At 67.8% G+C, this 57,671-nt stretch carries 45 protein-coding genes (1 of these 45 running past the window's edge); 18 read left to right on the forward strand and 27 right to left on the reverse strand.

Going from position 1 to position 57,671, the window contains the following annotated elements; genetic code table 11:
• Window positions 1-223: 223 nt before the first annotated feature.
• Complete coding sequence (locus tag DB30_RS17290; RefSeq protein ID WP_052550268.1) at window positions 224-1,057, reverse strand: hypothetical protein; 834 nt, start codon at window positions 1,055-1,057, stop codon at window positions 224-226.
• Window positions 1,058-1,299: 242 nt separating this feature from the next.
• On the opposite strand from DB30_RS17290, the gene DB30_RS17295 reads away from it, so the two are divergent.
• Window positions 1,300-1,926 (forward strand): zinc metalloprotease, encoded by a 627-nt coding sequence (locus DB30_RS17295; RefSeq protein WP_146659336.1) that lies wholly within the window; start codon window positions 1,300-1,302, stop codon window positions 1,924-1,926.
• 262 nt (window positions 1,927-2,188) lie between these two features.
• Here DB30_RS17295 and DB30_RS17300 read toward each other — a convergent pair whose 3' ends face one another.
• The 3 genes from DB30_RS17300 to DB30_RS17310 all read right to left on the reverse strand — a co-directional run bounded on the left by DB30_RS17300 (window position 2,189) and on the right by DB30_RS17310 (window position 6,467).
• On the reverse strand, window positions 2,189-3,784 hold the full coding sequence (locus DB30_RS17300) for a vWA domain-containing protein (RefSeq protein WP_052550273.1): 1,596 nt from the start codon (window positions 3,782-3,784) through the stop codon (window positions 2,189-2,191).
• Window positions 3,785-4,059: 275 nt separating this feature from the next.
• A complete protein-coding gene (locus DB30_RS17305; protein WP_052550275.1) occupies window positions 4,060-5,424 on the reverse strand; it encodes a hypothetical protein in 1,365 nt (454 codons plus the stop codon).
• A complete protein-coding gene (locus DB30_RS17310; protein ID WP_052550277.1) occupies window positions 5,421-6,467 on the reverse strand; it encodes a threonine ammonia-lyase in 1,047 nt (348 codons plus the stop codon). Before DB30_RS17310 ends, DB30_RS17305 begins: the two co-directional genes overlap by 4 nt.
• 53 nt (window positions 6,468-6,520) lie before the next feature.
• Between DB30_RS17310 and DB30_RS17315 the strand changes: the two genes are divergently transcribed.
• The 3 genes from DB30_RS17315 (at window position 6,521) to DB30_RS17325 (ending at window position 10,668) form a co-directional block, all read left to right on the forward strand.
• Complete coding sequence (locus DB30_RS17315) at window positions 6,521-7,279, forward strand: SDR family NAD(P)-dependent oxidoreductase (protein ID WP_146659338.1); 759 nt, start codon at window positions 6,521-6,523, stop codon at window positions 7,277-7,279.
• Between the two features lie 129 nt (window positions 7,280-7,408).
• Window positions 7,409-9,565: a glycosyltransferase family 39 protein gene (locus tag DB30_RS17320; RefSeq protein ID WP_052550281.1), complete on the forward strand. Its 2,157-nt coding sequence runs from the start codon at window positions 7,409-7,411 to the stop codon at window positions 9,563-9,565.
• On the forward strand, window positions 9,562-10,668 hold the full coding sequence (locus DB30_RS17325) for an NADPH:quinone oxidoreductase family protein (RefSeq protein ID WP_146659339.1): 1,107 nt from the start codon (window positions 9,562-9,564) through the stop codon (window positions 10,666-10,668). The genes DB30_RS17320 and DB30_RS17325 overlap by 4 nt, the downstream gene beginning before the upstream one ends.
• 30 nt (window positions 10,669-10,698) lie before the next feature.
• On the opposite strand, the gene DB30_RS17330 is transcribed toward DB30_RS17325, so the two are convergent.
• From DB30_RS17330 to modB, 5 genes are all read right to left on the reverse strand, one after another.
• Entirely contained in the window at window positions 10,699-11,877 is a 1,179-nt protein-coding gene (locus DB30_RS17330; protein WP_052550285.1) for a hypothetical protein, read from the reverse strand.
• 98 nt (window positions 11,878-11,975) lie between these two features.
• Window positions 11,976-12,647: a hypothetical protein gene (locus tag DB30_RS17335; protein WP_146659341.1), complete on the reverse strand. Its 672-nt coding sequence runs from the start codon at window positions 12,645-12,647 to the stop codon at window positions 11,976-11,978.
• Window positions 12,648-12,950: 303 nt separating this feature from the next.
• Window positions 12,951-14,081 carry a DUF418 domain-containing transporter gene (locus DB30_RS17340; RefSeq protein ID WP_052550289.1) on the reverse strand — a complete coding sequence of 377 codons (1,131 nt, stop codon included), beginning with the start codon at window positions 14,079-14,081 and terminating at the stop codon, window positions 12,951-12,953.
• 55 nt (window positions 14,082-14,136) lie between these two features.
• Entirely contained in the window at window positions 14,137-14,886 is a 750-nt protein-coding gene (locus tag DB30_RS17345) for a sulfate/molybdate ABC transporter ATP-binding protein (RefSeq protein ID WP_052550291.1), read from the reverse strand.
• Window positions 14,883-15,719: a molybdate ABC transporter permease subunit gene (modB, locus tag DB30_RS17350; RefSeq protein WP_052550293.1), complete on the reverse strand. Its 837-nt coding sequence runs from the start codon at window positions 15,717-15,719 to the stop codon at window positions 14,883-14,885. The genes DB30_RS17345 and modB overlap by 4 nt, the downstream gene beginning before the upstream one ends.
• A 59-nt stretch (window positions 15,720-15,778) precedes the next feature.
• Between modB and DB30_RS17355 the strand changes: the two genes are divergently transcribed.
• The 3 genes from DB30_RS17355 to DB30_RS17365 all read left to right on the forward strand — a co-directional run bounded on the left by DB30_RS17355 (window position 15,779) and on the right by DB30_RS17365 (window position 19,435).
• Window positions 15,779-17,011 (forward strand): leucine-rich repeat domain-containing protein, encoded by a 1,233-nt coding sequence (locus DB30_RS17355; RefSeq protein ID WP_052550295.1) that lies wholly within the window; start codon window positions 15,779-15,781, stop codon window positions 17,009-17,011.
• A 157-nt stretch (window positions 17,012-17,168) separates the two neighbouring features.
• Window positions 17,169-18,758, forward strand: a complete 1,590-nt coding sequence (locus DB30_RS17360) for a DUF4215 domain-containing protein (protein WP_052550297.1) — start codon at window positions 17,169-17,171, stop codon at window positions 18,756-18,758.
• Window positions 18,759-18,871: 113 nt separating this feature from the next.
• Entirely contained in the window at window positions 18,872-19,435 is a 564-nt protein-coding gene (locus DB30_RS17365) for a hypothetical protein (protein WP_052550299.1), read from the forward strand.
• Window positions 19,436-19,514: 79 nt separating this feature from the next.
• Here DB30_RS17365 and dinB read toward each other — a convergent pair whose 3' ends face one another.
• On the reverse strand, window positions 19,515-20,759 hold the full coding sequence (gene dinB / locus DB30_RS17370; RefSeq protein WP_052550301.1) for a DNA polymerase IV: 1,245 nt from the start codon (window positions 20,757-20,759) through the stop codon (window positions 19,515-19,517).
• Window positions 20,760-20,793: 34 nt separating this feature from the next.
• Between dinB and DB30_RS17375 the strand changes: the two genes are divergently transcribed.
• Complete coding sequence (locus DB30_RS17375) at window positions 20,794-21,234, forward strand: hypothetical protein (protein WP_052550303.1); 441 nt, start codon at window positions 20,794-20,796, stop codon at window positions 21,232-21,234.
• An 11-nt stretch (window positions 21,235-21,245) separates the two neighbouring features.
• On the opposite strand, the gene DB30_RS17380 is transcribed toward DB30_RS17375, so the two are convergent.
• Entirely contained in the window at window positions 21,246-22,604 is a 1,359-nt protein-coding gene (locus DB30_RS17380; RefSeq protein WP_165703817.1) for a cytochrome P450, read from the reverse strand.
• Between the two features lie 31 nt (window positions 22,605-22,635).
• On the opposite strand from DB30_RS17380, the gene DB30_RS17385 reads away from it, so the two are divergent.
• The 3 genes from DB30_RS17385 to DB30_RS17395 all read left to right on the forward strand — a co-directional run bounded on the left by DB30_RS17385 (window position 22,636) and on the right by DB30_RS17395 (window position 29,376).
• Entirely contained in the window at window positions 22,636-23,436 is an 801-nt protein-coding gene (locus DB30_RS17385) for an enoyl-CoA hydratase-related protein (protein WP_052550306.1), read from the forward strand.
• 78 nt (window positions 23,437-23,514) lie between these two features.
• Entirely contained in the window at window positions 23,515-25,590 is a 2,076-nt protein-coding gene (locus DB30_RS17390; protein ID WP_165703818.1) for a M13 family metallopeptidase, read from the forward strand.
• 603 nt (window positions 25,591-26,193) lie between these two features.
• Complete coding sequence (locus DB30_RS17395; RefSeq protein WP_052550310.1) at window positions 26,194-29,376, forward strand: serine/threonine-protein kinase; 3,183 nt, start codon at window positions 26,194-26,196, stop codon at window positions 29,374-29,376.
• 17 nt (window positions 29,377-29,393) lie between these two features.
• Here the strand turns inward: DB30_RS17395 and DB30_RS17400 are convergent, their stop codons facing one another.
• Window positions 29,394-30,008 carry a hypothetical protein gene (locus tag DB30_RS17400; protein WP_052550312.1) on the reverse strand — a complete coding sequence of 205 codons (615 nt, stop codon included), beginning with the start codon at window positions 30,006-30,008 and terminating at the stop codon, window positions 29,394-29,396.
• 146 nt (window positions 30,009-30,154) lie between these two features.
• On the opposite strand from DB30_RS17400, the gene DB30_RS41510 reads away from it, so the two are divergent.
• From DB30_RS41510 to DB30_RS17415, 3 genes are read left to right on the forward strand one after another with little or no spacing between them, the layout of a single operon-like run.
• Window positions 30,155-30,775, forward strand: a complete 621-nt coding sequence (locus tag DB30_RS41510; protein WP_052550314.1) for a TetR/AcrR family transcriptional regulator — start codon at window positions 30,155-30,157, stop codon at window positions 30,773-30,775.
• 45 nt (window positions 30,776-30,820) lie between these two features.
• Window positions 30,821-31,285, forward strand: coding sequence for an SRPBCC domain-containing protein (locus DB30_RS17410; RefSeq protein WP_052550317.1), 465 nt, complete (start codon window positions 30,821-30,823; stop codon window positions 31,283-31,285).
• A gap of 42 nt (window positions 31,286-31,327) precedes the next feature.
• A complete protein-coding gene (locus DB30_RS17415; RefSeq protein ID WP_052550319.1) occupies window positions 31,328-32,242 on the forward strand; it encodes a hypothetical protein in 915 nt (304 codons plus the stop codon).
• 1 nt (window position 32,243) lies between these two features.
• On the opposite strand, the gene DB30_RS17420 is transcribed toward DB30_RS17415, so the two are convergent.
• The 7 genes from DB30_RS17420 to DB30_RS17450 all read right to left on the reverse strand — a co-directional run bounded on the left by DB30_RS17420 (window position 32,244) and on the right by DB30_RS17450 (window position 43,105).
• Complete coding sequence (locus DB30_RS17420; protein WP_052550321.1) at window positions 32,244-33,893, reverse strand: mucoidy inhibitor MuiA family protein; 1,650 nt, start codon at window positions 33,891-33,893, stop codon at window positions 32,244-32,246.
• A 1-nt stretch (window position 33,894) separates the two neighbouring features.
• A complete protein-coding gene (locus DB30_RS17425; RefSeq protein ID WP_165703819.1) occupies window positions 33,895-36,141 on the reverse strand; it encodes a DUF4139 domain-containing protein in 2,247 nt (748 codons plus the stop codon).
• Complete coding sequence (locus DB30_RS17430) at window positions 36,138-37,244, reverse strand: vWA domain-containing protein (protein ID WP_052550325.1); 1,107 nt, start codon at window positions 37,242-37,244, stop codon at window positions 36,138-36,140. The genes DB30_RS17425 and DB30_RS17430 overlap by 4 nt, the downstream gene beginning before the upstream one ends.
• Before the next feature lie 146 nt (window positions 37,245-37,390).
• On the reverse strand, window positions 37,391-38,512 hold the full coding sequence (locus DB30_RS17435; protein WP_205633010.1) for a phosphotransferase family protein: 1,122 nt from the start codon (window positions 38,510-38,512) through the stop codon (window positions 37,391-37,393).
• Window positions 38,509-39,729, reverse strand: a complete 1,221-nt coding sequence (locus DB30_RS17440; RefSeq protein WP_052550328.1) for an acyl-CoA dehydrogenase family protein — start codon at window positions 39,727-39,729, stop codon at window positions 38,509-38,511. Before DB30_RS17440 ends, DB30_RS17435 begins: the two co-directional genes overlap by 4 nt.
• Before the next feature lie 101 nt (window positions 39,730-39,830).
• Window positions 39,831-41,807 (reverse strand): DUF4215 domain-containing protein, encoded by a 1,977-nt coding sequence (locus tag DB30_RS17445; protein WP_240480258.1) that lies wholly within the window; start codon window positions 41,805-41,807, stop codon window positions 39,831-39,833.
• 62 nt (window positions 41,808-41,869) lie between these two features.
• On the reverse strand, window positions 41,870-43,105 hold the full coding sequence (locus DB30_RS17450) for a hypothetical protein (RefSeq protein ID WP_146659350.1): 1,236 nt from the start codon (window positions 43,103-43,105) through the stop codon (window positions 41,870-41,872).
• A gap of 275 nt (window positions 43,106-43,380) precedes the next feature.
• On the opposite strand from DB30_RS17450, the gene DB30_RS17455 reads away from it, so the two are divergent.
• Entirely contained in the window at window positions 43,381-44,238 is an 858-nt protein-coding gene (locus DB30_RS17455; protein WP_205633011.1) for a DUF1801 domain-containing protein, read from the forward strand.
• 27 nt (window positions 44,239-44,265) lie between these two features.
• On the opposite strand, the gene DB30_RS17460 is transcribed toward DB30_RS17455, so the two are convergent.
• On the reverse strand, window positions 44,266-44,994 hold the full coding sequence (locus DB30_RS17460) for a histidine phosphatase family protein (protein ID WP_052550334.1): 729 nt from the start codon (window positions 44,992-44,994) through the stop codon (window positions 44,266-44,268).
• 54 nt (window positions 44,995-45,048) lie between these two features.
• Between DB30_RS17460 and DB30_RS17465 the strand changes: the two genes are divergently transcribed.
• Entirely contained in the window at window positions 45,049-45,846 is a 798-nt protein-coding gene (locus DB30_RS17465) for an SDR family NAD(P)-dependent oxidoreductase (RefSeq protein ID WP_052550336.1), read from the forward strand.
• A 183-nt stretch (window positions 45,847-46,029) separates the two neighbouring features.
• On the opposite strand, the gene DB30_RS17470 is transcribed toward DB30_RS17465, so the two are convergent.
• The 3 genes from DB30_RS17470 to DB30_RS17480 all read right to left on the reverse strand — a co-directional run bounded on the left by DB30_RS17470 (window position 46,030) and on the right by DB30_RS17480 (window position 49,028).
• Window positions 46,030-46,446 carry a VOC family protein gene (locus DB30_RS17470; RefSeq protein ID WP_052550452.1) on the reverse strand — a complete coding sequence of 139 codons (417 nt, stop codon included), beginning with the start codon at window positions 46,444-46,446 and terminating at the stop codon, window positions 46,030-46,032.
• Between the two features lie 51 nt (window positions 46,447-46,497).
• The gene (locus DB30_RS17475) at window positions 46,498-47,448 is read right to left on the reverse strand and encodes an FKBP-type peptidyl-prolyl cis-trans isomerase (RefSeq protein WP_146659352.1); all 951 of its coding nucleotides are present in this window, start codon (window positions 47,446-47,448) and stop codon (window positions 46,498-46,500) included.
• 92 nt (window positions 47,449-47,540) lie between these two features.
• Complete coding sequence (locus DB30_RS17480; RefSeq protein WP_052550338.1) at window positions 47,541-49,028, reverse strand: SDR family NAD(P)-dependent oxidoreductase; 1,488 nt, start codon at window positions 49,026-49,028, stop codon at window positions 47,541-47,543.
• A 138-nt stretch (window positions 49,029-49,166) separates the two neighbouring features.
• On the opposite strand from DB30_RS17480, the gene DB30_RS17485 reads away from it, so the two are divergent.
• Window positions 49,167-49,823, forward strand: a complete 657-nt coding sequence (locus DB30_RS17485) for a hypothetical protein (RefSeq protein WP_146659354.1) — start codon at window positions 49,167-49,169, stop codon at window positions 49,821-49,823.
• A 196-nt stretch (window positions 49,824-50,019) separates the two neighbouring features.
• Window positions 50,020-51,846: an eCIS core domain-containing protein gene (locus tag DB30_RS17490; protein ID WP_146659356.1), complete on the forward strand. Its 1,827-nt coding sequence runs from the start codon at window positions 50,020-50,022 to the stop codon at window positions 51,844-51,846.
• Window positions 51,847-51,853: 7 nt separating this feature from the next.
• Here the strand turns inward: DB30_RS17490 and DB30_RS17495 are convergent, their stop codons facing one another.
• The 4 genes in view from DB30_RS17495 to DB30_RS17515 are tightly spaced (at most 57 nt apart) and all read right to left on the reverse strand, a layout consistent with a single transcriptional unit that may run on beyond the window.
• Complete coding sequence (locus tag DB30_RS17495; protein WP_052550343.1) at window positions 51,854-53,188, reverse strand: hypothetical protein; 1,335 nt, start codon at window positions 53,186-53,188, stop codon at window positions 51,854-51,856.
• 23 nt (window positions 53,189-53,211) lie between these two features.
• Complete coding sequence (locus DB30_RS17500; protein ID WP_052550345.1) at window positions 53,212-54,918, reverse strand: aminotransferase class V-fold PLP-dependent enzyme; 1,707 nt, start codon at window positions 54,916-54,918, stop codon at window positions 53,212-53,214.
• 57 nt (window positions 54,919-54,975) lie between these two features.
• Window positions 54,976-55,692, reverse strand: a complete 717-nt coding sequence (locus DB30_RS41515) for a hypothetical protein (RefSeq protein WP_052550347.1) — start codon at window positions 55,690-55,692, stop codon at window positions 54,976-54,978.
• 33 nt (window positions 55,693-55,725) lie between these two features.
• Window positions 55,726-57,671, reverse strand: partial view of a hypothetical protein gene (locus DB30_RS17515; protein ID WP_052550349.1) — the 3' portion only. It continues 136 nt past the right edge of the window; the window shows 1,946 of its 2,082 coding nt (coding positions 137-2,082); its start codon lies beyond the right edge, outside the window; it ends in the stop codon at window positions 55,726-55,728.

Raw genomic sequence — 57,671 nt, forward strand, 5'->3', positions numbered from 1 at the left:
GCAAGTCGAACGCGAGCCAGGGATCGTGTCGAAACAGCTCGAGGGTGCCTTGATGGAGAGTGCCTGCTGCCACACACACCCTCTCGGCCCGCGCGGTGCCGTGTTGCAGGTTTTTTTCAGCTCGGGCGAGAGTTTCTCGCCCGCTTGCCTACGCCTTCGCAGACTGGCTCACCAAGGGCAGCGAACTTTGTCAAAAAATAGTTCGCTGCCTGAAAAAACACGCTCAGGCGCCAAGCCGCCCGCGGACCTGGGGCTCGGCGGCGGCGAGCGCTGGCGGGAGCGCGCGACCGAGGTGGCTCCAGCATTGCTTGGTGGCGGCCTTTTGTGTGGGCGAGAGGTGCCGAACCACCGGCCGGCGACGCATGCCCTTGCGCTGGCTGTCGATCGCTAGCGCGTAGCAGGCCTCGGGCATCGAGAGGCCGGCCTTCATCGAGCGAAGATCCACGCCACAGCCGCCCCCGCAGCAGGCGTTCTCGAACAGGTAAGAGCCGTTGGCGACCCAGATCCCCATACCCAGCAAGATCGCAGCGAGCTCCGCGTCGGCCTCCCATTGCAGCAGCGCCGCGCGCTCGGCCGCGGCGTCCATGCCCGTGAGATCGGGACGGAGCCCCGCGCGATCCAAAGCGACACGCCCGAGCTCGCGGGCGATGCCAGCCAGGAGCAGCTCGCGGACCTTGAACACGGCTGGGGTAAACAACAGCAGGTAGTCCTCGGGACCCCTGAGGGTGTGGAGAAGCTTGCCGTCGCTGTCGCCGAGGCTGCTGTAGTGCTCGGGTAGCTTGGGCGCTTGGCCGCGGGCGTCGAGCTCGAGCAGGGTCAGCTCGACCTCGGATTGACCCACGACCTCTTGCACGCCGCAGATCATGTCGAACAGGGTGTCGAGATCGCTGGGCGTGTCGGCGAACCCCAGCTGGGCGGGATCTGTCAGCAGCTGCGGTTGGTGGGCGGGGGCGCCGAGCGCCGCGGCGAGGTCGACGATCCCGGCTGCGATCCAGTCTCGCGCGTCGTCGTCAGGTACGAACTCCGGTGAGGTCGCGGCAGTGCCGAAAGACAGCATGGCGCCAATGTAGCACGGTGAAGGCTGGCGACGATCGACGGGTGCGCCCTTCGACGCAGCGCCTGCGCGGGCGAGGTCGGCGGCTAGATCGGCGACCGGATTACGACGTTGAGCAGCACGATGCGTAACGGAGCTTGCGCATCATCGGGAAGCTCACACACTCAAATTGAGGGCTGGAAACGAGTCGTATGGTCACGCAGCAGCGGTGGAACAACGGACCACACAAAGCTCTCATCGCTCGATTGACGGCTTCGTTGTTGTTCGTCTTCGTGACCCTGGCGGTCCCGTCGCAGGCAAGCGCGCGCGACCGTGCGATCCGGGTGCCGGTGACGGTTCATGTCGCAACCCACCACGGTCGCTCCGTCGTCAGTGAGCGGCGGATCCTCGCCTCGATCCGCCGTGCCAACCGCGAGCTCGCGGCCTTCGACATCTACCTGGACGTCGAGCAGATCCAACCCATGGTCGGGGGCACGCGGATCGAGACCCCCGATCACCGGTTTGAGCTAGCCCGACGGGCCCCGCGCGATGGCACCGTGCACGTGTTCTTCGTCGATCGCGTGCGGCTGACCTCGGCGCGCAAGGGCGATCGGCGGGTGAGCGGCATGCACTGGCGCTATCACGGCCTGATCAAGGACATCCGCGCGCGCGAGTACGTGGCCGTCGCCCACAACGCGCCCACGACCACCTTGGTCCACGAGTTCGGCCACGCGTTCGGGCTTGCGCACGACACCCGTGACGACAACCTCATGTGCTCGTGTCGGCGCGGCATCGACCCGGCGTTCACCGAGCGCCAGGGTCGAAGGCTCCGCGCCGGCGCCCGCCGCTACCAAAAGCGCAGCCAAAAGCGCAGCCGCAAGCGCGGACTTTGACCCCGGCTCGTTATGACCCCCACATAGACCTTAGACTTCGCCGACTGCAGCCGCTGGCGCGTCTGGTCGCTTCGCTCCTCGGGGCCGTTTGTTCGCATCCGCATGTGTGGCCCCCTGGAAGGGGGCTCGTGTGGCTTCGGCGGACGTTTACATATAGGGTCCCGCATAGGCTGTGGCGCTTCGCCGAACCCGCTGGGGCGTCAGGCCGCGCCAGCTGCTGCAGTCGGCGAAGTCTAAGGTCTATGTGGGGGTCATGACGAGCTCACCCTTGGCTGAGGGCGGCGACGACGGAGGACATCTCGATCAAGTCTGGGTCGTCGGGCTGGGCTTCGAGCGCGTCCGAGATGTGGGAGATCGCGTCCAGCACCACGCCGTAGGTCTCGCTTGGTGGACCACCATCGCGGAAGCTGCGAAGCGCCCGCGCATAGGCGACCGTCGCTGCGCCCTTTTGGCCAGCGTGGGAGGCCTCGCCGAGCGCGTTGATGGGCTGCTCCCACACCAACTGCTTGGCCTGCTTGGCGAGCGGATCGATCCACTCGATCTCGACGTGGATCACCGCGTCGTCGGCGACCTCGGCACACGCTTCGAGCTCGTGGTGAAACACCAACGAGTCGTTTGGCCCGAGGATCGCGAGCTCTGGATCCGGCGCGTCGAGCTTTGGATCTGCGCTGCGCTGCCGCATGGTCAGGCCGGGCGGCAGGGTCACCGTGACCTCGAGTTCGGTCGCGGCGGCCACCACGTTGGCGCTGAACTTCTCTTGCAGGTCGACCCACAAGTGCTCTGCGGTCGGGGCGAACAGCATCGCGCCGCGGCCTGCATGGGCGAGCTCGCTGATCCGCATGTCGTCGAACTGCTTGGCGTCACCCACACCAACGGTGATCAGGTAGCGGCCTTCGACAGCCTGGTCGCCAACGTGGGCCGTGAGCGCGTCGTCGCCGGCAAAGTTCCCGTTGCTGATCAACAGCACGCGCGGCTGACCCTGACCATCCCAAGCTGGCGTGACGCTGGTGTACGCGAGCTCGAGGGCGGCGCCGATGTCCGCCTGCACGAGCGAGTCTTGCTGTTCGACCAGCCCGGTCAGCGGCATCAGGCCGGCGCCTTCGACGATGCCGCTGGTGAGCACGGACGCCGTCTCGCCTGCGGCGATCAGCGTCACGCGATCACCCGGGAGCAGCGAGGACTCGAGGGCGGCGAGCGCCTCTTCTGCGAGGACCAGCGGATCGCCTGCCATCGCGGCGCCAAGGTCGACGACGATCGCGAGATCCACCGTGAGCCGCTCCGCGGGATCCATTGCAGGTCCGCGCACGGCGTACTGCAGACGGAAGCGCTTGGGCGCGTCGATGTTGATCATCGGCGACTGCCACAGCTCACCGCTGACCTGGGGATCCCAGCCGTCTGCGGGGGCGTAGTCGAAATCGAAGTGGTTGAGGAACGGCCGGGCTGACAGCGGGATCGGGGGAACGCTGCCGTCGCCAGCGAGGACGCTGTCACTGACGAGCACCGCGGTCGCTTCGACCTTGGCTTGCTCGAGGTTGTGGTGGATCGCGTGCGAGGCCTTGGGGTCGCACAGATCAGCGGCGAACTCCGGGTCTTCGGCGCTCGCGTTGGGGCCGGTCGAGCTGCTCTCCTCGCCGGTGTCGGGTTCGCCGGTCTCGCTGGTCCCGGTGTCGGTAGAGGTTTCGTCGTCGCCGTCGCCGTCGCCGGTCGCGGTGGTGTTGCTGCCGGTGTCGCCGGCGAGCTCGAGCGAGGCGTCACCGGCGAACGAGCAACCAGATGTGGCGACTGTGACGACTGCGCCGAAGGCGAAGGCCAAGGTGGTGGCCAGCGACCATGAGGAGGTCTGGCTGAGGGGGGGCATGTTTCAAGTCCAAGGTCCACGCGAAGTGGACGAGATATTACTTGGCTAACACGGGTCTGCATCGGCGACAAACCCCCGCTAGATGTTCGAAAACAGCTGTTTGTACACGACAAGGATGTCGCGGATTCGGCGGCTGACATGCCGGGTTTGCGACCGTTTGCACGCAAGCCTGACATGGATGTCAGGAAAACCCTTCGCGGTCGTCGGCGACGAAAGCAGCCACATTCGAGCCGGGGCGCGGCGCCGGGCCACGCGCCGACGACCAGCCGCGGCGCTCAGGACCCGAGCAATTGTGCGAGCACGCCCGCCACCCACTTGGGGTGATCGTAGTCCGGCGCGTCGCTGAGGATCCGCGGTGCGACGATCTTGGCGACGACGTGCTCGCTTGGATCGTGGTCTTCGGGCGCGCGCTCGACCAGGTGAACGACCACGCTCCCCGAACACGGCGGGCGGTAGTCGCGGCTCGAGTAGCTCTGATAGATCAACTCGCAGGTGATCTCGAGCTCTTCGGGAACGACGACCGCGAAGCCCGAGGCGTCGACCTCGGCCTCTTTGGCGAGCGCGAGCGCGAGCCCAGCGATGAGATCGCTGGCCTGTTGCAGCAGCTTGGGGTCCGCGGCGAGGCCATCGAGCTCGATGTCGACGGCGCCGAACCGCCGCATGCCGCGGGTGCTCAGGCGCAGATGTTTCGGGTCGCGAGGATCCACAAACGGGACGATTGCGATCTGGTCCGCGACGTTGCCCGCGGCGGCGCGCAGGCGCCGGTCGATGAAGGCTTCGACGCTCAGGGTCTCGCGGGTGTCGGGATCGTGGATCAGCGCGCCATAGTGCTCGGCGGCCACCCGGACCAAGGTTTGGTGCAGGCGGAGTCCGCGGACAGCGTGTTGGTTGCGGTAGTCGGCGCGCAGCAGCAGCGCCCATGAGCGACCGAGCAAGGAGCGGCGCTGGTCTTCGCTGAGCTCCCGGGTCAACACTGGATCGCGCAGGACGCTCGACGGGATGGTCGCGTCTTCGCCGAGCCCGAGCGAGACCAGCTCGATGTGCAGGCCGATCAGGTCGAAGGCCCGCTGGCGCTCGGCCTTGGCGGCGGCCGCTTCGATCGCGGCTGGGTCCGTGGGGGGATTGATGATCGCGTCGCGGATCGACGCGGCTGGGTCACCAGAGGCTGGCTCACCGGGCTGGGGGTCGGGTCGCTCGGGCTGGTCGCCGCCATCATCCATGAACTCGGGCAGCTCGAGGTCGCCGCCAAACGCCAGGTCCGTCGTGTGTGGCGCGGTTGCGATCAGCTTGGCGAGCAGGTCGAGCTCAGCGTCGCCGCGGCTGGCTGGGAACGCCTGCTCGACGAGGGTCTGCAGCCGCTCGCGGGTTGGCGCCTCGGGCTTGTCGGTGCCGGGCGGGAACAGCAGCAGGTAGCCCATGCTCGTGCGATCAGCGAACGGGATCACGTGGGCGGCCTCGCCGGAGAAAGGATCGCCGGGCTCGGACTCGGACGCGGACGCGGACGCGGGCTCGGACTCGGGCGCGGCGATTGGAGTTGGGGCCTTGTGTGGGGCTTGCTCGGACGGCGCGTCGCCGCGGCAGCCGTGTACGCCCAGGAGCCCGGTGAGCGCGAGCGTGGCGGTGAGCTTGGCTGACCTCACGCCTGCGCTCCCCACTTGGTGAGCAGCTCGGCGACCAACGCCGGATCCACGTTGCCACCCGTCATGATCACGCCGAGCTGCAGCGGACGGCCTTCGACGCCCAAATGAGCGCACAGCCGTGGGGCCTCGCGCAGGGCCACGGCGATCGCCGCCGCGCCCGAGGGCTCGACGAGGGTCTTGGCGCGGACGAGCACGCGGACGAGCGTGCGCCCGAGCTCCTCGTCGTTGACGCGGAAGCTGCCCTGGACATCGAGCTTGGCGATCTCGAAATTGAGGGCACCAACCCGCACGGGCTTGAGGCCGTCGGCCAAGGTTGGGCCCGGCTCGACGGCGACCCGCTCCCCGGCTTCGAGGCTGCAGGCGAGCGCGTCACAGCCTTCGGGTTCGGCCGAGTAGATCGGCGTGCTCGAGTCACGCGTCGCGACGCAGGCCCCAGCGATCACCCCGCCGCCGCCGACCGGCACGATGATCGCGTCGAGCGTGGCATCGAGCGCCGCAGCGTCTGCGAGCAGCTCCGCGGTCGCGGTGGCTTGGCCGCACACGATGTCTGGATGATCGAAGGGCTGGATGATCGCGGCGCCCGACTTGGCCGCCAGCTCATAGGCGACCGTGCGCCGATCCTCGGAGGTGTAGCCAGCCATCACGATCGTGGCCCCGAGCTCGCGCACGACCGCGACCTTGACCGCGGGCGCGTCGATCGGCATGGCGATCGTGGCGGGCACCCCAAACTCGCGGGCCGCGAGCGCGACGGCCTGGGCGTGGTTGCCCGAGCTGAACGTGATGACCCCACGCGCGCGCGCTTGGGGCTCGAGTCGGCCGACTGCGTGCATGGCACCGCGGGCCTTGAACGCCCCGATCCGCTGCATGTTCTCGGCCTTCAAGAACAGCTCGACCGGCGCGTCGGCGAGGGCGTCGAGCCGAGGGCAGCGCAAGGTTGGGGTGTGGATGACACGACCCGCGATGCGCTGGGCGGCGGCTTGGACGTCGGCGGGACCGAGCCGGTTGGCCCAGTCGGCGGCGTGTTCAGGGCTGTACTCGCTCATGCGCCGCGGCAGTGTACGGCCAATCTCCGGGCAGCGGCTACCATGCGCAGGCCATGTCTTCCACGCCCCATCGCAGCGCCTTGATCACCGGAGCATCGAGCGGCATTGGAGCCGCGCTCGCCAAGTACTACGCGGCCGCGGGCGCGCAGGTGCTGCTCGCCGCGCGCCGCGAGCAAGCCTTGCGCGAGCTCGCCGACTCGATCGAAGCGAGCGGCGGCAAGGCGCAGATCGAGGTGCTCGATGTCAGCGATCCCGAGCGGACCGAGGCCCGAATCCGCGAGCTCGACCACACGCTGGGCTTTGATCTGGTCGTCGCCAACGCGGGGATCGGCGGCAGCAAGTGGGGCGGCAAGCTCGACTGGGCCGACTGCAAGGGCATCATCAACGTCAACGTGAGCGGGGCGATCGCAACCTTGACCGGCGCGCTGCCAGGCATGATCGAACGCCGCGCTGGCCACCTCGTTGGGATCTCGAGCGTCGCGCAGTACCGCGGCCTCCCAAGCAGCGCGATCTACTGCGCGAGCAAGGCGTTCCTCAGCACCTTCTTGGAGAGCTTGCGGATCGACCTGCACGGGACCGGCGTCAGCGTCACGGACGCGCGGCCGGGCTTCATTGATACGCCGCTGAGCGCGAGCTTGAAGTCCAAGCCGTTTGAGATCAGCGCCGAGGAGGCCGCGAAGATCATCGCCAAGGCGGTCCGCCGCAAGCGCGGGGTGATCACCTTTCCCAAGCAGATGGCGGCGGTCGGGCACATGCTCGAGGTGCTGCCGGGGGCGATCTACGAGCCGGTGGTCCGGCGTGGGCGCAAGTGACGCTGCTCGGTGTGAGCCGCTGGTTTCGACAATCCATCGACCTCCGTCACACACATCTGTGTCCGCCCTGGTGTCTGGGCTGGGCAATTCCGCAGCCGAGCGCTTTGCCGTTACACTCCGCGCCCGAGCATGCGTGATCGCCTGTCCAAGCTCCATACGATCAGCCCAAGGGTGTGGGCGTTGCTGCTTGGCCTGGCGATCCTCGCGATCTACTTCGCCTCGATCGGCGCGTGCGGCCCCTGGGATCCGTGGGAGACCCACTACGGCGAGGTCGCGCGCAACATGGTGGTTCGCCACGACCCCATGGATCTGTGGTGGCGGCCCGGCTACGGCCCGCAAGGCAAGCGGGAGGGGGTGTTCGCCTCGAAGCACGCGCTGCCGTTTTGGTGCATGGCGCTGAGCTTCAAGCTGTTCGGGGTTGGCAACGGGCCGATCGACGAGATGGTGCGCTCGCCGATCCCCGAGATCGCCCTGCGCCTGCCGAGCATGCTGATGGGTCTGGGCACCGTCGCGCTGCTGGGCTGGTGCGTCGCGCGGCTGGTCCACTGGCGCGCGGGGCTGCTGACGGCGGCGGTGCTGGCGACGATGCCCCAGTACGCGATCCTCACCCGTCAGGCGGTGACGGACATGTTCTTCGTGGCCCCCGTGTGCCTGGCCATGGTCGGCTGGGCGATGGCCTGGCTCGAGCCAGAGCGTGAGCTGAAGACGATCGGCCGCCAGGTTGGCAAGCGTGGGTTGCTCGAGGTTCCGTTGGATCGCGCGTGGTTTGGCTTCTTCGTGGTGTTCGTGATCGGGGCGATCGTCCCGCTCGCGGTCTTGCACCTGCACGTGGTCGACCCCGACACGATCGCTACCGTGGCCAAGTCACGCCGCAAGTCCACCGCGACCGTCGACGACCTGCGGACGATCGCCCAGCAGCTGAGCATCTACTGGGTCGTGGTCGCGGCCGTGCTGCTGCGCAGCCTGCGTTGGCGTCGGCGCAGCCAGGCGTGGATGGGCGTGGTGTACGTCGCGGGCGGGCTGTCGCTGATGGGCAAGGGCATGATCGGGCCGGGGATCATCGGGCTGCTGATCCTGGTCGACATGCTGGTCAACGGCCGGCTGCACCTGCTGTGGCAGCGCCGCTGCGAGCTCGCAATTGGGATCTTGCTGTTCGTGGTGACCTGCTTTCCCTGGCACCACGCGATGGCGATCTTTCGGGGTGAGAGCTGGGTCAACGAGCTGATCGTCGTCAACAACTTGGCGCGCTTCGCTTCCGGCGAGCAAAAGCAAGCGGTCGGCGGCTTCGCGTTCTACCTGCGCACGCTGGGGCTCGCGGCGCTGCCGTGGTCGGCCGTGGTGCCGCCAGCGCTGTGGGCGGCCGTGCTGGCCTATCGGCGCCGACACAACCAGCGCGAAGCGGGGGCCGAGCGAGACGGTGGCCCCACCCCCACCCACGGCGCGGACGCCCTGCACCGGCTCGCGCTGCTGTGGTTCGTGGTCAGCTTTGGGCTGATCACCTACAGCGTCACGAAGTACTACCACTACTTGGCGCCCTGCTTGCCGCCGCTGGGGATCGTGATTGGGATCTGGCTGCACGGCCTGATGCCAACCCCGGCTCGGGATCAACAGGCGAGCGAGGCGACCGGCGAGGCGACCGACGCCGAGCGGGCGCCGCCTGGGGATCGACTGCCGGTCGCGGCCGCGCTGGCGTGCGCGCTGAGTGGATGCGCGGTGCTCTACATGGTCGCCCGCGCGACCCTCGACGAGCCGGCCTGGATCGCCCACTTGAGCACCTACCTGTACACGGGGATGTGGCGCGAGGGCGCGGCCCCAGCGGATCGCATGGTCTGGTGTCTGCTCCCGTTCGGCGCGGGCCTGTTGCTGTGGGTCGCCAACAAAGGCCGGGTCGCGGTCGCGGGCATGCTGTTGTCGGCGCTGCTGACCACCGCGTGGGTGATCGACGACTACCTGCCAGCGACCAGCGAAAATTGGTCGCAGCGCAGCGCGTTTCGCTATGCCTATGACCACATCGGCAAGAATGATCGGCTGCTGAGTTGGTGGTTCTACTACCGGGGCGAGACCTACTTTGCCAAGGGCCGGATCTGGGTCTCGATGGAGCCCGACCGCCAGAAGCTGCGCGAGTTCGTTGACAAGCACCGCGGCAAGGGCACGACGTTTTGGGTGATGACCACGGCCCGCCACGCCGAGCGGGCGAACGCCCACTTTCCGCCGGATCTACGCGACCGCATCGAGATCGTGTATCGCAATTTTCACTACGCTCTGTTGAAGGTCGAGATCCCATGAGTTTGCAGTCAGGTCAGCGGGTGGTGGTTCGTGAGTACGGAGAGACGCCCCTCGACGCGCTCGCCCAGCATGTCGACGTGGTCGCCCAGGCGGCCCCGGAGCCGAGCGAGCTCGGGCCGCTCGACGTGCTCGTGCGGGTCAAGAGCGCCGCGGTCGGCTGGGTCGATCTGCTGATGACCAGCGGGCAGTACCAGCACATGCCGGCGCCGCCCTACTGTCCGGGGCTCGAGTATGCGGGCGAGGTCGCGTGGGTCGGGGCGCAGGTGCAGCGCTTCGCGGTCGGCGACGCGGTCCTGGCCGATGGGCTGAAGACCGGGCCGCGCTCGCTCGGGGAGCACCGCGGGTGGGGCGGCTTCGCAACCTGGGCGGTCGCGCCCGCCGACGCCTTGTTGCCGCTGCCCGCCGGGCTAAACTTCGATCAGGGCTGCAACCTGCTGGGCAACTACGAGACCGCCTACCACTGCCTCATTCACCGTGGTCGGCTCGCGGCTGGCGAGTTCGTGCTGATCAACGGCGCGACCGGCTCGACGGGGCTCGCGGCGGTCGACCTCGCCAAGCGCGTGGGCGCGACCGTGATCGCAACCGGCCGCTCGCAGGCCAAGCTCGACCAAGTCGCGGCGCGCGGGGCCGATCACGTGATTGCGATCGCGGCCGAGGACGGCTCGGTCCGCGGGTTTCGGGACGAGGTCAAGGCGATCACGGGCGGCCGCGGGGTCGACGTTGTCTATGATCCGGTCGGCGGCAAGGTCTCGCTCGAGAGCCTGCGCTGCGTCGACTTTGGCGCGCGCTTCTTGATCGTGGGGTGGGCCTCGACGCCCTTCGTTGCCCGTGGAAAGGGCCAGCGCGGGGCCCCCAACGCCAACGTGCTGCCAACCAATTTGGTCATGATGAAGGGCCTGGATGTGCTGGGTTGTCCGGCGGTGATCTCGGCCCACCGTGATCCAAGCCTGCGAGAGACGCGGCTGCGCGAGCTGCTGGCCTGGGTCGAAGCTGGGGAGATCATGCCGCACGTCGACGCCCGCTACCCGCTCACGCAGGTCATCGAGGCGATGCGCGCGAAGTGGGAGAGCCGCTTCGTCGGCGGCGTGGTCGTCAACCCCTGAGCTGGGTGAGCGACCGCGCTCGCGCTCGCGCTACATGGTTGGCCGGCGACGGCGAACAAAGCCGAGCGCGACCAAGCTCAGCAGCCCAAACCCGATCCCGCGCCCCGAGTCGCCCGGGTGGGTGGTGCTGCAAAAACACGAGCCGTCGCTGGGGTCGTTGTTGGACGACTCGACGAAGCCGCGCTCGCCTTGGATCGTGATCTCGCCGCGGGTCTCGCCGTACTCGGCGCCAAGCGTGCTCTGGGCCCCGGGCTCGTACCAATAGCGAAACAGGTCGCCGCTGCCGAACTCACTGAAGCCGTTTAGATCCCAGTCAAAGCTGACGCCCCAGATCGACTCGCCGTCTTGGTCGAAGGCTTGGGCGAGCACGGCGAGCAGCTGCTCCGGCTCGCCAGATTCGTCGCGGCCAACGATCTCGACGGTGTCGATCGCCTGTGGTTGCACGATCTCGAGCTCGAGGGTGTGGACCAGCTCGCCGTTGGCGTAGAGCTCGACGTTGGCGAGCTCGTCGCCGTCCGCTGGCGACGCGAATTGCAGCTGCGCCCAGTCGCGGGCCTCGTCGAGGTGAACCTCCAACGACTGCAGGGTCTGGGCGTTGGGGTGGCTCGAGTACACGGCCAGCGACCCCGTACCAAACAATTCACGCTCGCCCGCGAACCACTCGACGAGGAAGGTCGCGGTGCCGTTGGCGAGGATCTTGGGGGTCTCGTCGACGAGGGTGGGCACCTGCTCGGGCCGATCGATGAACAGCGGCCCAGCGGCGCGCAGCACCGCGCGATCCGGCTGCATGACCACCACCTCGGTCGCGCGTATGAACTTGCCGTTGTGGTTGTGGACCTCGAGGATCGCGGTGCCGGGGCCCGTGGCCTCTACGTGGGCGACGAGCACGTCGGTGTCGACGTCCTTGTCGTCTTTGTCGTCGATGTCATCGCGGATGACCTCTACGCTGTGGACCTCGAGCACGTCAGGGGCGAGCGAGACGATCGTCCAGTCGTCGAGGGCGTTGTCTTCGCTGATGTCGTAGGCGTAGATCTCGAAGGTCGAGCCCGCGGCGTAGGGGCCGTGCAGCCGATCGTCGTAGCCCTGGTTGGGGCCCTGCAGATCAAACTGCGTGTCGATGTTGTCCGACCAGCGGATCTTCGGTCCGCAGGCTGTGAGCATGGCGAGGCCGAGGCAGGCGAGCAGCGTGTGGGGAGCGAGTTGGCGCATGTTGGATCCTTCGGGGTGAGGCGCAAAGCGACCGGGCTATCTAAGCGCAGATCCAAGGGCGGTGTCGAAGGGTGTCTTTGCTGCCCACGGTGAACCAGCTACTCGAAGTCGACATAGAGCACGGGCGGGAATGGGCCGGCGTGCGAATAGAAGTAGGCGCCGTCGCCAGACAGCGGGTACGCGCACAGGTAGACCTGGGCGTTCCCGCTGACGACATCGACCGGCAGGTGCCAGTAGACCGGCTTGAAGATCTTGCCGGGTCCGGGGTTGGGCGCGAGGGGCGAGACGCCGATCCGCGGCGGCAGGCCGACGGCGAAGTCCGCCTCTGTGAACGGCTCGACCGCCCAGATCTCGCCGGCTGCGTCCGAGCTGGAGTTGCTCGCGTCGATCGTGTGCAGCTCGAGGAGCACCGCGTTGATCGTCTTGTCTGCGATGCCCTCGGCAACTTCGAAGGTCATGCAGGCAACCAAGAAGTCGCCGGAGTCGCTGGCTTGATCGATGACGATCGCATCGAAGACGCCTTCGCCGGCAGCCATTGCGCACTCCGTTGGGCTCGCCTCGCCGCCACGACACGCGGAGAAGGTCGCCGACATCGCCACGGCGCCCGGCGGGGGCCCGAGCGGATCATCGCTGCCCGTGTCATCGACGGGCCCTGAGTCTGACCCATCCGGGTCGCCGCTGTCGGCGCCTGGCTGCGGGCCCGTGTCGCCCGATGAGGCCGCGTCCGTGCCGAGGTCGGCCTGGTCTTCATCGAATGCTGGGTTGTCCATGACGCAACCAACGCTGGTCGTTGCGGTGGCCACCCAAGCGCCGGCTAGCGCGCCAAAGACAACCAGGTTTCTCGTTCGCTCGCCGCTCATGGTCATCCGTTCAACCATGCGATGAACCTAGCATCAAACCGACATGGCGAAAGCGATGGGACCGCTGTTTCAGCTTGGGCAAGGGCTCTTCGCCCGCTGGTGGACCGGCTTATCCCTGGACCGCGAACTGTCTATATGCGGACTCTGACGCAATGGCGAAATGAATGCCCGCGTCGCCAATACACGCCGCATTTCGTGCATCTGCCGGGTTGATCAGGGGGCGAGCTTGCGCAGCAACCACTCCGCGCCGAACCGATACCCAACCCGCTGCCATTGCCACGACGCCGCGGCAGCGAATGCCACGAACCCAAACAAGAGCAGCATCGCTGGCGCGACGTCCAGTGCCTGCCACACCCCGATCGGCCGGGTGGCCTCTCGAAATAGCCACACATGCAAGATCAGCAGGGTCAACGAGGCGCGGCCCAGGGTCACCAGCGGGTTGCTCTCGCGCAGGGGCCAGCGCCGCTCCCACGCCATCACGGCCCAGATCCCCAGCAGCACGGCAACCAACAGCAGCGCGACCAAGGTTGGTGAGGCCGGAAAGAACGGGATCTTGATCGTCGTGCTGCGCCACAGCGCGCCGCCGGCCGGAAACGCCGCGAGCTCGCCCAGCAGCAGCCCGACGACGCCAACAACGCCCACGCCGCCGGCCAAGTAGGCGATCCGAGCGAGCTTGTCTTCCGCAACCCAGCGCCCGCAGACCAGCCCGGCCAGGTAGAACGAGAACCACGGGAAGATCGGAAACTGGCCCTCGGCGACGGCGATCCGCAGCCCCGTCCACTGCGTGGGCGAGCTCGGATCACGCCCGCGCATGTACTCGTTGACGAGCGAGATCGGGACCTCGAGGGTCGCCTGGACCCAGCCGGTCAGCAGCAGCACGGCCAGGCCCAAGCCCAAGAGCGCGGCGCTTGGCAGCCGCCGCAGCGCGGGGGTCAACAGCATGCCAAAGCCCATCAGGTGGAGCACGAACCAGGTGTGGATCGAGAACCAACTCGGGGTCAGGAAGCTGAGCAAGTAGCCAAACCCGATGACCGCGACGCCGCGCTTGGCGAGGGTGAGGTCGAGGGCGGCTCCCGAGGCCGCGCGCTTGTGCACGAGCAAGCTCGAGCCGATCCCCGCGAGCGTGACGAAGGCCGGCGCCGCCCCGCCGCCGAGCGCGTTGAAGACCAGCAGGCCGAGGTGATCCCCGACCATCGTCTCGCCCTTGTCGAGCCCGCGCCACAACCACACGCCCAGGTGCTGCTCGATCATCAAGAACACCGCGATCCCCCGGAGCGCGTCGAGCCCGAGCAGGCGCTTGCGCGGCTTTGGCTCGCTGTCGGTCTGGCCTGGCGTTTCGGTCATCTGTGCTTGGGTTGGGCGAGAGCGCGCTTTGCTTGGGGGTCGGTGGGTAGCGAGCTCATGTGCTGGGCACGGGGGTACTACTGGCGCGCCGCCCCGACAACATGGCTTGCAGGTGCGCGGTCGCGGGCGCGGCCATGACCTGCTCGGGGCTGCCCTCTTGCGCGAGCTTGCCGGCGTCGAGCACCAACAGCCGATCCGCGAGGGCGAGCGCGTCGTCGAGCTCGTGGGTGACCAGCAAGCTGACGCCCGCGAACGCGCCAAGCGTCTCGCGCAGGATCTCGCGGACCTCGAGCCGGGTCTGGGCGTCGAGCGCTGCGAGGGGCTCATCGAGCAGCAGCGCCCGGGGCTCGCAGATCAGCGCGCGGGCCAGGGCGACGCGCTGGGCTTGGCCCCCCGACAGCTCCCGTGGTCGACGCGGCGCGAGCTCGGGGATCCCAAACCGCTCGAGCCAGGTGTGGGCGCGGGCCCGGGCGCTGCGCTTGTCGACCCCACGCGCGCGCAGGCCATAGGCGACGTTGTCGAGCGCGCTGAGGTGCTCGAACAGCGCCAGACCCTGAAACAGCACGCCCAGCTGCCGGGCCTGGGGCGCCAGCCGAATGCCGGTCGCGACCCGCTCGAGCATGCGATCGTCGAGCACGATCTCGCCGCGCTGCAGCGGGATCAGCCCGGCGATCGCCGCGAGCACCGACGACTTGCCAGCGCCGTTTTGGCCGACGACCGCCAACACCTCGCCGGCCGGAGCGGAGAACGACAGATCGAGCGTGAACGCCCCAAGCGTGAGGTGGATGTCGGCGCGCAGGGTCATCGCCGCAGCTCCCCGCGCAGGGCGATCAGGATCGTCAAGGAGACCGCGAGCAGGATCAGCGAGAGCAGCAGCGCGCCGTCGTGATCGCTCTGCAAGGTCTCGTAGACGGCCAGCGGCATGGTCTGGGTGCGGCCCTGAAAGTTGCCGGCGAAGGTGATCGTGGCCCCAAACTCACCGAGCGCGCGCGCCCAACACAGCGACAGCCCGGCCAGCAACGAGGGGCGGATCGTTGGCAGGGTGACGGTCCACAAGATCCGCAGTCGGGTCGCGCCGAGCGTCGCGGCGGCGGCCTCGAGCCGGGGATCCACGTTGTTCAGCGCGGCCTCGCAGCTGAGGATTAAAAATGGCGCCGCGACGAAGCTGGCCGCGAGCACGGCCCCGGTGGTCGAGAACGCCAGGTCGACGCCGAGCCACTCGATCCACGGACCCAACAGCCCGCGCCGCCCGAAGGTCGCGAGCAAGGCGACACCGGCGACAACCGGCGGCAGCACCATCGGCAAGGTCAGCAGCGCGCGGATCAGGCCGCGGCCCGGAAACCGGTAGCGCGCCAGCACCCACGCGCACGGGAGGCCGACCACGGTCGAGACCGCCACCGCCGCGAGCGAGACCACCAGCGACAGGCGCAGCGCGTCGAGCAGCGCCGGGGTCGTGAACAGCGCGCCGAGCTTGGCGAGCGGGGCCCGGGTGACCAGCCCGACCAGCGGGAGCACGAACAGCGGGAGCCCGACCAGCGCGAGGGCGAACAAGACGTAGTGGCCCCAGCCTTGGCCCCGGTCCTGTCGGTCGCCGGGCTCGGGTGGTTTTTCCGGCGTTGGTGTGCGAGTCGTGGTCATCGGCCCGGTGGTGGGCGCACGATACTTCACTGCGATGGTGCGTCCCGCCAGGAGCCCGATTGCAACGGTTTGAACGACAGCGCGCCGGGGCGCACGAGTTTGCGACGGTGTGTGTGGTCGGCGACGTCTGTCTGGTCCGCCGCGGCGCGCACGGTGGCCAGGGGGCGTCGGAGGTCGAGCCCTGCGCCAGCGAGCGGGACGCGCAGGCGTTCGCGCAGACCCGGGCCCGGCAGTGGCTCGAGCAGGGCTACCAGGAGGTGCGAGTCGTCCCCTCCAGTGACACGCAGCCGTTTGATCCCAGCCACAAGCAAGCGATCGAGCGCGAGCTGGCTGCCGATCCGCGCAACGTCGACACGTGGCTGGTCTACGCCGACTTTCTGCAGGGTGTCATGCCCAGCTCGAGCGAGCGGATCATGCTCGAGATCGTCCGCGACGCGAGCCCGCCCGCGACCCGTCACCCGCTCGACCAGCTGTGCCGCCGTCATGATCGCCGACATCGCCGCGCGTGGGTCGGCGCTTCGCTCGGGCGCCTGATCGACAAGCGAGGCAAGACCGCGCCGGGCCTCGAGCTCGACTGGCGCTACGGGTTCATCGCGCGGGGGCGGGTGCTTGGGCGCTCGTTGGAGGGGCCGCTCGAGCGGCCGGATCTAGACGTGGTCATGGCCGCGCTGTTGGGCTCGGCGGCGGCCCGGTTCATGACCAGCCTGACCCTGACGGCTGGCAACAGCCCGCGCGAGCAATTCAGGCGCGCGCTCGCCCACGTCGTCACGGCCGAGCCCCGGCCCACGTTGACCCACTTGAAGCTCAGCAGCCGGGAAGTCCGGGTCGACCTGGGTCCCGTGCTGGCCGCGCTGCCTGGGCTCGAGCGCCTCGAGCTCTCGACGTGGCCGGCCGAGCCCGGCGCGGAGCCCAGCCTGGTGGACGGCCTTGGCGAGCACCTGAACCGGAACCTGGCGAAGCTCGAGCACCTCGTCTTGCGTGCGCCGGGCCAGGGCGACGCGTTAATCCACGAGCTGCTCCGGTCGGGTTGTGTGGCTGGACTGACACACTTGAGCATCACCTCGAGTCGGGTGACCCACGTCGGGGTCGAGCAGCTCGTTGGCCACGCCGGGAGCTTCGACACCCTCGAACAGCTGGACCTTCGGGACAACGAGATCACCAAGGAGTGGGCGGATGCGCTCGCGCGGGCGTTTCCTGGAGCGCGGGTCAACGCGGAGTTGTTCAACTATGACGGCAAGCGGGTCAAAGGGCTGCGCGCGCTCGCGGACGATGATGATTGGATGTTTCGATGATCCGATGATCCGATGACTCCGACTCTTGTGCCCAGCAAGTCTCGCTTGGCCCGGGACCGTCTCGCGGCTATGGACACCCGAACCCAATCTCGGCTCCAATGCCGGAATGCAAGCTCACTATCGTGCCTCCCTGCTGACCATTACGTTGCTGTGTTCGATGACGACCTCGTGCGCCGACGATGTGATCGAGGCCGGGGACATAGGCGCGGGAACCAGCTCCGACACGCTCGGTGATGGTGATGGTGATGGAGATGGCGATGGTGACGGAGATGGTGATGGTGACGGCGATGGTGATGGCGATCCCGGAGATGGTGACGGAGAGGGCGATGGTGACGGAGAGGGCGATGGAGACGGCGATGGTGACGGAGACGGCGACGGTGATCCGACCGTGTGTGGCGACGGCGTCCTCGATCCCGATGAAGAATGCGACGACGCCAACATGGACGACAGCGACGACTGCACCAGCGGGTGCACGATCGCGGCCTGCGGCGACGGCTTCACCCAAGCGGGCGTCGAGACCTGCGACGACGGCAACCTCGACGACCTCGACGGCTGCAGCGCATCCTGTCTGATCGAGGGCTGCGGTGACGCGATCGTCCAACCCGGCGAGACCTGCGACGACGGCAACACCGATCCCTTCGATGGTTGCGGCCCCAGCTGCCAGGTCGAGGTCTGCGGCGACGGCATCACCCAACCCGGTGAAGACTGCGACGACGGCAACATGGACAACACCGACGACTGCACGGACCAGTGCGTGGGGGCCGTGTGCGGCGACATGCTCGTGCAGGCGGGCGTCGAGGACTGCGACGACGGCAACATGGACAATACCGACGACTGCGTCAGCTGCCTGGACGCGGCGTGCGGTGACGGCTTTGTACAGGAGGGCGTCGAGGCGTGCGACGACGGTGACGACGACGACACCAACGACTGCACCAACGCTTGCACCGTCGCCGTGTGTGGTGACGGCGTCGTCCACGAGGGCTTCGAAGAGTGCGACGACGCCAACATGAGCGACACCGACGCGTGCGTGGCGATGTGCACCAACGCGACGTGCGGCGATGGCTTCGTGCACGAGGGCGTCGAGGAGTGCGATGACGCCAACGCGAGCAACCTCGACATGTGCACCAACGCGTGCACGCTCGCGGTCTGTGGTGACGGCTTCGTGCAGGCCGGCGAGGAGTGCGACGACGGCAACCTCAACTCGTTCGACGGCTGCTCACCGGTCTGCGCGTGGGAGGCCCGGCTGGTGTTCGTGACCAGCACGCTGCACACCGGCAACCTCGGCGGGCTCGCCGGGGCTGACGCGATCTGCCAAGCCCGCGCGCAGGCGGCCCTGCTTCCGGGGACCTATATGGCTTGGATCTCGACCAACCAAGGTTCGCCGTCGACCCGCTTCGTCCAGTCGACCGTGCCCTACTTCCTGCGCAACGGGACCAAGGTCGCCGACAACTGGGCCGACCTGACCGATGGCACGCTCGACGCCGCGATCAGCGTCACCCAGACCGGCGGCGCGTCGCCCGTGACGACCGACATGAGCTGCGGGACCAACCGCGTGGCCAGGACCGGGACCGGGCCCGACGGCACGGCGACGGTCGGGCTGGGCCGGTGCAACAACTTCACCTCGTCGGCGGGCGGGTCGCTCGGCACGCCCGGGGTGACGACGGCCGCCAACGCGACCTGGACCAACTGCGCCGCGCCGGGTCCGACGTGCAGCACCCCCATGCCGATCTACTGCTTTCAGCAGTAATGCCGGGTCGCTCGGCGTGCGGCTGGTCAGCCAGCCCACGCCGCGGCTCGCGGCTATCGAGGCCCCTTGACTGTTACTCGACTCAGGCTAGCTTGCCGGCCCGGAGACCCCCCGTGTCCAACTCCCAGCGAGGCGATCACCAGAACTTCAACGACGGCGAGCTCGAGCACGAGTGGGCCGGAGGTACTATCGATCTGGCTGACGAGCGCCAGTCGACGTCGCTGCGCGAAGACCCCAAGCAGCGCAAGCTCTTACTTGGCGGAATTGCTGGCTGCGTGTTGCTGACCGTCACGCTGTTCGGGGTGGCGGTCGCAGGGCAGTCGGACCCAACCGCCGAAGCTCCGGCCCCCGTCCCCGAGCAAGTGGAAGCGCCCGCGCCCGCGCCCGAGCAGGTCGAGCCCGTAGCCGATCCCGCTGCCAAGCCAACCCTCGTCTCGGCCAAGCCGACCAGGCGCCAGTCAGCCGGCAAGCCCACGGCCGCGTCGGCGAAGTCGCCGTCGGCCAAGGCCGCTGGCGTGACCGGGGGAACCCGCGCCAACACGGCTGCCAAGCCGGAAGCCGCCAACACGGCCGCCGATTCGGACGCAGCCCCAGAAGAGCTGCCCGACGTCGAACAGTGGGACGACGCCGACGACGACGCGCTGCACGACCAGATCAACGCGTCAGCCCCCATGTGACTCGGGTCTAGGCGAGAGCCTCGTCGGCCCAGCGGTCGACGATCATCAGGCAGCGCTCGCCGGCCCCGAGCCTTGGAAGTCATCGTGGCTTGCGGCGACCGCTGACGCCCGCGGGCGACAGCGCTTTGCCCCCGAACCGCCGACGGACCTCGCTGAGCACGTCTTGCACGGCTTCGCCCTTGTCGGGGAGCTCTGGAACCGGCGCGCTGCGGGTCGTGTCGTCAGGTGTCGCGCCGAGCCCCAGCAGCTCGAGCTGCTTGGGCGGCCCGGGTTCGTGGGCGCCAACGAGCTCGCTGACGCCCAGCCCGGTCAACCGAAACCGACGCCCCCGCACCAGCCCTTCGGCGTCGAGCTTGTCGAGCAGGCCCCGAGCGGCCGCGAAGATCGCCTTGGTCTGGGCCGAGGGCAGGTCCAGCGTGGTCTGCCGGGTCCAGGTCGTGAACGCGGTGTCGCGCAGCTTGATGTGGACCTTGCGACCGCGCAGCTGCTTGGCCGCGAGCTGATCACCCACGCGGGTCGCCTGCCGCAGCAGCCAGTCTTCGATCTCTGCGCGGGACGTGAGGTCGGTTTCGAATGTGTTCTCGTGGCTGATCTGCTTGCGCTCGCGGCCAGGCGTGACCTCGCGTTCGTCGATCCCCAGGCTCAGGCGGTGCAGATGCAGGCCGTGGTCACCGAGCTCTTGCTCGAGCGTGGCGGCGCCGAACTCCGCGATATCGCCGACCGTGGCGATGCCCAAGCGCTGCAGGGTCTGCGCCGTCTTCGGACCGACGCCCCACAGCTGCCGGATCGGGAGCGGAGCCAAGAACGCCCGCTCGTGTCCGGGCGGGACCTCGGTCAGACCATCCGGTTTGTCGCGGTCGCTTGCGATCTTGGCGATGAATTTACTGGTAGCGAGACCCACGGAGCAGGTCAGGTTCAGCTCGCCACGCACGATCGCCCGGATCGACTCGGCGATCGCCCGCGGCGAGCCGTGCAGCCGCTGCGTGCCGGCCAGATCCAAGAAAGCTTCGTCGATCGAGAGCCCCTCTACGATCGGGGTGAAGCGTGAAAACACCTCGAACACGCTGCGCGAGACCTCCACATATCGCTCGTGGCGAGGGGCGACGACGGCGGCGTGGGGGCACTTTCGCAGGGCGATCGCCATTGGCTGGGCCGAGTGACAGCCAAACCGGCGGGCCTCGTAGGACGCCGCCGCCACCACGCCGCGCTTGCCGGCGAACCCGACCAAGACCGGCCGACCCCGAAGGGTGGGATCATCGCGGATCTCGACCGACGCGAAGAACGCGTCCATGTCGACGTGCGCGATGTGACGCGGTGGAGACATGACGCCATGCTAGCCCAAGTTCTATAGTGACGACGTGTACGAGTTTGACGAGAGCCGGTGGCCCGTGGTGGTCCTCCGCGTTCGCGACCAGGCACGCCGGGATGTCACCGAGCAGATGCGCGTCGACCTCAACGCGCTCATCGATCGCCACGAGCCCTTCGCACTGATCTACGACGTCACCGACGTCGAAATTCCGCCGCGCGACCAGATCATGGAGATCATGCGGTGGACCCGGGATCTCCGCGAGCGCTTCGCCAGCGAATTCGAGCAGGTCACCCCACGGATCCCAACCTTCACCGCGTATCACATGCCCTCGGCGGTCGGGAACCTGCTGCGCTTCATCTTGCAGATGATGCCCTCGCTTCGCAGCCAGTACGTTGTGTGCACCACCTTCGACGAGGCGATGGCGGCGTGTGAAGAGGCAATCGTGCGCCTGGGGATCAGCGATCAGCAATCCCCGCGTCGGGCCGGCTGAGCGGTCGCTGGCTACGCCACGCCGGGGCGCAGCAGCTGCACGCGCGCGTCGAGGGTCAGCGAGGGATCGAAGCTCGGCTTCCAGCGCCGCTTGGGATCCGCCAGCACCAGATCGTGATGGCGGACGATCCCCGCGGTCGCGAGCAGCAACATCGCCTCGCCCATCCCGGCGCCAAGACATACGTGCGGCCCGCCGCCGTAGGGCATGAACACATGCTTTTGGCGCGACTCGGATCGCGGCGGCGCGTGGCGAGTCACGTCGAGCCGCTCGGGCTCGGGGAAGTAGCGCGCGTCAAAGTGCGTGGCGCTGGTGAACACGGCGATCTCGGTCCCCGCGGCGACGCGGTGGCCGGCAAACTCGAACGCGCGGGCGGCCCCGCGGTACATCGCGAACGCGGCCGGATACAGGCGCAGGCACTCGAGCACCAAGCCGTGCAAGGTGGGCTGCTGGCTGAGCGTGGCGCTGTCGGGCACGCCGTTCGCGTACGCAGCCTCGACCTCGGCGCGGACGGCCGCGTGCAGATCCGCGTCACGAAACAGCTCGTAGAGCACGAAGCCCAAGGTCGCCCCGACGGTGTCGACCCCGGCGACAAACGGCAACAGCGTGGCGAACCGGACGTCGCCCGCGGTGAACAGCTCTGGGTATCGCTCGCGGCCCTGGCGGATCCGCTCGAACCAGCCCCCAAGGCCCTGGTCAGCCTGGTCAGCCTGATCGGTCGCGCGCCCGCCTGCTTCGAGGTCACGCGCGACCAGCTCGTCGATGAAGCCCTCCGCCCGCGCGAGGCTGCGCCGATACGCCGGGGCCAACAGCGCGAGCTTGGGCCACTTGCCAAGCAAGAGCGTGTTGGTCTCCCAGCGAAACACCTCCATCAGCGCGCGGGCCGTCGGTTCGGGGATCGGCGCGGCGCCGTCGGTCAGGCAGCGATGAACCAAGCGGGCGATCAGCAGGCGGGTCTGATCCTGCACGGCGACGCGCGGGCTGAGCTGGCGTTCGGAGGCCCCAAAGCTGTCGCGGATCAGCGCGTCGCAGCCGTCGCGCTGGGCGTCGACGATCTTGCGCGAGAGCACGTCCGCGTAGTGCTTGCGCTGGGTCCGGTGCGGCACGCCGTCGCTGGCCAAGATCGCGTGGGGGCACTCGCGGCGCTCGGTGAGCCGACCCCAGAAGCTGCGTGACTCGAGCAGCTCGCGACCTTCGCGCCCGACAAAGCGGTTGGCCTCGCGCCCGGCCAGGACCACGAAGCGACGGGTCGCGGCGTGGACCTCGAAGATCGGACCTTGCTCGACGTGGGCGGCTCGCAAGAACGCCAAGGGGTCGCGCAGCAGCGCCAGCGCGTTGCCAAGGATCGGCCCGTTGGTTCGAGGGGGTGGCATGGGAAGCGCGGAAAGATCTATCACGTAGTCCATGTCCGAAGCCCAACAGTCCGCCACGCCCAGCGACACGGTCCACGTCCGCTACGAGCACGCCGGCCCGCTCGCAACGATCACGCTGGATCGGCCCGAAGCCCGCAACGCCTACAGCGACGAGATGTGCGAGCAGCTGGTCGAGGCGCTCGACCGGGCCGATCACGACGATGCGATCCGCTGCGTGATCCTGACCGGCGCCGGAAAGTCGTTTCATGCTGGCGGCGACATCAAGGCGATGCGCGAGCGCTCGGGGATGTTCGCCGGCGACCCGGCGCAGCTGCGTGCTCGCTACGTTCGTGGGATCCAGGCGGTGCCGCGCCGGATCGCGGAGTTTGGCAAGCCGCTGATCGCCGCGATCAACGGGGCGGCGATCGGCGCAGGGTTGGATCTCGCGTGCATGTGCGACATCCGAATTGCCCGAGCTGGCGCCCAGCTAGGCTCGACCTTCGTTCAGGTTGGGTTGGTGCCCGGTGACGGCGGCGCCTACTTCTTGACCCGCGTCGTTGGGTTTGCCCGGGCCTTGGAGCTGATGCTGACCGGGCGGGTGATCAACGCCGAGCAGGCGCTGGCGATCGGCTTGGTCCACGAGGTCGTGCCCGCGGATCAGCTGCTCGATATCGCAACCGAGCGGGCCCAGGCGATCGCCAAACATCCGGCCATGGCGGTCCAGCTGACCAAGCGCGCCGCGTATCGCAGCTATCACGCCGACATGGCGACCGCCCTCGAGCTCGCGGCCAGCTACCAAGGCATCGTTCAGAACATGGAAGACCACCAGCGGGCGCTCGCCCCAAAACCGTGAAGAAGGTCACAGCTCGCCGGAGGACTCGATCAAACCGAACCATCTATTTGGTGGGTCGAATCGTGCATGCTGCCCGAAATGTCGAGGCGAGAAATTGTCGTGTGTGCTGCGCTGTGTCTGCCCTTGCTCGCGTCTGGGTGCAAGAAAGACGGCGACCTGACCGACCCCGAAGTGGTCGTGCCCCCGGTCGTAGAGGCGCCGCAACGGTTCTCGCTGAGCAGCACCAACGAGATCGGCACGGAAGTCGTCGCGCAGATGGATCTGTCCACGGATCCCTGCACGGATTTCTATCAGTTCGCCTGTGGTGAATGGATCGCGAACAATCCGCTGCCAGAGGACAAGCCCCGCTGGGGTCGCGGCTTTGGTGAGCTAGGTGAGCGCAACAACCAGGTCCTGCGCGAGATCCTGGAGAACGACACCGAGCGGCCGGGCACCCTGTACGCCGCGTGCATGGACGAAGCCGCGATCGACGAGATCGGGGTCACCCCGCTCGCGCCCTACCTGGCCAAGATCGACAAGCTCGACGCCAAGAACACCAAGGCGCTGTTCAAGCTCATGGGAGAGCTCGACGCGGGGGTGGGCTTGGGGGCGTTCTTCGATTTTGGGCTCTCGATCGACTTTCAACAGCCGGATCTACACATCAGCGACCTTGGCCAGGGGGGCACCGGGCTGCCGGATCCCTCGTTTTATCTCAACGCCGACAAGGCCGCGCGCTTCTTGCCGCAGTACGAAGCCCACATCGCGCGGATGCTCACGTTCTTCGACTACGCCCCGGAGGACGCCGCCGCCGCGGCCAAGCGGATCGTCACCCTCGAGACCGAGATCGCCAAGCTGCAAAAGCCCCCAGAGCAGATGCGCGACCCCGAGTCGGTCTACTTTCGCTGGGATCGCAAGGGCGTCGAGGCCAAGTCGAAGCTGCCGTGGTCCGCTTACTTCACGGCGATCGGCGTGCCCAAGCTGCAGCTGATCAACGTCAGCAACCCCGAGTTTGTCGAGGGGCTGCCCGCGGTGATCGGCGCCGCGGATCCGCAGGCGATCAAGGACTACCTGCGCTTCAACCTGATCAGCAACACCGCCGACCTGCTGTCAGCGGAGATCGTCGCCGCGAATTTTCAGTTCGCCGCGGCGCTGACCGGCCAGCAAAAGATCCAGCCCCGCTGGGAGCGCTGCGTGGGCGTGGTCAACCGGGCGGTGGGTGATCTGCTCAGCCAAAAATTCGTCGAGCGCCAGTTCCCCGGGGACAGCAAGGACATTGCGATCGACATGATCCAGCGGGTCGAGGCCGCGTTCGAGGCCGGGCTGCCTTCGCTTGGCTGGATGGACGACGCGACCCGTGCCGCCGCGGTCGGCAAGATGAAAAAGATCGAGAACAAGATTGGCTACCCAGAGAAGTGGAAGAGCTACGACAAGCTCAGCTTCCAGGGCAGCTACTTCGCCGACTCGATCGCCGCGCGGACCTGGTCCAACAAGTACCAGCTTGGCAAGATCGGGCAGACCGTTGACGAAACAGAGTGGTTTTGGCCCGCGTCAATCGTCAACGCCAGCTACAACCCGCTGCAGAACTTCATGAACTTTCCGGCTGGGATCCTGCAGCCGCCCTTCTTTCACCGCGAGTTCCCCAAGGCCATGAACTTTGGGGCCATGGGCATGGTCATGGGCCACGAGCTGACCCACGGCTTTGACGACAGCGGTCGCAAGTTCGACGGCGACGGGGTCATGCGCGAGTGGTGGGCGCCCGAGGTCGCTACCAACTTCGAGGCCCAGACCCAGTGCGTGGTCAAGACCTACTCGGCGCTCGAGGTTCAGCCCGGCGTGCACGTCAACGGCGAGCTCACCCTTGGTGAGAACATCGCGGACTTTGGCGGGATCAAGGAGTCGTACGAGGCCTACCGGGCGTGGGTCGCCGAGCAAGGCGCCGAGCCCCAGCTGATCGACGGGCTCACCAACGAGCAGCTGTTCTTCGTGGCCATGGCCCAGAGTTGGTGCAGCGTCAGCTCGCCGCAGTTCGATGAATTGCTGGTGGCCGTGGACTCACACTCGCCGCCCAAGTTTCGCGTGAACGTGCCCATGTCGCACCTGCCGGCGTTCTGGGAGGCGTTCTCGTGCGGCGAAGGGGAGCCGATGCACCCCGAGCAAGTCTGTGCGGTTTGGTAAGGCCTTCATAGACCCCCACAGCCACCTTCGCACTTCGCGGGTCTGTTTAGGACCCCCACAGCCACCTTCGCACTTCGCGGTCACTCGCTTCGCTCGCTCCCAACGGGCTGGCTGTTCGCTGTCGCATGTGTGGCCCCCTAGAAGGGGGCTCTTGTCTGGGTACCTGCAGCCACCGGGTATCGCTCCACTCACGTGTTGGCTTTTGTTCGTTGGGGTGGCCCCCTTCTAGGCTTAGAAGGGGGCTCTTGTCTGGGTACCTGCAGCCACCGGGTATCGCTCCACTCACGTGTTGGCTTTTGTTCGTTGGGGTGGCCCCCTTCTAGGCTTAGAAGGGGGCTCTTGTCTGGGTACCTACAGCCACCGGGTATCGCTCCACTCACGTGTTGGCTTTTGTTCGTTGGGGTGGCCCCCTTCTAGGCTTAGAAGGGGGCTCTGGGTGCTGGGGGGCAGATCCTCAGGGGGCTTCGCACTTCGCGGCTGCTCGCCTTGCTCGCTCGCTCGCTCGAGACTAGCTTCGTCGAGTTCGCTCGTTGGGGCGTTTCTCTGTGGGGGACAAAACCACTCCACGCGGGGAGAGCGGATCGCGCTATCCTGCGGCCCGGTATGGGCGAGACGGGTCAGACGGCGCGGGCGGGTGAACAGCCCGAGACCTCGTCGTCGCGGTCGATCGAGGTCGAGCCCGACGCCCCGCGCCCGCCCGAGGACATGACGCAGGTCGACATGCGCAGCCCTTCGGAGGCGCTGGTCGCGGCTGGTGTCGACGCGGCCTCGCCGGGTACTCGCATCGGTCGCTACATGATCGTCGAGGTGGTTGGATCGGGCGGGGTCGGGATGGTCTACGCGGCCTACGACCCGGCGCTGGACCGCAAGGTCGCGCTCAAGCAGCTGCGCCGCAGCAAGACGATCGGGCAGACCGAAGCGGTCAACCAACGCCGCGGGCGACTGCGCCGCGAGGCCCAGGCGCTGGCGCGGCTCTCACACCCCAACGTGGTCCCGGTCTACGAGGTCGCAACCTTCGACGATCAGATCTACGTGGTCATGGAGTTCGTCGAGGGCCTGACGCTCAGCGGGTGGCTGGCCGCGGAGCCGCGCACGTGGTCGGAGGTGGTGGGCATGTATGTGCAAGCGGGGCGCGGGCTCGCGGCTGCGCACGCGGCCGACATCGTTCACCGCGACTTCAAGCCCGACAACGTCCGCGTGGGCACGGACGGGCGGGTGCGGGTGCTGGACTTTGGGCTGGCCTCGCCGCTGCGCGAGGCCGAGGACGCCGAGGGGGTGCGCGCGCGCCTGCAAGAGCTGGTTGATCAGTCGGAGCGCTCGCTCGACGAGGACAGCTGGACCGACTCGGCGGAGGGCTCGGGTGACGGAGGCTCGGGCTCGGGTCTGGTGACCCGCGAAGGCCAGGTCATGGGCACGCCGGCCTACATGCCGCCAGAGCAGGCGTCGGGTGGGCACGTCGACGCCCGCAGCGATCAGTTCAGCTTTTGCGTTGCGCTGTACGAGGCGATCTACGGCACCCGACCGTTTCGCGGTCGGTTTGACAACCCGCGGCGCTTTCGTGATCTCAGCCGCGCGCGCACGCTGCCCGGCAACCGGCCCGAGGATCTGCCAGTCGAGATCGAGCGCGTGTTGATCCGCGGCTTGAGCTTGGTGCCGGATCGGCGCTTCGAGAGCATGGACGCGCTGCTGGCCGAGCTCACCGGGGTGGCCACGGGGCCGCGGCGACTGTGGTGGGTGCCGATGCTGATCATGCTGCTGGCGATCGTCTCGGTGGTCGCGTTCTACGAGCGCCGCGCCGGACCCAAGCCGGTGTGTGATGACGGCATGGGCATGCTCGAGGGCGTGTGGGACGAGGCGGCGAACGAGCGGCTTGGCGCGGCGGTCGTGCGCTCGAACAAGCCCTATGCCCGCGCGACCTGGGACAGCGTCGCCGCGCGCTTTGACGACTGGGTGCAGCAGTGGTCGCGGGCCCGCCAGCGGGCTTGCGAGGCCACGCACCTGCAGGGGGATCAGAGCCTCGCGTTGCTCGAGCGCCGGATCGCGTGCCTGGATCTGCAGCTGGTCCGGGTCGAGAGCATGGTCGCGGTGCTGCGCCGGCTCGAGGATCGGCCCGACGAGCTGCTCGAGCGGCTCACGCCCCTGGAGCTGCCCAGCGTCGAGAGCTGCGCGGCCGCCAACGTGCTCGAGCGCTCGCCGCTCGAACCCAACCAGGCCGAGATCGCCGCGCAAGCCAGCAGCATTCGCGAGGCGCTGGCCGGGGTCGAAGGGTTGACCAACGCTGGCGAGTACGCCCAGGCGATCGCCCAAGCCGAGCAGGTGCTGGCGCAGGCCCGGGCGTTGGACTTTGATCCGGTCACCGCCGAGGCCCTGTTGGCGCTGGGCCTCGCCGTGGATCGCCAACGCGCGCAAGAGCAGCGCGGTGAGGATCTGCTGCGCGAGGCGGCCTGGACCGCGCAGCGCTCGGGTCACGACAGCGTGTTGATCCGCGCGGCGGCGGCCTTGGCCGACACGCTTGGCTCGGATCAGGCCAAGCTCGAGCTCGCGAATACCTGGGGCAGCCTCGCGCGGGCGACCTTCGTGAAGCACGGTGAAGATCCGGGCATCGAGGCCGAGGTCCGCGAGCACCTTGGCAAGCTGGCGATGGCGGCGGGCGACTACGATCTCGCGCTGGCGGAGTACATGCGCGGGCTCGAGCTCGCGCGCCATCGCGACGGTGAACACAGCCCCGCGCACATCGCTGCGCTGCTCTCGATCGGCAACGCCCAGCACGAGCTTGGCCGCTACGTCGAGGCCGCCGCTACGCTCGGTCGCGCCCGCGAGCTCGCGGCGACTTCACTCGGGGCCAAGCACCCGAGCGTGCCCGCGATCCTGGACGCGCTCGGCAACGTCGAGTCCTCGCAGAGCCACTTTGATCGAGCGCTCGAGCTCCACCGCGAGGCGCTGCGCATCAACGAAGAGATCTACGGGGCCGACCATCGCCGGGTCGCCAAGAACCTCAACAACCTGGCGATCATCTACGACGAGACCGGCCGCTACGCCGAGTCGCTCGAGACCCTCGAGCGGGCCCGGGGGATCCTGGTGACGCAGCTTGGCGCGGCTCATCCCGACGTGGCCTTCGTCGACGTCAACATTGGATCGGCGCTGCAGAACCTGGGTCGCAACGAGGAGGCGCTGGCCGGCTACGAGAGCGCGCGGGTCGTGCTCGAGAGCAGCCTGGGTGGCGATCACATGGCCGTTGGCGTGACCTTGCAGAACCTGGCCTCGGTCCGCGCGGCGCTGGGGGACGACGTTGGTGCGCTGGCGGACTTTGACCGGGCCCAAGCCGTGCTCGAGCGGGCGTTCAGCGAGGACCACCCAACGATCGCCGCGGTCGAGGTTGGCCGCGCGCGCTCGCTGCGATCGCTGAACCGCTACGACGAGGCGCTGGCAGGTGATCAGCGGGCGCTGGCGATGCGCGAGAAGATCTTTGGCCCGGAGCACACAGAATTGGTCGAGCCGCTCACTGGCCTGTGTGAGACCCAGCTCGCCCTTGGTGACCCCGCGCAGGCGCGCGAGACCGGTGAGCGGGCGCTGACGATCGCCGGCGAAGCCAACACCGCCAACGAGCTGGCGCAGGCGCGGATGGCCATGGCCAAGGTGCTCATGTTGGGCGGGCGACAGGATCGGGTGCGGGCCGAGGCGCTCGCTCGCGCGGCGCTGGCGGAGCTGAAGAAGGGCCGGGTCGGGACCCGAGCGCAGGCGCGCGTCGAGGCGTGGCTGGTCGCGAATGGCTTTGCGATGTTGTGACCGCTGCTCCGCAAGTCTCAGAGCCACGCGGCCCACACGAGCCACACGAGCCACACCAGCGCGAGGGCGAAGGCGGCGAGCGTGCCCAGTACAGCCAGCCACGTCAGCAACGCGAGCGCCCCCGTCCGACGCCAGCGCCAGCGCTGCGCGGGGGTCATCTCCACATGGGCCGCCGGGCCCACGCCCAGACGCTCACGCAGATCCCCAAGCTGCTCGTCGAGCACCGCCGGGTCGAAGTCCTTGTCGTAGAGGTTCTTCGAGCTGCAGCCACGCGCGAACGCCCGTCGGACCCGGTCTGGGTCGCGCAGCAGACCGATCGGCAGCGCGAGGTGGTTGAGCACGACCGCCGCGGGGAACCGCGCACACCCGCTCGCCAGCTCCCACGCGGCGATCTCCGCCTCGCCGACGAGGGTGGTGTCGTAGTTGGTCACGAGGTGATGAATGTCGTGCAGCTGGACCGCGCGGATCCGGGCCGCGGTGTTGGGGAAGCCGATCTTCAGGGGCCCAAGCGTGCCCAGGATCACCCACTTGGAGGTGTAGCCGCCGTCGTCGCCGAACGCGTTGTCGGTGAAGTACTGGGTCCGCGCAGCGAGCACGCTGGTGTTGGGGTCGTATTCGACTGCTGTCGCCATGCACACAAAGATGAACCGGCGACCGGGCTTCGAACACTCGCGTTTGGGCGGCGGCGGTTCGGTCTAGATCCGCGACCCGTCGGCTGTACGGCGCGATTGGTTGCTCGCGCGTCGCGGCTGACTCGCGTTTGTGTGAAGCTTGGGCGGTGGCCCCGGTCAAGACCGAGCCGCGCAAGCGACCCAAGCAGTCGCGCTCGCGGGTGCTCTACGACGCGCTGATCGAGGCGACCGGGCGCCTGCTCGCGAGCGAGGGCGTCGCGGCCGTGACCACGGCGCGGGTGGCCGAGCTCGCTGGGGTCAGCATTGGCTCGCTGTACCAGTACTTCCCCAGCCGCGAAGCGCTGATCGCCGCGGTCATCGACGCCAAGCTCGAGCGCGACATGCAAGAGCTCGTGCCGATCCTCGACGGGCTGCGCCTCGTCGCGCTCGATCAGGCCGTGCGTGGCCTGGTCGAGGTCGCCGTCCGCTACTACCGAGACGAGACGCCGCTGTACCGCGAGATGGTCGCCGCGCTCGCGGCCGTGGATCGTGAGGCGCACGTGCGACGCCTGCTCGAGGGCTTCGACAAGGTGATCGTGGTCGTGCTCGAGCCCCACCGCGCGGCGCTCCACGACGGCTTCGAGCGCAGCGCGTGGATCATGCGCGAGATGTTGATCAGCTGTGTGCGAGCGGCCGCGCGCGAGCACCCCGAGACCCTCGCCGATGGGTACTTGGCCGCGCGGCTCGAGGCGATGTGCCGCGGGTTGCTGGGGCTCGACGCTGCCTGACGATCGTCGGGGCGCCTGAGCCTGGTTTTTGCGATGTTGTGACCCATGCTTCGCCAACGCGTCCGCACCAGCATCGTGATCGCCGCGCCCCCGGCCCAGGTCTGGGACGCGCTGATCGACATCGACAGCTACCCGCGCTGGAACCCGGTGTTGAGCCTGCGTCCGTGGCGGGGTGACCTCCTGCGCGCGGGTCACCGCGCGTGGCTGTCGCTCAAGCCATTTCCCGTGCCGGTGGTCATGCCGGTTCGCGTGGAGGTGGTCGAGCCCGGGCGCGAGCTGTGTTGGAGCGGCGGTCCGTGGGGGGTGCTTCGCGGCCGGCACGGGTTCGAGCTGCGGGATCGGGGCGCTGAGACCGAGGTCATTCACAGCGAGCGCTTCGACGGCTTGCTGGTGCCGCTGCTGTGGTCGCGCATGGAGCCAGAGCTCGAGCGCCTGTATGGCGGCGTCAATACTGCGCTCGCTGACTATGTCGAGGGAGGCGCGACAGCAACGTGGAAGCGAGGTGAGTGACACAGGGTGGTTGTCGCCTGACCTGCGGTGCATGATGGCGGGATGACGCGCTTGGGAGTCGTTGTGGTCGTTGTGGGGCTCGCGGGCTGCACCAAGCTCAATTCGGCGTTCGATGAACGAGCCAGCGAGACCGGCAGCGGCGACGAGTGGACCGGTGACGGCGACGGCGACCCCAGCACGGGCGACGGCGACACGGATCCCAGCACGGGCGATGGCGACGGAGATCCGAGCACGGGTGACGGCGACGGAGATCCGAGCACGGGCGACGGCGACGGAGATCCGAGCACGGGTGACGGCGACGGCGACGGCGACGGCGACGGCATGATGTGTGGCGACGGCGAGCAACTATGTGGTGGCGAGTGCACCGATACCAACAAAGATGAAGCCAACTGCGGTGACTGTGGCGAGCCGTGCGATCCCGATCAAGCCTGCAACGACGGCTTCTGCATGCGACCTCGGATCATGTTCGTCACGCAGGACACGTTCCTTGGCGTGCTTGGAGGTCTGTCCGGCGCCGACGATCTGTGCCAGGAGATCGGCAGCGAGTTCTACCCAGAAAAGCAGTTCTGGGCGTGGAACTCGACGATCATCGAGTCTCCAAACAGCACCTTCGAGAAAGACGGCTTCTTCGTGCGCACCAACGGCAGCAAGATCGCAGAGTCCTGGGCGGACCTGACCAGCGGTGAGCTGCTGGTGCCGGTCAACTACAACGAGGAGGGTGTCGTGGTCCTGAACGGGGCCCCCTGCGACTTTGAATCGCAGGTGTGGACGGGGACCGACGCGTACGGCGACGCGGTCGGGCCGAACTGCTCCAATTGGACCAAGGGCAGCTCTTTTTACAGCGGGACCTACGGCCTGCTCTACGCGACCGACTCGACCTGGTCCCAGGCCCCAGACGAGTGCGGCGAGCCGGTGCGCTGCTCCAACGAGCGGCGGCTGTACTGCTTGGAGCGCTGAGTCACATGCCCACGACGTCGTCGTGGACCACCAGCACCCACGTCAGCTCCAGCGCCTCGCGGCCAAACCCACGCAGCTTGGCCTCCCAGGTCACGAAGCCGTCGGCGTCTGGCGTGGCGCCGTGGCTGGCCTCGGTCAGCTCGACCTCGACCTTCTCGACCTCGGACACCGCGATCCGCTCCTTGACCTCGATCGTGGCGGGGCGCGGCGAGAGGTTGCTGAGCTTGACGGTGACGCGCCTTGGCTTGCGCGTCCACGAGCTCATCATCCGTCGCTCGTGCTCGAGCTCCTCGAGCTTCCGGTGGACCCGCAAGCTCGAGTCGGGGCCCCAGCCCAGCTCGAAGCGCTCGCCGGGGGCGATGAACAACAGCGAGGTGCGGCCGACCAAGCCGCTGTTTCGAACCAGGTCGACGGGGCCCGCGAGCAGCGGGTGGGTGGCAGCGTTGTGTTGGCGGCTGCGCAGGATCACCGAGGCGTCCAGCTCGGGCGTGCAGACCAGCGCGGTCTTGGCCGGGGATTCGAAGCTGAAGATCGGCACGCGGTAGGGCCGGCCGTCGGCGGGGATCGTGGCCTTGGCTCGACCGCGCAGCTCGATCGCCTCGCCGCCGTCGTCGATCCCGGGGAGGTCATCTTCGGCGATCGACCTGGCGGGCCCATCGCTGGGACCCGCGCCCGGATCGGCGCCAAGCCCCGCGGTGTTGACCATCTGCTCGCGGGCCTCGACCTCGACCGTGCTGCTCTTCTTGCGAAACCGCAGGGTGTCGGTTGTCAGCGTGGGCGGCTTGACCCCAAGCGAGGGGCGCTCGGTCGAGAAGATCAGCTGCACGTCGTTCCAGTCTTCGCCGGTTGACTGCCAGACCGCGCCCTCGCACTGAAACTCCACGCGTGGGCCGGACGCCGCGTCGGGCTCGATCAGCCGCGCGCTGTGCCACGGCCGCCACAGCGCGCCGGGGACCAAGTAGTCGACGCCAAGCTCGAGCTCGCGCGCCACCGGGTCGGGGTTGATCAGCTCGAGCGTGAGCTCGGCCGTGACCTCGCTGTCGAGGCTGCTGCTCGCGGCCTCGAGGGTCTGCAAGTCCTGCAGCGCGCGGGTGAGCCGTTGGTTGGCGTGCTTGATCTCGGCGACCTCGAGCCCCAGCTCGCGCAGCTTGGCGTCGAGCAGATCCAGCTGTTCACCCCACTGCGGCGCCGCCTGGGCGCCCCAGCTGACGTCTTCGTTGATCTCTTGCAGCGTCAGCGCGAGCAGCTGCTCGACCGACGCGTGCTCGGCCGACAGCTGCTCGATCCGCGCGTTGGCGTTGGCGAGCTCGAGCTGCTTGTCGCGCTTGGTCGCCCGGAGCTGGGCGAGATCGGCGGGGCGATCTTGCTCGCGGGTGATCCGCCAGCGCCGAATGGACACGCTGCGCACCCGCAGATCCTCGGCGAGCTCGGCTTGGTCGGGGCCGGCGTTGCGGGGCAGCGAGAGCGTGGCCGCGAGGGTCTTGTCGACCAGCACGGGCGCAACCTTTTGGATCACCAGCTGCGAGCGCCCAGGCGGGAGCTCGATGATCCCCCGGCGCACGACCAGCGCCCGATCTTCGAGCAGCGTGACCTCGGCAACCGGGATCTCGGCGGTGATCTGGCGCAAGCCTTGGGTTTGATCCGCGTCCATCTCAGGTCTCCCTCCGGTTGCCGCCGATCAGCTCGTGATTGGTCGGGATCGTCACCACCCAGGTCGCGGTCAGCTCGCGCTTGCCGTTGGCGGGCACCTCGATCTTCCACATGCGCCCGCCCTCGAGCCGGGGTTGGGCGGCCTTGGGATCGTAGTCTTCCCACTGGGGCGAGACGTTCTCGACCTGGATCGAGATGTCGTCGACCAAGGCCTTGGCGGGGACCGGGAGCCGCTCGCGGATCTCGACCGTGGCCGGGTTGCCCAGGTGATTTTGAACCTCGAGGTTCAGGGTGTGGGTGAGCCCGATCTGGCGCTTGAACATGCCCGAGCTGTCCTCGGAGAAGCTGACGTTGCGGGCGATCTTGATCGCCTGCTCGACGCCAAGCCCAAGCTCGATGCGACCGTCGATCGGCGTGAGCTCGACGCTGGAGGTCAGCGCGAACTTACCGGCCACATACACGTCCGCGGGCCCCGCGAGCAGCGGCGCGGCCAGGGGGTTGCGCAGCGAGACGATCCGAAACACATCTTGGCTCTCACGCGGAACGCTGACGTAGCGCGGGGTCGCCTCGGCCTCGCGCAGGTCGATCGGCAGCGAGGTGAACACGCCCGTGCTGGCCAGGTCGATCGGGGCCTCGGCGACGTAGGCGTAGTCAAACCCACCCTCGGTGTTGGGCCAGTGGTGGCCCTCGGGGGCGTGCTCGGTGTCGAGCAGCTCCGCCCACGCGACCGCCTCGCTGATCTGCTCGATCGCCACGTCGACGCGCAGCTGCTCGACACACAGCTGCTGGTACTGCACGCGGAGGTCGATCCGCCGCAGCGCGCCGCGGCGGGAGGTGGACGCAGGCAACAGACGCAGGCGGCCGTAGTCGAGCAGGTCGCGGCCGGCGAGCAGCTCTGGCTCTGGGCCGAACGCGTTGGCGCCGGGGGGGATCGAGCCGCGCCCGCCCCCGCTGGCCATGATCGCGGTCTCGTCGGCGGAGAACGCCGACGTGATCCCATCGATCGCCCCACCAACGAGCGCACCGAAGCCCCCCGACTTCGAGCGGAGCGGGGCTGGCATGACGTGCTGCGGCGGTGCGCCCGGGGGCATCCCTTGTAGATCCGAGGCTCGACGCGAGCGCCCGCGGCCCTCGGGCGCGGGCTTCTTTGCCTTTGGCGCGCCCATGGCACTTGGCGGCGGCATGCTCGGCGGAGGCATCGGCGCCGGCATGACGAGCTCTTCCGCGCGGTCCGACGGCGCGTATTCGTCGTCGAGCACCGCCGTCGCGCTGGACACTTCGGCCAGCGGTGGCTCACTTGGCGACTCGCCGAGTCCGTGATCATAGTCGCGGTAGAGCTCGCTCGCGCCGACCGGCGGCGGTCGCCACCCGGTCTTGGCCGGCGGCGGCTGGCGTCGACCGATCCGCCGCGACTTGAGCTCGGGCAGCTCGGTCCACTGCTGCGGGCTCGCGGTCGACAGCGTGAGCGCGACGTCGTGCCAGTCTTCGCCCGTTGACTGCCCCACCATCGCCCGCATCTCCAAGGTCGCGGCCCGCATCGGGTGGTCCAGCCGGATCGTGTAGGCCGGCGCCCAGCGAGCGCCCGGGACGAAGTAGTGCAGCTTGACGCGCACGCGCGAGACCAGCTTGGGGCCCGTGCAGTGGTCGAGCTCGAGGATCGCGGCCTTGCGCAGCTCGTGGGTTCGGGCGTTGCGCTGCGAGGAGGCCGTTCGCTCGCGCTCGCGCAGGGTCTCGAGCCGCTCCTTGGCCACGCGCACCTGCTCGTACGCGGCGTCGATCGCCTTGCCCAGCTGCTCACCCCGCTCGCGGCGAAACGCGAGCAGCTGCAGGCGCGCCGCCGTTGGCGAGGGCGCGGGGGCCTTGCCCTCTTCCGGCTGCCCGCGGCCAAGCCCTTGCAACCCCGCCAAGCGGCCCTTGGCCCGCGTCAGCTGGGTGCGCGCTTCGATCGCGAGATCCAGCTCGAGCTGCGCGCGGTCGAGCTCTTCGTTGCTTGGCGGCGGCAGCTCGGGATCGTTGGTCGGGACCGACAGCGTCACGCGCAGATCCCCCGCGATCGGAGCCAAGCCCGGGTCGTCGGTCTCGACCTCCACGCGGATCGAGCTGTCGTCTAGCGCGAGCGGCAGCCCAATCAGCTGCACGCGAGCAGGAAATTCTGGACCCTCGCGGACCAGCTCGGCCGCGCGGGTGACCATGGCGCCGCGTCGATAGATCGTGACGGCGCGAACCCGAGAGCTCAGATTTTCGGTCATGCGCAGGTGCATTCCATTTGTACGGACGACGTCCCAGCTTGCAGCGTGTCGCAGGCCGAGCCAAGCAGCTCGACCTCGGTTGGATCGGTGAGCGCCCAGCCGTTGGGATCGTCGAGCCCAACCGGGTCTCCGTTGACCAGCAAGGTGCAGTTGGCCGTGTCCTCGGCGGTCAGCGGGTTGTCCAGGTCCAGCCGACACGAGCGCACGCTGGCGAGGATCTGGTCGAACGCGGTCGCCAGCGCGTCCGGATCCAGAGACTTATAGAATTCCGCGTCGGGGTCGCCCGGGCCCACGCCCTGGCCGGCGTTGGCCATGTCCTGCAGGTGCGCGTCGCTGACCTGATCGCCAACGCTGATGATGTAGGTCTGGATGCCAGCCCCAAACGCCGCCTGTGCAGCAGCCACGGACTGCGGCTGGCCGTTGTTGGGGTTGGGTTCGGCGCAGGTGTCCGGCTCGCCGTCGGTTGCGAGCACGATGAATTTTTTCCCGGGGACGTCGAGCGCGTCGAGCGTCTGCCAGACCGCGTCCAGGCTCTCGCCAGTTGGCGTGTCGCCCAGCGGCGCGTTCATGCCCAGGGTCGCGTCGATCTCCGCGAAGTTGTTGAGCGCCGGGTTGACCTCCGTGAGTATGGGGCACGGCGCGTTCATGTCACCCGTGTCCGAGGTGTAGAGCGCCAACCCAAACCGAATGTTGCCCTCGAACTGCGGGACGATCCCGTTGTTCGGATCCGTGAGCACGTTGCGGACCACGTCCCAGCGGGTGTCGCCCTGAAAGTCCTGAGCCATGCTCAGCGACTGATCCACGAGCAGCACCAGCGTTGGCGTCTGCGGGATCAGGATCACATCCAGCACCGCGCACGCCTCGGTGTCGCCGGCCTCCGCGGTGTCGGCCTCTGTGGTGCCGGCCTCCGTGGTGTCGCCAGCGGTGGTGTCACCGGTAGCGACCTCGGTCTCGCTCTCGGGACAGAACATCTGGCCAAGCCCGTCATCGAGGCAGGGCTCGGCGCACCCCGGCAGCGCGGTCGCCCACGCGAGCAGGGGAAGCGCGAGCACGGGCAGCAAGAGCCACGGCCCCGCGGAGCGATCTGTCGAGTCCGAGTCCATGCGAGCATGGTACCGCGACCCGGCCGACGCGATCGCTGAAACGACGAAGGGGGATCATCCCCGCGAACAAGCTGTAACAGGGCCGACGTTAACTGCCTGACCTCGGTCCCAGGGTGGGCCAACGCGACCCAGCCGCACCAGGCTGCTCAGGCTTCGCGCTCGATCGCCTCGGCGGCCGCTTCGGCCAGCATGCTCACGAAGTAGCCCAGCGCGGCGAAGCGCGGATCCTGGGTCGCGCCCGTTTGATAGCGGGCGAAGATCTGCTGAACGATCACGGCGATCTTGAACAGCCCAAACACCCGGTAGTAGGTGCCGCTCGACAGCTCGATGCCGCTGCGTTCCTGGTAGCGATCCAGCAGCTCGGCCCGGGTCAGGCTACCGGGCAGGTTGGTCGGGCCAAACGCCAGACCCTGCATGCGCGCGTCGTCGCCCGCCTCGACCCAGTAGCCAAGGGTGGTGCCAAGATCCATGCGCGGGCTGCCGATCGTCGCCATCTCCCAGTCGAGCACCGCGTTGATCCGCACGCCCTTGCCGGTCTCGACCCCGCGCGCGTCGAGCAGCACGTTGTCGTATTTGTAGTCGTTGTGGATCAGCGCCGGATCGGCGTCGGCGTCGGCCGGCAGCGCGGTGGCCAGCCAGGTCGCGACGGCGTCGAGCTTGGGCACGTCGTCGGTCTTGGATCGCTCCCAGCGTCGGGTCCAGCCTTCGATCTGGCGCAGCGCGTAGCCCTGGGGCTTGCCAAATTCAGCCAGGCCCACGCCGCGCCAGTCGATCGCGTGCAGATCCGCCAGGCCGTCGATCAGCGCGCACGCCAGCGCCCGGCTGGTGTCCGCGTCGAGCTTCATGCCGGGCGGGGGCCGACGCCGAATGATGATCCCGCGGCGTCGCTCCATCACGTAAAACGGCGCCCCGAGCACGGCTTCATCGTCACAGTAAGCCAGGGGCGCGGGCGCGAGCGGGTAGACCGGCGCGAGCTTGGACAGCACCGTGAACTCGCGGTGCATGTCGTGGCCGCTCTTGACGGTGTTGCCAAACGGCGGCCGCCGCAGCACCGCCTCGCGCTCGCCAAGCCGCACCATGTAGGTCAGGTTCGAGTAGCCGCTTGGGAATTGCAGGACCTGGATCTCGGGCGGCCCGCTGCCCGGTAGCAAGCTGGTGTTGGCGCGCAGCCAGGCCCCGAGCGCGGGCAGGTCGAGCTCCTCGCCCTCGCGCACGCCACGGGGTCGATCCAGCATGCCATCGGTCAAGGTTCGCTCGGAGTCGTTCATTTTGGGCCTCGCTTGCGCAGGTTCAGGCCGTGACGCTCGAGCAGCTCGCGGGCCACGACGGTCTTGTGGACCTCGTCTGCACCATCGTAGATCTGCGCGCCGCGTTCGTGCCGGTAAAAAAAGCTGAGCACGGTGTCGTCGGTGATCCCCAGGGCGCCGTGGGTCTGGATCGAGCGCTCGAGCACGTTTCGCAGCACCTTGGCGACGTGGAACTTGATCGCCGAGACCTCGACGCGGGCCGCCTTTTGCCCGACCGCGTCGATCCGCCAGGCCGCGTGCAGGACCGCGAGCCGGGCCGAGTCGATCTCGACCCGGCTCTCGGCGATCCAGTTTTGGACGGTCTGCTTCTCGCCAAGCATCTTGCCGGGCGCGAGCTCGCGGGTCGCGGCGCGCTCGCACATCATGTCGAAGGCCCGCTCGCAGATGCCGATCCAGCGCATGCAGTGGTGAATGCGGCCGGGCCCGAGCCGGGCCTGGGCGATCAAGAAGCCGGCGCCGGGGAACCCGAGCATGTTCGTGACCGGGACCCGGCAGCCCTCGAACTTGACCTCCGCGTGGCTGGCCCAGCCGCCGCCGACGTCGCCCATGACCGAGATGTTGCGGACCAGCGTGTAGCCGGGCGTGTCGGTGGGGACGATGATCATGCTCGCGCGCTTGTGTGGCGGGCCCTCGGGCTCGGTCACGGCCATCACGATCACGAACGCGGCCCCGTCGGCGCCCGAGGTGAACCACTTGCGGCCATCGAGGACCAGCTCGTCGCCCTCGCGGCGGGCCGTCGTGCCCAGCCACACCGGGTTGCTGCCGGCCTTGTCGGGCTCGGTCATGGCGAAGCACGAGCGGGTCTCGCCGGCGATCAGCGGATCCAAGAAGCGCTCGCGCTGGGCCCGGCTGCCGTACTCCGCGAGGATCTCCATGTTGCCGGCGTCGGGTGCCTGGCAGTTGAGCGCCCAGTTGCCCAGCGGGCTGCGACCGAGCACCTCACTGACCAGGCCGTGCTCGAGCAGGCTCAGGCCCATGCCGCCGTGGCGCTTGGACAGCTGCGGCAGCCACAGGCCGCGGGCCTTGGCCTTGGCCCGGACCTCGCGCATCGCGGCCTCGACCGGGGCGATCTCGTGGGCGCCGCGAAACACCGCTTCGACTGGCAGCACGTGCTCGTCGAGGAACTCGCGGATCTCGGTCAAGGTCGCTTGGAGTGGCTCGGGGACAGCGAAATCCATCGCGCCACTTATCCCAGATCGAGCGCGTCATCGGTAGCCCGTGCCCTCGACGCCGAGCTCGTCGACCCACGCGAACGGCTCGCCGCGGCCTCGAGAGGGCGCTACGTCGTGGTGTGTCGGCGTTCAGACCGGCGCCTGCACAGCGCGAGCAGCCCGAGCACTGACCACCACCCAAGCCACGAATTGCCCTGGCGCGAGGCTCTACACTCGCAGCCGTCGGCGCCATCTAGACCTGCCCCGCCGGTCTCGCCTGCGGTTCCATCGTCGCCGCTGCCCGACTCGGACGGGTCCTCCGCGTTCGGGTAGTCGCCCTCGAGCGCACAGGCGTCGCAGCCGTCTCCGGGGACGTCGTTGCTGTCGTCGCAGGCCTCGGCTCCCTGCACGATCCCGTTGCCGCACACGACCCGCCGCGGCTGGAAGATCCTTCGTTGCGGCTCGTTCACGCCGGCCCACAGGCCCACGCCCAGGGGCCAGTCGCCGTTGGGGTTGGGGGCACCCTCGGCGCCGTCTGGCGCGAGCCCGGGGTAGCTGCCCAACAAGAACCGCCGATCCCCCGTCCCGCCAAGCAGCGCCTGGCCATCGTTTAGCAGCGACAGCCCGCCGTAGGTGCTGACCGCGTGCAGGACCTCGGTCGACAGCACCGACAGCGTTCCGGTCCGCGGGTCGATCTGGATCTCGGCGACGCCAAAGTCGGGGCCCCCAAACGCCGACTCCGAGAACGGCACCAAGCAGTCAGTCTCTGTGCACAGCGGCGCGCCCACCCCAAACGCGTGCAGGCCCGCTAGCTTCGTCACCGGTCCAAGCGCGGCGCCGTCGAGGTCGAACAGCACGACCTGAATCTCGGTCGTCGCAGGCTCGAGGGTCGTCACAATGAAGCCGCGCAGGCCCGGCACATACGCCGCCGAGAGCCGGTTCACTCTAAAGTCCCCAGGGTGATTGGAGTAGGTCCAGTCCAGGCTGTTGGACCCACGCGTAGCCGTGCGCAGCGTCATCAGCGTCGTGTCTGGCTGCTCGTTCGCCATCCACGCCACGAACACCCGATCCGTGACACCGTCGCTGCCCATCGCAACCGCGGGCGCCGCCCATGTTCGCCCGCTGGGTCCGGGGTCGACCACAGCGTCGACGGGCCCGGGCGTGAGCTCGCCAAGCTCGTCCATGAGTTGGTGAATCACGCGACCCTCCGGGTTCGTGGAAGCCAGGGCCTGAACGCCCGCGGGCGTGCGGTTGGAGACGACCACCGAGCGGGACACCGACATGCCAACTAAAGAGGTGGCGTCGGTCTCGAGCGGGTAGTCTGGGTAATTGACGTCGTCCCACCACACGGGCTCGAGCGGTCCGGTCGCCGCGCCGTAGAGCTGGTCGAGGGCCTCGAGGTCATCTCTACGCCACGACCGAAACGCGGCGAAGCTGGCAGGCACCGCCGTCTGCATCACACCATTCGCGCCGGTCTTCAGTCCCCCGGGGACGAGCGAGCTTTGCGTGCACGCGGACGCGGATTGATTGGCGTGGTGCAGACCCAGCGTGTGCCCGATCTCGTGCAGCAGCAATTGCCCCGGGTCGACGTACCCCGTCATCAGCAAGCTGTCATTGTTTGCGTCATCGCAGCCCGGCGGGATCACGGCGACCATGCCAATTGGGTCGTTCCAGTCTTCGACCTCGCCGACCTTGGGCCGGCTGACAAAGCGCGCGCACGCCTTGGCCCCCTCGCTACACAGCGGCTGTTGGACCGCTTCTTCGCAGCTCATGCTGATGATGTTGATCCCCGCTGGAAGCCGCTCCTCGGGGATGCCTGGGAGCTGGGCGCCGGGGTCATATTTTTCGGTGGTGAAGCCGGCGAAGTAGAGCTTGGGCGCCGCGACCGACTCATTGTGGCGCGCGAGCACCTCGATGACGAGCCTGGCCACGTCTTGTGGGGTCTGGTCCATGTGGGCGACCGAGTGACCGGCCGAGATGTTGAGCCAGACTGGGACCCGAAGATCAGGGAACTCGGACGACCAAAACTCGGCCATGTCCAGCGCCGTGACACAATAAGCCTGAGCCGGTGTCGGCACAAACCCAAGCAAGGCAGCGCTCAACACCAATATTGACGATCTGGGATTCAAACGCATGAAGTGCTCTCAGCTTGGTTGGCGAAGTGTTGTCATTGCGATATTCGGCACGAGCGGAGCAAAGACGAGCCGTTGCCACCCCACGCCTTGCTGGCCGCATGAACCCGACCTTGGGCATCGCGCATCAATACCTTGTATTCATCGTGCTCGTAATCCGACGCTTCGCTGACATGTTGCCACCGCAGCGCGCCGCCATCGGCCACGCTGCCCAGCCAAGGATGAACGCTGGGCGTGTTGGCGCCATCGGGTACGAGCTGTCCGCCAGCGGTGAGGACCCCGTCGTCGAAGGCAAGGATCCCCGCGAACCCCACGCTGTCGAGCACCGCTTCGCTCGTCCACTCCCAAGCTTCATCGGCGCCGACTCGGGCGAGCCACAGCTGCGCCTCAGCCCCCGGCACGAGCGGCACCTGGACGCCACCCACAAACCACCGGCCCTGTGGGTCCGCGCTGATGCTCATGGCCCGCCGCGCGAACGTGGGCTCGGAGCTGGCGCGAAGCAGGGTGCGGCTGCGCTCGCTGCCCTGCAAGTCGAAGTGAATGACCAGAATGTCGGTCGTCGCGGTCAGCAGCGAGTCACCGTCGAAGTTGGGGCTGGTGCTCACCGTTGCCGCGATCGCCACGCCGGTCTCGACCGCCGTGATCGCCAGGATCTCGTCGTTGAAGCCCAGGTGATCTTCGAGCAAGAGCGTCGTCACGGCTGCGGTCGCGGGGTCGTACAGGGCCAGCCACATGTCTGCCTGACTGGTTCCTGCAATCCAGACACCCGCGCTCGTAGACTCGATCGCGCGCGCGCTGACGTGGAATCCTGCCTCTGTGTCGAGGTCGACGGTGCTGGCGATCGCCCCATCACGATCGAGCTGGACCAAGTAGTCCATGGTCGAGGACACCGCCAGCGCCCACACTGCGTCGCCCCCATTGGAGGCGAGAGCGGGGGCGAGATCGACCACCTCGACGTCGCCTGGCTCGGGCAGGGTGACCTGGGTGAACCATTGCTGTTGCCCAGCCGCGTCGAAGCGCGCGACCCAGCCGTGCGTCTGCGACTCGGTCTCGACCGCCCCGGCTGCCAGCCACCCTTCGTCGGCGCTTGGGAGCAGATCCAGAACGTCGTTGTGGATTGAGCCTTCGAGCAGCTCGACACACTCGAGCTGTGCACCTGCAGGCACGCAGTCAGGGCCACAGTCTTCGGTGCCGTCGTGCTCGATGATCTCGACACCGCAGCCGCCACCGAACACCACCAGCAGACCAATGACTCGCGAACCTCTGGACATTGCAGATACGTAGCACCAGGCCAGAGGATGGCTAACGACACGCAGCTTTGGCGTCGCGTCGCTTCGCGCAGCGGACGAGCCAAAGCCGGGTGAGGCGGGCCGCGGTTGGAGGTGTTTGTCCGCGTGGGCCTTGGCACTCGAAGATCACCCAGTGTGTGGAGCGGCCCGATCGATCCGATGGATGGAAAAATGCAGATCTTCGTGGTTGCGCGAGCGAGCGCCTGATGACGCGCGAGTCACCACCGATCCACCCGCAGCTTTTGCTAAAGTGAGCCGTGGCCGAACTCCAGACCAAACTGACCGATGCAAAGGTTGCGGATTTCATCGCCGCGATCGCCGACGAGCAACAGCGCGCCGACGCCCAGGTGATCGTGGATCTGATGCGCGACGTGACCAAGGCCGAGCCACAAATGTGGGGGGCCAGCATCATTGGGTTTGGCGCGTACCACTATGTGTACGAGAGCGGCCGGGAGGGTGATTGGTTCTTGACCGGGTTCTCGCCGCGGGCTCGCAACCTGACCCTCTACATCATGCCGGGGTTCTCGGCTTACGGGGAGCTGCTGGGGCGGCTGGGTAAGTACAAGACTGGGAAGTCCTGTCTATATATCAACAAGCTCGCAGATGTTGATCTGGAGCTGCTGCGTGAGTTGGTGAAGCAGTCGACGGAGCATCTTCAGCGCAAGCATGCTGCGTCAGCTGAGAAGCCGGCGGCGAAGCAGAAGGTGGCTGCGGAGAAGCCCGCTGCGAAGAAGAAGGTGGCGGCGAAGAAGAAGGTGACGGCGAAGAAGCCCGCAGCGAAGAAGGAGACGGCGGCGGCGAAGAAGCCCGCCGCGAAGAAGCCGGCGGCGGCGAAGAAGCCCGCAGCGAAGAAGAAGGCGGCGGCGAAGAAGCCCGCGGCAAAGAAGCCCGCGGCAAAGAAGCCCGCGGCAAAGAAGCCCGCAGCGAAGAAGAAGGCGGTGGCGAAGAAGCCCGCGGCGAAGAAGGCGGAGGCGAAGAAGCCCGCGGTGAAGAAGAAGGCGGCGGCGAAGAAGAAGGCGGCGGCGAAGAAGAAGGCGGCGGCGAAGAAGCCCGCGAAGAAGAAGGTGGCGAGGACGAAGGTGGCCGCGAGGAAGCGGGGCGCAGCTCGGGCCTGAAGCCCCTTGCTCAGCCAAGCCGCAGCATCAACGATGCGTCCAGTCCCGCAGCGGCAGGTGGGCGACCTCGTTGAAGCCATCGAGGGTCATCCGGTCACCGCTGTAGACCACCCGCGTGATCGCAGTGTTGTACAGCCGCCACGCCTGCTCGAACGCGCGCTCGGGCGGCAGGCCCAAGACCTCGTGGAGCACCACGGCGGTCGGCCCCACAGACGTGAACAAGGCGACCTCCCCCTTGGCGTTCGCGCGAACCGTGCCGAAGGCCTCGCGCACCCGCTGATGAAAGCTTGGCCAGCTCTCGACGCCCTCGAGCTCGAGCTCGCCGCGCAGCCAACGACGCATGATCGCCTCGAACAGCAGCTGCCAAGCCTTCGCGCGCTGGCGCGGCTCGAGGGTCGTGTCCATCGCTTGGGTTGCGAGCTTGGCGGCCCCAGGTTGATCCTGCGAAAGCTGCGGCAGCGCAGCCTCGACCAGGGCCTGCCCGTCGTGCTCGTCGAAGCCCGCGAGCACGATCGGCTCTGGGAACCCGAGCTCGGCGCTGGCGAAGCTCTCGCGGGCCAGGCTCGCGGTGTGTTCGTGGCGTCGCGCGGGGCCGCTGTAGACCGCGTCGAACCCCGGCCGATCCGCCGCGGCGAACCGTTGCGTCAGCACCACGCCCAGGGTCCGCGCTTGCTCGCAGCCACGCGCCGAGAGCTGGTCGTAGTCGGCCGCGAACATCGAAGCCTGGGCGTGGCGGATCACGTGGACGGTGCTCACCGGCGCAGCGTACCGCGCCTGGACGGCGTCGCGGCAGCCGTCTAAAACCGTGTGATGAGCCAGACCGCCCGCACCAACAAGTTCGACCTCACTGGCAAGGTAGCGATCGTCACGGGGGGCTCGCGGGGCATCGGTCTGGCCGCCGCGACTTCGCTCGCGGCCGCGGGCGCCAAGCTGGTCCTGGCCTCGCGCAAGCCCGAGCCGCTCGAGGCCGCCGCGGCCCAGATCCGCGACCAGACAGGCGCCGAGGCGATCGGCGTCGCCGCCCACACCGGTGACGAAGAGGCCGTCACCCGGGTGGTCGAGCGGGCGGTCCAAGAGTTTGGTGGCGTCGACATCCTCGTCAACAACGCGGCGACCAACCCTCACTTTGGCCCGATCCTCAGCTCCGACGACAGCCACTGGGACAAGACTTGGGAGGTCAACGTCAAGGGCTACTTCCGCATGGCCCGCGCTTGCGTGCCCCACATGAGCAAGCGCGGCGGCGGGCGGATCATCAACATCGCCTCGGTCGCCGGCCGTCGCGTGCAGCCGGGCATGGGGATCTATTGTGTGTCCAAAGCCGCGGTCGTCATGCTCACGCAGGTGCTCGCCGTCGAGCTCGCGGATCAGAAGATCAACGTCAACGCGCTCACGCCCGGGTTTGTGAAGACCAAGTTCTCGAGCGCGATCTGGGGGAACGAGGCGATCTCCGAGGCGGTGATGAAGGCGATCCCGCAGCACCGCATGGCGGAGCCGGAGGAGATTGCGAGCTTGATCTCGTTCTTGGCGGCGGATGAGAGCAGCTTTGTGACGGGGTCGATCATCGACATCGACGGCGGGCAGCTGGCGGCTTCGGGGGTCGTGGTTTAGCGGCCGCGGTGCGATGCCTCGCGCCGCCTTGGTTGACGAAAACACGAGCTGGGGCCTGGACCTCATCCACCCCGACGATCTGGCGACGGTGCGAGCACTCGTGCCGAATGGCAAGGTGTTCCGCTGAGCTCCGTGCCCGTCCGTCCCTGTTCAAGCCGATCGTCGGACGTGTCCGTGGGGGCGTCACCACTCGCCCTGGTTGCTCATCGACTTCCAAGGCTCACGAGCCGGCAGCGCCTCGCCGCGCTGCAGCAGCTCGATCGAGATCTGATCCGGCGACCGCACGAACGCCATGTGCCCGTCCCGGGGCGGCCGCAGGATCGCCACCCCCGCCGCCGCGAGCCGCTCACACACCGCGTAGATGTCATCCACCGCATACGCGAGGTGCCCAAAGTTCCGCCCGACCGAGTAGTCCGCGTCGTGGTCCCAGTTGTGCGTCAGCTCCAGCTCGGGCGCGCCCGGCTCGGTCGCGAGAAACACCAACGTGAACCGCCCGCCGGGCACGTCCCGACGCCGGAGCTCTCGCAACCCAAGCAGCGTGAAGAACTCGACGGCGGCATCGAGGTCTCGCACGCGGATCATCGTGTGCAGGTACTCCAGGGGCACGGCCCGGAGCGTACAACGTCACGCACGCCGCTGCCGACGCCGACGTCAGTGGGGCTGACGCGCCGGGGGCCGCCGGGTCTGCGGGGGCGCGTCGCTGATCGACATCAGCTCGACCGTGAACGTCAGCCGCGAGTCCGCGGGGATCTTGCCCTTCGCCCGCGACCCGTACGCGAGGTCCGAGGGGATCGTCAGCCGCCGCAGGCCACCCACCTTCATCCCGGCGATGCCCATGTCCCAGCCCTTGATCACCCGACCGGTCCCAAGCACGAACGAGATCGCCTTCTTGCGCGGCACCGACGAGTCGAACACGGTGCCGTCGTCGAGCTTGCCGGTGTAGTGCACGGCCACGTTGTCGCCGTCCGCGGCGACCCGGCCCTCACCCAGGGCGAAGTCTTCGATCACCAGGCCGCCCTCGAGCTCGGACTTTTGCAGCGGCTCGCCAGCGAAGGCCTCGTCGCCCTTTGGATCCGGCAGCGGCGGCACGACGGCGACCAGCTCGAGCGTGAAGGTCAGCTGCGAGTTCGCGGGGATCTTGCCCTTCGCTCGCGGACCGTAGGCCAGCTCGGCCGGGACCGTGAGCCGCCGCTTGCCGCCCACCTTCATGCCGGGCAGGCCCTGATCCCAGCCCTTGATCACCCGGCCCTCGCCGATCGTGAAGGTGTAGGGCCGGTTGCGCTTCTTCGAGGTGTCGAACACGGTGCCGTCGTCGAGGGTGCCGGTGTAGTGCACGCTGACCTCGCTGCCGATCTTGGCTTCCTCGCCGGTGCCGATCAGGAAGTCATCGACGATCAGCCCGCCCGCGAGCGCGGCAGACGACACTGGTTCGCCGGTGAAGCCCGGCTCCGTCGAAGCCGCCGGCTTGGGCTGTTCGCCCGCGGCGGCCGGCTGAACACCAGCGGCTGGCTTGCCACTGTCGGCGGCGCTCGGGGGATCGATGCACGCCGCGAGCGAGACGAGCAGGCACGAGCAGAACAGGGACCGGGTCAGAGCAGTCATCGCGGCGCAGATATAAACACCCCGCGCGCCAGATACAATCGGGACCCCCGCGCACGCGCAGGTGCGACTGGTCGCTGCGGGGAGCGAAGCGACTACCAGTCCGTCGGCTTGTAGTCCTTCAAGAACCGGCCCCAGGCGTGCTCCCCGGTGATCTGCCCCTGAAAGATCGGGTCGACGATCCGCGCGGCCCCGTCCACGATGTCCAGCGGCGGATGAAAGCCCTCCTCGCGCTTGCGATCGGCGATCTCCGCCGGGTCTTCGTCGGTGACCCAGCCGGTGTCCACGCTGTTCATGTGGATCCCGTCGCGCACGTAGTCCGGCGCCGAGGTCCGCGTGAGCATGTTGAGCCCGGCCTTGGCCATGTTGGTGTGGGGGTGCCGCGGGGTCTTGAAGGTCCTATAGAACTGGCCCTCGACCGCCGACACGTTGACGATGTGCTTGTCCCGCTCCGGCGTGCGCGTCATCAGGGACTTGAGCTGACCGTTGAGCACGAAGGGCGCGACCGCGTTGACGAGGTGAACCTCGAGCAGCTCGACGGCCGAGACCTCGTCCAGCAGCAAGCGCCAGCTGTTGACCTTGCGAAAGTCCACTTGCTGCTCGTCGGCGTCGAGCGCCCCGGTTGGGAACAGGCGCACGGACGTGTCGAGATCCTCGGGCAGCAGCGGGACCTGGCTGAGCTCGGCGGCGCCTCCGGTTTGTGCCCCCATTCCAGAGTCCAGTCCAGCGGTGAGCGGGGCAGGCAGCGTCTCGACGCGGGACACCACGCTGCGTGCGGCGGCCGTGAGCTGCTCGGGTTGGCGCTCGGCGTCCATCAAGTGGGCATAAAAACCAGCCGGCCGCCGAACGGTCTGGCAGGCGTTGTTGATGATGAAGTCCAGGCGCGTCTCTTGGTCGAGCAGCTCGCGGCAAAACTGCTGGACGCTGGGCGTGTGACGCAGATCCAAGCCATGAATGGCCAGGCGGTGGCCCCACGCTTCGAAGTCGTCTTCGGCGGCGTAGCGGCGCGCGGCGTCATGCGGAAACCGAGTCGTCACGAGCACGCGCGCGCCCGCCCGCAGCAGCTTGATCGCGGCCTGGTAGCCGATCTTCACCCGGGCGCCGGTGATCAACGCGGTCCGCCCGGACAGGTCCGCGGTCTGGTGGCGGCGCTCGAGGTTGAGCTCGGCGCAGTCGCAGCACAGCTTGTCGTAGAAGTGGTGAACGCGAGTGAACTTGACCTTGCAGACGTAGCAGTTGCGCGCCGACTCGAGCTCGGGTTGCTCGAAGTCGCCGGCCTCGGCCGCGAGCTCGCGGGGGGCGTCGCGGCTGGGGGTTGCGAACACGGGCTGCGCTCGCTTGCGGCGGATCGTGAGCGCGTCCAGGACCTTCTCGTCGGCCTTGCGCTGCTTGGCCTTGCGCTCGCGCAGCTCCGCCCGTCGAAACACGCGCTGCTCGGTCCGCGACGGGCGTGAGGCCATGCCGGCGGCGATCATCAGGCGGGTGCGAAGCTCGGGGTCGACTTGGGCGAGCAGGCCGCGGTCGGCGACGATCGCCTCGAGGACGTCGACGGCGTCACCAAGCTTTTGCGTGAGGTCGTCCATGCGGGGGGGTCTATAGTTTGATCGCGGGATCGGGGGCAACTCGCGATCTCGCATCGTCCGGGGATCGACCCGGGATCGACCCGGGATCGTCCTCGGATGACAGTCGGGCGACTGCGCGGGCTATAGTGCGACCTCGCCATGTCTCGGTTCACGCAGGTATGTCTGGGTCTGATGGTGCTCGCGCTTGCGATCCTGTTCATGTGGCCGGATCGCGCACCCGGCCCCCAGGCGGTCGAGCCGGCCGCGGCCGGTGCTGACCACGCGGGTCCTTCGCCCGCGTCTCGATCCGTGTCGCGCACGATCGAGCGTTCGCCAAGCAAGGTGAACGCGCGCCCGACGGAACCCGCAGCGCAAGATCCCCGCGTCGCCCGCGAGCAGCTGCGCGCCAGCATCCTCGCCGAGCGAGCCCGCGCGCCCGTGGCCGCACCGCCGCCCCAGCCAACGCCTGCGAACCCCAGCGAAGCAGCCGCGCCAGCCGGCGAGCTCAAAAATCGGATCGGCGGCCACGAGGCACTGCTCGCGCGGCTCAACAGCGACTTCATGCCGTTGGCCAGCGAGTGCATCGAGGCCGCCCGCGAGCGCGACCCGGAGCTCAACGGGATGCTGACGGCCAACTTCGAGATCCTCAGCGACGACGAGCTTGGGAGCATCGTCGAGACCGTGGACTTCCCGGAGCCAGACGAGACCCACGACGACGAGCTGCGAACGTGCATCCGCGAGACCACGCTGAGCATGATCCTGCCCGAAGCGCCAAGCGGCCAGGAGCAGTTCATGCTCACGCTGCCGTTGGATTAGCCGATGGCATGGGTCGAAGAACTCGCACGTAGCCGTGTCTCGAGATCGATCCCGAGCAGCAGGTGGGTGTCGGGTGCCGACATGGGATGGGTCGGCGACTCGACCGTGGGTCAGGTTGACAGACAAGAAGGGTGTACCTAATGTCGTTTGATATGGAATTCGCGGCATTGAAAAAGCCCAACGTTCGTTCGTCCGCATGGGGCACCGGCCGCAGCACGCGACCATTTACTCGTTCGTGGTCGTCTGCCTTCGACGCCGCCGAGTTGCAAACGGCATCTCCAGTACAAACACCGCAGTATCACTCGAGACAGGCGCCGCGGATAATGCATATGAGCGCGAAGCTGATGCCGTTGCTGACGCCGTGGTCGGTGGGCGAACGGCCGACACGCTCGCCAGTAAACCGTTCGGCGCGGGCTTGACGGGGGCGCGCCCCAGTGCCGTGGCGACGCCAGCATCCACAGACCATCTTGGCGGCACGATCGCATCCAAGGTTGCGCAGGTCACAGGCCGTTCCACGGCGAACGCGACGTTTGTCAAAGGTAGCGTCGCAGACAAGCTGACGGCTGCGCTGAACACACCAGCCGCGACACAGGGGACCTCGATCTATCTCTCTTCAAAATTTGCGAGCATGCGGGCAGCGAAGCAAAACAGGGTTCTCGCTCATGAGTTTGTTCATGCAACGCAGAATCGTGCCGCCATATCACCGTATACGGAGTTTGAATCAGAGACGTGCCCCAAAAAACGCCCGGCGGGTGAACAGGAGGCATCCTTCGACCTACCATTCTCCTTCAACGAGCTCGACACCAGGCACACTGCGCAAATTTCTTGCGACGGAAGCAAGCTAGGCACCGTTCACAATTTGCGGGCGTGGCAGATTGAAGGATACGCGGTCAACGACGCGAGCGTTCGCCAAAGCGGAACGCACTTCAGGGCCTGGATGTCGAAAATCGCCGAGCGGCAGCGGGACCCCAACATTCTCACGACCGACGCGATGTCGCACTGTGGCGAGAATGGTGTGGTCGGCTATTATTTGACAGCTCACGTCATCGGAAAAAATGACTGTATCGGAAGCAACAATATCAACTCTTCGGCGTCGATCGAGCGGGAGACGTATGGGGAGAAGCACGCGCGCCACAACGGTGTGAGCGTGGTCAATGAGTTCAACGCCGACGAAAGCTCTGAACGTGGCTCATTGACCATCGATACCGCGGCGGAGATCAACAAGGTTCGCTCTCCGAAGTGTTACGGCGGATATCCGGCGACAAATCAGACCGAGTTGGGTCGTCGGAGCAACCGCAGCATCCTCATCGTCGAGTTGCCGCGACTCTCGCGGAGCAACGGTGAGGATGCCTTGATTCGCGACGCGGAGAAAAAACAGAGGGCCGAATCTGCGCAGGAGAACTACAATGATCTCTACGACAACGCCCTGCTGGCGCTGTCGGGGCCCTACAAGAAAATAAAGCAGTGCATCTGGAGTCGGCTGAAGGCGAACCTTGGCATTGCCGTCGAGCAGAACGCGAGGGCCGGTGGAATGAGCCCTCCGCAGGGAGGCGCCTACGATGCATACCTGCCCGGCACGATCGGGTTCGGTCCGCCGCGTGGGAACCCTGCTGCTGGGTCAGTCACCGCAGGCTTCGAGAGCGCCCGCAAGGCGCACGCCGCGAACCCCGCGACGTTCGGACAGAGGTCGGTGACGGACTTCATTCAGCCCCAGCATCTCACCGTTGACCTGTACGACAGCCTCACGTCCAACCCGAATCGCTACGGCATCACCACACTGACAGCCGCCATGGACCAAACCGCGATGCGGGCAATCGGCGGATTGGACGAATTCGCCGCGAATCGCCTGTTTCTCGCAAACGCGTTCCTGCAGGATGCGGAGATCACTCATCCGTTCAGGCTGTTCTTCAAAAATCACGAAGATGACCTCTACTGTTGCTTTCGGCCTGACAACGAATACTACTGGAGCATCGTCAAAAAGCCACCCGATTGGAAGATCAAGGACACTTCGGGTTCGTGCTGAGCGGCTCTCACTCGGACACCCAGAGTGCGACCTGCCGGTAGCGACAGCCTGGAGCGCCGGCCTGTCGCACGTCGCATTCGCGTCCCTCGAGCGCGCTGACAACCGTTGCGATCGTGTGCCAGCGAACCGTGGGCCCAGACATGACTGCCACGACCGATCGCATGGTCGGTCCCGAAGCGGCGGCAAAGAACGGGTCGAGCCGATCTGCCAGCGTCGCCTCGGGGGCGAGGTCGACCTGGGTGTGCGCCCCGGCGATCTGAACTTCGATTGTCTCCTCGTTCACGATCACCCTATCGGCTAAGCGGTCACGCGCGCGGCCTTTGAGCTGTTCACGAGCCGAGAGCTCGTCCGCCCGAACGGGCAATTTGACCACACATGCATCAACGGAGCTCTCGCAGTTGGGGGCCCGCGAGCTCACCATGATCGGCAGGCTCACGAGCTGGGCAAACTCGGGGCCGTGATAGTGACTGACGACCACGAAGTCGACGGGCACGAAGCTGGAACAGTCGCCGTGATCGCAGTTGGAGGTGGGGATGGCGTCGACGAAGCCGCGCAGCTGCCCAATGCCGAGGTCCGAAGCGACGAACATCTGGACGACCCCCACCTTCGGGGGCTCTATCCTGGACGGCGGTGGCCCGTTCGAGACCGTGGGCGCTTGCCAGTCCCCGTGCACGGGCAGCCACGGGCTTGGCTCGGGCCGCCAAGCGCCGATTGACCACCCTTCGGTCGCGACGTGTACGTGCGTTGGCGCGTAGTAAAGGCTGTGGAATTCGAGGTCCGCGCCCCTCGCCGAGATCCGGGCGAGTTCGACTTGTGGCCAAGCGTTCGCAGCCCGGCCGAGGTGCGCGTAGGCAGCCCAGGCGATCGTCTTGCTATCTCGCGGCGAGAGCTTCGAGGCCCGCAACAGCAGGTCGACCCCAATCGCAACGGTCCCAAGCTGATTGCGGGTGAAGCTGCGCGCGACGTCTTCGCTCCACCCGAGGTCACGAACGAGCGCGGCAAACCCAGGATTGTACGTGTCCCTGGCGACCTGACGCTCATCGGCTGACAACTCCCAAAATATGGTCGCTCGTTCGCGGGCGGGGCTGACGTACTCGCCACCGAATTGAGAGACGGGCAAACTCAGGCGATACGGAACGAGAACGCAGCTCGAATACAACGATTCGAGCGCCAGCCGCTCGCTGTCTCCCGCGCGCTCGGGTGGAAGCGAGCGCAGCTCGGCGGCGGCACGCTCGAGTTGCGCTTGCGAGCAGGGGCCGATGGTCTCGTCCACAGGGGGCTCACTGTGGCAAGCGGTGACCATGGCGAGCGCGCCGAGGGTGTGGGTCGTGAACCGCTTCATGGCTGGCTCTGGGTGGGCGGACCTCAGACCAATCGCTCACCGGGCAGCGGAAACCAGCGCAGATGCTCGAAGTCCTTGGTCGGGGCGACGACGGGCTCGCGCAGGCCTGACTGCGCGCTAGCGAAGATTTGCCGCGCAGCCTCGAGGTAGCCCGGGAGCTGATCTTCGTCCGCGTAGACCCGGTGCGGCCGGTGCGACATGCCCTCGGGCCCATAGCTGATGTCGCGCAGGCTCAGCGGCTCGGCGCCGCTGCCCTTGCGGTGCTTCCACAGCCCCGTCTTCGCGCAAAAGTCATACTCGTCGAGCAGCTTCCAGCCTTCGCGGGCGACGATGTGCACGGCCTCGAGCATGAACTCGAACACGGCCTCGGAGATGAAGTAGTTGAAGTTGACGCGGACCCAGCCGGGCTTGATGCCCTCGCAGCCCCGGCCGATCTCGCGCTCGAACTCGTGCGAGGTCTCGAGATCGATCCCGAGCAGCCGGTGCCCGTAGGGGCCCGCGCACGAGCAGCCACCGCGGGACTGGATGCCAAATAGATCGTTGAGCAGCGCGACCACGAAATTGTGGTGCAGGTACTTATCGTTGTGGCGGACCACGAACGAGACGATCGAGAGGCGCTGGGCCGTCTTGTTGCCGAGGATCTGGATCGCCGGGTTGCTCGACCACGAGCTGATCGCGCGGTGAATGAACGATTGCTCGCACTCGCGGATCACCTCGGCGCCAACCGCCTGCTTGAGCTGAAACACCAAGCCCGCGCGGATCGACTCGACGATCGCCGGGGTCCCGCCTTCTTCGCGGTGCTCGGGGTTGTCGATGTAGCGGTGCTCGGTTGGGTTGACGTACCAGACCGTGCCGCCGCCGGGCACGGTTGGGATCGTGTTGGCGCACAGCTCCTTGCGCAGCACCAGCAGGCCCGGCGTCCCGGGGCCGCCGATAAGCTTGTGCGGTGAGATGAAGATCGCGTCTTTGTAGGACAGGTGATCGTCGGGGCCGGGGACACCGGAGGGATCGAGCGGCTCGAGCGGGCCCATCGAGATCGACACATAGGGGGCCGCGGCCGCGCAGTCCCAGAACGACAGCGCCCCGTGACGGTGCAGCGTGATCGCAATGTTGCGGGTGTCGCTGACGATCCCGCTGACGTTGGAGGCGGCCGAGAATGAGCCGATCTTGAGGGGCCGATCCGCGTATTGCACCAACGCACGCTCGAGCTCGGCGAGGTCGATCTGGCCGTGCTCGTCCTCGCGGATCACCACGACCTCGCAGATCGACTCGCGCCACGGCAGCTCGTTGGAGTGGTGCTCGTAGGGGCCAATGAACACGACCGGGCGCTCGTCGGCGGGGATGTGCTTGGACAGGCCGTAGCGCTTGTCGAGATCCCGCGGGATCCGGCAGTTGAGGATCCCGATCATGCGATCGATCGCGCCGGTCGAGCCCGAGCCGCTGAAGATCACCGCGTGCTCGTTTGTCGCCCCGACCGCGTCGCGGATGATCTGGCGCGCGTCTTCGCGAAACCGCGTGGTCTGAAGCCCCGTGCCCGAGCTCTCCGTGTGCGTGTTGGCGTAGAGCGGCAACACGGCGTTGCGGATGAAGTCCTCGATGAAGCTCAGCGAGCGGCCCGAGGCCGTGTAGTCCGCGTAGGTGACGAGCCGCGGACCGTAGGGCCCGATGACGGCCTCGTTCCCCCCAATCACGGAAGCGCGGACGAGTTCGATCAGCGAGGCGTTGGACATCGGTGACGCGAAGTCTATCCGATGCCCACGCCCGCCTCTAGCAGCGGCTCGGAGCCGTCAGCCGGGCAGCCAGCCGACGTAGACGTCCTCGACGATCCACGAGTCGACGACGACTGGCTCGAGCCCCTGCGCCTCGAAGGTGACGTTGGTCAGCTCGAGGGTGGCGTCGGCCGGCATCTCCCACGGCTGGGGCATGCCCGTGGGCTCGACGGTGAGCGTGACCGTGCCGCTGACCGCCGTCCACTCGTGAGTGATCTGCGGGCCTTCGCCGGTGTCGTTGCAGCCGTCGTCGAGCAGGGTGCCGATCGCGGCGCGCAGATCCACATCCGGGCTGGGGAGCTGACTCTCGCGGATCTGGGTCTCGCCGAGATCGTGGGCGGTCGCGGCGATCTCTGCCCCGTTGAACAGGATGCCGACGGTGCCGTCCTCGTTGGTCGCGCCGATGTACACGTCACCGCAGCCGCCAACCTTGGTCAACGAGGCCGGGAAGTCGGCGGGTAGGCTGGCGTCGCCGTCGCCGTCGCCGTCCCCGGTATCGCCGTCGCCGTCCCCGGTATCGCCGTCGCCGTCGCCCGAGTCGCCATCGCCGTCGCCCGAGTCGCCGTCGCCGTCGCCCGAGTCGCCATCGCCGTCGCCATCGCCATCGCCATCGCCATCGCCAGTTTCGTCGTTGGCCGCGTCGTCACCTCCACCGACGACAACGCAGCCAAACACGCTCGGTGCGCCCAACAACAACACGCACGCCAGGCCAAGATCAGAGTAGTTCGTTCGCATCCGGCGAGGATAGCAGACCCTCTTCACGCGGGCTCACTTTGGACCGCGGCCGCCCACGTCGTCGGCGGTGAACAGGACGTCGCGATTGCCGACCCGACTACCGAGATAGGGCAGCCTCGGCCGCGGGACGGTCTTCGACCCTTCGATCGGCGGGATGTCCCACTGCATCAGGCCGTTCCGCGTCGAGATCAGGAACAAGAACGAGGGATCATCGAGCGAGCGCGAGAAGCTGAACCGCAGCCGGGTCGGGTTGCCCCCGTCGTCTGCGAGCACCTCGATCTTCACGCTTGGGTAGTCGAAGGTCGAGCCCGTGGGCAGCAGGCGATCCGAGCGACGAAAGAACAGCTCACCCGCGGTCTGTAGCCAGGCGCCGCGGATCGCCGCGAGCTCGAGCACCTTGTCGCTGGGTCGAAACACCCAGATCGGGTGATCCCCGCCAAGCGCGAGCGAGCGCCAGCTGTTGGGCACTGGCATGCCGTTGACGTGGAGCACGAAGGGGCCATACATGGCGACTGACTGGCTGGGGCCGTTCATCACGATCACGTCGCGCCCGGCGAGCTCTTGGTCGAGCAGGTCGCCCTCGGTGAACGCGGCGACGTTGGAGGCCTGCATGCCGTCGAGGTGGATCAAGTAGCGTCGCGTCCACTTCAGATCCTCGACGGTGTGCAGCCACAGCATGGCCGCGGCGAACGGGACCAACGCGACGCCAAGCACGCGTTGCACGAGTAAGCTCTTTTCTGCTCGGGCGAGGGCTTCTCGCCCGCTCGCGGACGCTTTCGTGGACTGGTTCGCCGAGGGCAGCGAACTCTCCGGCCGGCCACGCCCAAGCAGCAGCCGCCCGCAGCCAAACACGATCAGCGAGATCGCCACGCACGCGCCCAGCTGCGCGACGACCAGCAGCCGCGAGTGCGCGGGCGCGACCGAGACCGGCAGCAGCCCCAGCGCGGCGCCAAGCAGCGCGGCGCGCAGAGTTCGGCGCTCGTCGTCGTGCAGCCCAAACCGCGCGAGCGCCAACGCGGCCGCCGCCAACGCGACCCCGATCCGCCCGAAGGTCGCGTGAGCCTGGTGGAATTGCGCGGGCGTGTCGCTGGGCCACAGCTCGTTCCACCACTGCGCAGCGGGGTGCCGGAACACCTCGATCGTGGACGCAGGCACGGCCCACAGCGCCCCCGTCGCGAGCTTGGGCAGGCGCAGCTGGGCCCACTCGAACCATGCGCGGGGGGAGTTGATCGGATCCGCGTAGACGTCGGCGCCAATGGTCCCGTAGCCAAGCAGCTGGTGACACGCGAGATAGCCGAGCACGGGGATCGTCGCGGGCACCAGCGCGCGCGCCGAGCTGCGCAGGCGCTGCAGCTTGGTTGGGCCTGACGGCCGCTCGGACACCCCGTCGCGCGGGCCCGCGAACAGCTCCCACGCGAACACGTACACGACCACCCCAAGCCCGTACTCGCCGGCCGCGAGGCACAGGGTCATCAGCACCAGCTCGACGACCGGGCCATGGCGACGCAGCCACGTCGGGGTGTCCGGGTCCGGCTGACGCCACTCGATGTGAGCCCAGATCGCCGCGAACCCAAACACCGCGCAGATCAACACGCAGCGGTTCGCCAGCCAGCCAAGCGGCGAGTCGAACGCGGCCTCGCAGGCATACAGCACGACCGCCAGCGCGGCCGGCCAGCGCGGCAGCATCCGCCGCGCGCACAGGCCAAACGCGAAGATCGAAGCCGCGAACCACAGCAGCGAGTGCACGTGCCACAGCCGGACCGAGCGGGGGGCGATCACGTGATCCAGCCACAGCAGCAAGCTCGACAGCGGCCGCAAGACCGCGCCGTGAAAGTTGGCCTCGACGAACCACGGCAGCGTGCCCTGCTCGACGTGCGGCGTGACGCTGGCGCCGCTGCGGGCGAACGCGTACAGATCAAAGGGGACGTAGTGCGCCCCCGGGTACAGGCCGGCGATCATCGCGTCCTGCATGTAGTCGT

It is taken from the genome of Enhygromyxa salina (assembly GCF_000737335.2).
In the GTDB taxonomy this organism is placed as follows: domain Bacteria; phylum Myxococcota_A; class Polyangia; order Nannocystales; family Nannocystaceae; genus Plesiocystis; species Plesiocystis salina_C.

Excerpts from the sequence above, each read along its gene's own strand:
- DB30_RS17290 (WP_052550268.1), bottom strand. The coding sequence starts at position 1,057 with ATGCTGTCTTTCGGCACTGCCGCGACCTCACCGGAGTTCGTACCTGAC.
- DB30_RS17500 (WP_052550345.1), bottom strand. The coding sequence starts at position 54,918 with ATGTCCAACGCCTCGCTGATCGAACTCGTCCGCGCTTCCGTGATTGGG.
- DB30_RS17465 (WP_052550336.1), top strand. The coding sequence starts at position 45,049 with ATGAGCCAGACCGCCCGCACCAACAAGTTCGACCTCACTGGCAAGGTA.
- DB30_RS17300 (WP_052550273.1), bottom strand. The coding sequence starts at position 3,784 with ATGCCCCCCCTCAGCCAGACCTCCTCATGGTCGCTGGCCACCACCTTG.
- DB30_RS17435 (WP_205633010.1), bottom strand. The coding sequence starts at position 38,512 with ATGAACGACTCCGAGCGAACCTTGACCGATGGCATGCTGGATCGACCC.
- DB30_RS17490 (WP_146659356.1), top strand. The coding sequence starts at position 50,020 with ATGGGGCACCGGCCGCAGCACGCGACCATTTACTCGTTCGTGGTCGTC.
- DB30_RS17430 (WP_052550325.1), bottom strand. The coding sequence starts at position 37,244 with ATGGACTCGGACTCGACAGATCGCTCCGCGGGGCCGTGGCTCTTGCTG.
- DB30_RS17495 (WP_052550343.1), bottom strand. The coding sequence starts at position 53,188 with ATGAAGCGGTTCACGACCCACACCCTCGGCGCGCTCGCCATGGTCACC.
- DB30_RS17425 (WP_165703819.1), bottom strand. The coding sequence starts at position 36,141 with ATGACCGAAAATCTGAGCTCTCGGGTTCGCGCCGTCACGATCTATCGA.
- DB30_RS17310 (WP_052550277.1), bottom strand. The coding sequence starts at position 6,467 with ATGAGCGAGTACAGCCCTGAACACGCCGCCGACTGGGCCAACCGGCTC.
- DB30_RS17385 (WP_052550306.1), top strand. The coding sequence starts at position 22,636 with ATGTCCGAAGCCCAACAGTCCGCCACGCCCAGCGACACGGTCCACGTC.
- DB30_RS17390 (WP_165703818.1), top strand. The coding sequence starts at position 23,515 with ATGTCGAGGCGAGAAATTGTCGTGTGTGCTGCGCTGTGTCTGCCCTTG.
- DB30_RS17325 (WP_146659339.1), top strand. The coding sequence starts at position 9,562 with ATGAGTTTGCAGTCAGGTCAGCGGGTGGTGGTTCGTGAGTACGGAGAG.
- DB30_RS17360 (WP_052550297.1), top strand. The coding sequence starts at position 17,169 with ATGACGACCTCGTGCGCCGACGATGTGATCGAGGCCGGGGACATAGGC.
- DB30_RS17450 (WP_146659350.1), bottom strand. The coding sequence starts at position 43,105 with ATGTCCAGAGGTTCGCGAGTCATTGGTCTGCTGGTGGTGTTCGGTGGC.
- DB30_RS17335 (WP_146659341.1), bottom strand. The coding sequence starts at position 12,647 with ATGGACAACCCAGCATTCGATGAAGACCAGGCCGACCTCGGCACGGAC.
- DB30_RS17315 (WP_146659338.1), top strand. The coding sequence starts at position 6,521 with ATGTCTTCCACGCCCCATCGCAGCGCCTTGATCACCGGAGCATCGAGC.
- DB30_RS17485 (WP_146659354.1), top strand. The coding sequence starts at position 49,167 with ATGTCTCGGTTCACGCAGGTATGTCTGGGTCTGATGGTGCTCGCGCTT.
- DB30_RS17410 (WP_052550317.1), top strand. The coding sequence starts at position 30,821 with ATGCTTCGCCAACGCGTCCGCACCAGCATCGTGATCGCCGCGCCCCCG.
- DB30_RS17320 (WP_052550281.1), top strand. The coding sequence starts at position 7,409 with ATGCGTGATCGCCTGTCCAAGCTCCATACGATCAGCCCAAGGGTGTGG.
- DB30_RS17380 (WP_165703817.1), bottom strand. The coding sequence starts at position 22,604 with ATGCCACCCCCTCGAACCAACGGGCCGATCCTTGGCAACGCGCTGGCG.
- DB30_RS17340 (WP_052550289.1), bottom strand. The coding sequence starts at position 14,081 with ATGACCGAAACGCCAGGCCAGACCGACAGCGAGCCAAAGCCGCGCAAG.
- DB30_RS17400 (WP_052550312.1), bottom strand. The coding sequence starts at position 30,008 with ATGGCGACAGCAGTCGAATACGACCCCAACACCAGCGTGCTCGCTGCG.
- DB30_RS17330 (WP_052550285.1), bottom strand. The coding sequence starts at position 11,877 with ATGCGCCAACTCGCTCCCCACACGCTGCTCGCCTGCCTCGGCCTCGCC.
- modB (WP_052550293.1), bottom strand. The coding sequence starts at position 15,719 with ATGACCACGACTCGCACACCAACGCCGGAAAAACCACCCGAGCCCGGC.
- DB30_RS41515 (WP_052550347.1), bottom strand. The coding sequence starts at position 55,692 with ATGCGAACGAACTACTCTGATCTTGGCCTGGCGTGCGTGTTGTTGTTG.
- DB30_RS17420 (WP_052550321.1), bottom strand. The coding sequence starts at position 33,893 with ATGGACGCGGATCAAACCCAAGGCTTGCGCCAGATCACCGCCGAGATC.
- DB30_RS17480 (WP_052550338.1), bottom strand. The coding sequence starts at position 49,028 with ATGGACGACCTCACGCAAAAGCTTGGTGACGCCGTCGACGTCCTCGAG.
- dinB (WP_052550301.1), bottom strand. The coding sequence starts at position 20,759 with ATGTCTCCACCGCGTCACATCGCGCACGTCGACATGGACGCGTTCTTC.
- DB30_RS17415 (WP_052550319.1), top strand. The coding sequence starts at position 31,328 with ATGACGCGCTTGGGAGTCGTTGTGGTCGTTGTGGGGCTCGCGGGCTGC.
- DB30_RS17475 (WP_146659352.1), bottom strand. The coding sequence starts at position 47,448 with ATGACTGCTCTGACCCGGTCCCTGTTCTGCTCGTGCCTGCTCGTCTCG.
- DB30_RS17440 (WP_052550328.1), bottom strand. The coding sequence starts at position 39,729 with ATGGATTTCGCTGTCCCCGAGCCACTCCAAGCGACCTTGACCGAGATC.
- DB30_RS17395 (WP_052550310.1), top strand. The coding sequence starts at position 26,194 with ATGGGCGAGACGGGTCAGACGGCGCGGGCGGGTGAACAGCCCGAGACC.
- DB30_RS17345 (WP_052550291.1), bottom strand. The coding sequence starts at position 14,886 with ATGACCCTGCGCGCCGACATCCACCTCACGCTTGGGGCGTTCACGCTC.